Raw genomic sequence first — 55,258 nt, 5'->3', positions numbered from 1 at the left:
CGTGGAGAAACAGTGATCGCTTTAAAGAAGCCCACAAGCGTCCGGAGCCAAGCTCCCATGGGGAGCCAAAAGAATCTCCGATTCTCGAAAGCCAGTTGATCACCTATGAAGTCGCCTCACTGAAAGAAATCGCGAGATAACTTTAATCTCTCAACCGAAAAAACCCAGCTCATTCAATTGGAATGGGCTGGGTTTTTGGGCTTTACGTTACAAGGTCTCTTCCTGCGGCTCCAGCACCCGGATGGCCGTACCAAACGTAATAAGATACTCGGCAGATATTGATTCATCGTCGGAACGTCGAGCTCGAAGTGAGCCTCCCGATCGGTGCGTTCCGTTAAATAGTGACGGAGATGCCAATGGCCGCATAACCGGGCCGGACAGATCAAGAAGACCGTTTCCTGCAAAAGCAAAAGCCCCCAAGAGGGGGCTGTCATGCGGTCCAAAGCTTAAAACGGGTTCGTCGCAATAAAGCTGGCCGTCTTCACATAAACGCGTTGGCTGAGCTTTAATTGATTCACGATAAACTCCGCCAAATCTTCCGCTTGAATGTATTTGGATTCGTTGTTGTCCTTGATCAAGTTCAAGTCCAAGGCCAAATCGGTAGCTACCGTGCTCGGGGTTAATGCCGAGACCCGAATGTTGTTGCGGCGAACTTCTTGGGCCAGCGACTCGGTGAACCCGATCACGGCGAACTTCGAGGCGCTGTAGGCGCTCGCGGTGGCCGCCCCGTTCAGGCCGTTCGTCGAGGCGATATTGATGATGTCTCCGCTATTTTTTTCAACCATTTGGGGAAGTACAGCTCGGGTTACGTAATAGGTACCCAATACATTGGTGTCGATCATGCCCTTCCATTCGGCCGGGTCCATCTCCAGCACTGTCCCAAACGTGGCAATCCCCGCATTATTGATCAGAATATCCGCAGCTCCCAACTCGTTCTTCAACGATTCGACCGCCGTCTCCACTTGTTCTTTCGAGGCAATGTCGGCTGCTGCGTAAGCGACTTTAACCCCCAGTCCTTCCAGCTCAGTGGCAACTTCCTTTAACGTCGACTCCGTTCTTGCCATTAACCCGATGTGGACACCTTCCTTCGCTAAGGCAACCGCCGTTGCTTTGCCGATCCCCCGGGCTGCTCCCGTGATGATCGCGACTTTTCCTTTTAATGACTGTGCCATTTCCCTTGGCTCCTCTCTTTTTTTAGGTTCTTCACTCCTCTCCTATTATACTGTAACCGGACAGGCAGACGTAAATGCAAAGAAACACGTTGACTTAAACCATGGTTTAAGTCGTATCATAATCGTGTCGACAAGAAACCTTACGTTTGGGGGTCTCCAACATGAAGTTCTATACCATTGGCGAAGCTTCAGCCAAGTACCATATTCCCGAATCTACCCTGCGCTATTATGAGAAAAAAGGACTTCTCCCGTTTATCGAACGGGACGAAGCGGGCAGAAGATTATTTTCCGAGCGTCAATTGGCGTTGCTTCAAATCGTAATTTGCCTCAAGAACACCAATATGCCCATCAGCGGCATAAAGCAATACATGGAATGGGTTGTCGAAGGAGATACCTCGATCGAGAACCGGCTCGACATGCTGGTGAAGCACAAGCAAAACGTGCTGGATGAGATGGCCTTAATGAAGGAACACCTGCAGGGGATTGAAGATAAAATCGAACGTTATCAAATACAACTCCGAGGAGGAGAAAATCGATGAAACTTTCAGGAAATACGATATTGATTACCGGCGGCGGTTCCGGGATCGGGCTCGCTTTTGCGGAGAAATTTGTGGGAGCCGGAAATACCGTGATCGTTTGCGGCCGGCGGGAAAGCGTTCTTGAGCAAGCTCGAGAGCAAGTCCCCGGCTTAATTACCCGAGTTTGCGATTTGGAGCTGGAAAGCGAGCGCCTGGCCTTGTTCGATTGGGTGACCACGAATTATCCCGATGTGAACGTACTGGTCAATAATGCCGGGATTCAGCAGCGCTACAGTGTTCTCAGAGCGGATGTAAGAGACCACTGGCGCGATTACAGCAAGGAGATGACCACGAATATCGAGGCGCCGGTCCATTTGTCGATGTTGTTCGCTCCTTATTTCGCTGAAAAAGAAGCGGCCGCGATCCTTAACGTCACCTCCGGTTTAGCGTTTACTCCTTTTGCGATTGCCCCGGTGTATTCGGCAACCAAAGCGGCGCTTCACTCGTTCACGATGAGCTTAAGACTCCAATTGTCTGCAACATCCGTTGAAGTCATTGAAATTGCCCCTCCTGCAGTAAACACAGATTTAGGAGGCAGTGGTCTGCATACGCATGGAGAACCGCTGGACGCCTTCACGGAAGGCATTTTCCAAGGTTTAGCCGAAGGCAAGCAAGAGATCGGATACGGTTCCTCGGTCGCTCGCCTGCGGATGTCCCGCGACGATATCGACCAATACACGGAACAGCTGTATCAAGCCACCAAAGACTCAATTGAGTCCTGAGGTGGAGTCGTAAAAGGAATCAGGGTGTCCCTTCGTCATCAACGATGACGTAGGGGCACCCTTTGTGCTTCAATCAACTTTGGTTGAGGAGCAGGATTACAGACCTCACAAAAAAAAGGTAAATAAATAAAGAAAAAAGGCGCCTGGAAAGGCGCCTTTATCTATTTCGGCCCTATTACGCTGATGCCCCAAGTGCCTCTTCCGAGGCGGAAACCGGTTTGACGAGCGCTTTTTTCTCCCAAGCACGGCTTCTCCAGCGAAGCAACATAATAAGTCCGCGCAGCCATTCATCCACGGCAAATGCAATCCATATGCCCAGCAGCCCGATTCCCAAGTGAACGCCCAGCAGGTACGCCAGCGGAACCGAAACGCCCCACATTGAGCATACGCCCATCAGAACGGGGAATCGCGCATCCCCGGCGGCGCGCAGCGAATTAATGATAACCATATTGAAGGTCCGACCGGGCTCCAGCACGATAGATAACAGGAAGATACTTGCCCCCGCCGCAATAATCTCCGGATTCTCCGTAAACATGCCGATGAGGTCATGTCGGAAAATCGAAGCCACTCCGACGATAAGCAACGTGAGCAAGAAGCTGATCCTTACGCTTTTCATCAGCCGCTTGTAGGCCGCCTTCATCTCACCCGCCCCAACCATTTGCCCGACGATGATCTCCGTCCCCGCTCCAATCGACGCGGCTAGCGCCATAAAGTAGTTCGAGATGTTCATCACGTACACATGCGTATTCAAGGCGGTAATGCTAATCATATTCACGAAACCGATGATCATGAGGTACTGCGACTGCCAAGCGAGGTGTTCTCCCGCCGCCGGCAGCCCCACGCTTAAAATCTGCTTGGCATACGTCCCATTCCAAGTCACGTAATCCTTCCCGCGAATCGGCGCAGGAACCCGGCGATACAAGATGAAGAACAGCACGATAATGCCGACAAAACGGCTAACTACGGTCGATATGGCCGCGCCGGTAACGCCCATTTCCGGAAAGCCCAGGTTCCCGAAGATCAACAGATAGTTGCCCGTGACGTGGAGAAGATTCACGCCAAGCGTCACGTACATGACGCTTTTGGTATTCCCACTCGAACGGATGACCGATGAAACGGCATAAGACAGCGCCTCGATCCACATAAAGCCGCCGATGATCTTCAAATAGTGGCTAGCGATACCAATCTGTTCCGAATTTAGGTTGAGCAGCCGCAGAAGCGACTCTCCAAAGCTAAAGAGGACAATACTAACGAGAATCCCGAAGATGAGGTTCATCGTGATCGCCAGTGCCGAGACGCGGCTTGCCTCTTTCTCCCGTCCCGCACCGAGATACTGGGATACCGCAACACTGGTTCCGATGCCCACAAACCCAAACATCAAGATACAGAAATAAATGATTTCATTGGCTAAGCCCACCGCTCCTGTTGCGGTATCGGAGATACGGCTTAGCATAAATACGTCCACGGTGCCGAGCATCATCCGCAGAACGGAATCAATAAAGATCGGCCAGGTTACCGCAAAAAGACTTAGTTTCTTCCATGAAGGAATACGTTCAGTTAAAGTCACGATTCACAAGCTCCTACTAGGTGTATTCTTTGTCGCCTTCCCTAGTGTAGCGTTCGCAAATCGATTCGTCTATGGGGAAATTATGTTTAGGCAACTTTACTTTTGGGAGTCGCACCACGCGGTATGACCTAATAAGGCTCGCATCGTGGCCATATACTTATCTTCCGATTGCGTCCATCTTAATTGTGCCGTTTCTTCTGCATCAGGCCCTGCCACATACCGCAGCTGGTTCGTCGGATCCGAAGCGGCTTTGATCACTTGATCTGCCACCGCATGTTCATCCGCAGGTTCAAACGGAGAATGGCTCAAGGATTGCATCATGTGATTGAGCCCTCTGAAGCAAACTTCTTGGCTGAGGTATTTCCTAAACCTGAAGAACAACCGGTAATCAACACTGTTTTTCTCATCGTATCAGTTCTCCTTTTATCCCTCGATTGATAACCACCCCCCAAGCTTACATGACTGTAGGAACTCTAAGTCAACACCTTAATTTTCTTGAAGAAACACAGGAATAAATCGTTGTTTTTCACCTAAATCCACTCTAATATAGTTGGAGTAACTCTAATCGAAGGAGGGGAAGAAACGCGATGTCCTATACGGTGAGGCAAGTTACAGAACTCACGGCAATCTCTCCGTACACCTTGCGTTTTTATGAAAAAGAAGGAGTTCTTCCTCAAGTTGAGCGCGATGCCAACGGGGTCCGCCTCTACCGGGAGATCAATATCGATTGGATCAATACCGTGCAGGCCCTGCGTTCGACCGGTTTATCTTTGGAAGAGATCAAGCATTACACAGAGCTTTATCTGCGTGGAGAGGAAACGTTGCAGGAGCGAAAAGTAATCCTCTCGGAGCAAAGAACCAAAGTGGAACAGCAAATATCGCACCTCATCAAAATTTTGGAGAAGCTCAACTATAAGTTGGCTCTCATCGAAGCGCAGGAGAATAAGTTCGACAAGCTTCCTTAACGAAAAAAGGCGTCCGCTTGGGCGCCCGTTCCGTATCTTAAGATTCTTCCACGTACTTCTTGAAATTGTCCATAATCGCTTGCCAGCCCGCTTGCTGGAACTCGACCGGATGCGAGCTTTCGGCATCAAACGTTTCAACGACCTTCGTCCCTTGGCCTTCCGCGGCAAAGGTAATTTCCACCCGTCTGCCGTCCCCCATGGTGTAGGAGATGAGCTCGTGCGTTTGGACTTCATCATAAACTCCGCCAAAATCAAAACCCATGCTGCCGTCCTTCGCTTCCATCCGAGTTACGAAGGTGCCCCCGGCCCGCAAATCGTTCTCCGCTCTTGGCGCATGCCAGTCCTCCGATGCTTGGTTCCACTTCGTAATGTGCTCCGGCTCTGTCCAATAACTCCACACCTTTTCCATAGGGGCTTGAATCACCGCTTGAACGGTTACTTTCGTTGGTTGATTGGTTTCCATGTTTCAATGGCACCTCTTTCAATAGGATGGTTGGTTTACCTTTACATTCCTATAGACGTAAGCCGATTTCGAAATTCATCGGTCCAATTGCTCTGGAAGCCCCAATCGGGAAAATAATTTGGTGTTTATGAAATTTTGGACGTGGAGAATCTGATGATCCTTGGTTTCAAGGACATGAATTCCCCAAGGAACCAGTTGGTCTCCATCCCGGCTTGGCATATACTGCGCAAGCGCCGGATACCCGCCGTTGATCTTAACCGGCAAAAACCGAGAGCCCTCGCAATGCCAACGAGTAAGCGAGAAAAACTTCGCCAAATCCTCCCTGCCGCGGACCCACATCGGGAATGGCGGCATGGACATGCAGCCTTCCTCGTGAAATAACGCGACCAACCGGTCGACGTCAAATTGCTCGAAGGCCTCCACATAACGCGATAGCAGCTCGCGGTCCGGCTCGCCTTCCATGCGGCTGAGCTCATCGGAACGCAGCTCGGCTCGGTTCATCGTCTCCCTTGCTCTCTGCAGCGCGCTGTTTACGGCCGCCGCCGACATCCCCATGGTCTCTGCAATTTGCTTCGAGGACCAATCGAAGACATCCTTTAGAATTAATACGGCACGCTGACGGGGAGGCAAGGTCTGCAGCAGCGCGATAAAGCAGAGCTGCAGGGTATCCTTGCGGATCAGCGCGTCCTCAGGGTTCTCCCCGAAGTCGGGAGCCAGCCAGATCCAGGCGGAATCGGGTAACGTCTCGCGAGGTTCCACGATGGAGCTCGCCGGATCGGACAAGTCAACGGGAAGCACCCGGCGCTTCGCCTGTCTCAGTTTATCCAGACATAAGTTGGAGGCGATCCGATAAATCCAGGTCTTATGCGAGGATTCCTGTCGGAACGAGCTCCAGCTTTGCCAAACGCGGATATAGATCTCCTGAACCGCATCGTCCGCGTCATCGATCGATCCCAGCATCCGGTAGCAGAACGCGGTAAGCTCCGGCCTCATTTTTTCCAATAACTGCAGGTCCAGGGTAGTTCCGTTCATATAAGCCTCCTTTAGGCAGGAAATAAGAAATCATGTAGCGCAGCTGTTCTAACGTATATTCATCCAAACTTGCCTTATCCTGTTCGATTACAGTCAAAGCATCCGGTTTAAGCATTCGGATCCCTCCCTTTTACTCACGTTTAGGGGACCTCTATTATATTCTTTTTCCCCTTCTGAATCCCTTTCGGAAGAGGGCCCTCTCCGCAAAATATTTTAAATTCGTGATAATTCCTTGCTCCCCTAAAATATGGATACCTCACCCGAAATATGGAACCTATTCATCGGATGACCGGATTGATAGAATGAAAGCGTTCTCCTATGTAAGTATTTCCCTATCCATGCATACGTTGGGAGAATCACAATAATAAAGGGAGGGTATTCATGAAACGATCTCACTTTACGGAAAGGCGGCTGGCTCAAAAGGTATTCAGCTTGCTCCTGGCGGTCATCATGGTAGCTGGCGTCAGTTTAATGCCGTCGCCAAAGGCTCAGGCAGCCGGAACTACGATTACCTCGATGAGTTACTTCTCGGCAGGGGACGGGCCGGTGATCACGAAGTCGGGTGTCGGACAAGCCAGTTACGGCTTTGTCATGCCGATTTTTAACGGCGGCTCTTCCACCTGGAGCGATGTTGTGCAAGACTTAGGCGTCAAGGTGAAAGTCAACGGCAACTGGGTTGATATCGACAGTATCAGCAGCTTTATCTACAACCAGAACTGGGGTCACTGGAGTGACGGCGGTTTTAATGGCTATTGGTTCACCCTTTCCGCAACGACCGAGATTCAGCTGTACTCCAAAGCAAATGGGGTTACGCTCAATTACACTCTCGTCTTTGAAAATATCAACAAAACGACCATTACCGCGATGACACCAACGCAAGGTCCGGTCATCACCGCAGGCACGACGGGCGGAGCCGGCTTCACCTATCCCGTCTTCAACAACGATCCGGCCGTTCCTTATGCCGCGGTAGCCGAGGATTTGAAAGTCTACGTGAAGCCGGTGAACAGCAGCACCTGGATCGATATCGACAACAATGCGGCCAGCGGCTGGATTTATGATCAGAACTTCGGCCAGTTTACCGACGGAGGCGGAGGTTACTGGTTTAACGTCACGGAGTCGATCAACGTCAAGCTGGAATCAAAGACCTCGTTGGCGAACGTGGTCTATACGATTATTTTTAATGAACCTGTCCGAAATTCGTACGTCCTGACGCCTTATGAGGGAACGACGTTCACCGCAAATGAAAGCGGTGCCATCGGGCTGCCTCTGCCGAAAATCGACGGAAGCGCCGCCATCGCCACAGAGTTGGGGAATTTCGTCTATCAAATCAACCGCAATGGGCAATGGGTGGATCTAGCGGATTCCGGGCAAAGCGGGTTCGTTTATTCCGCGAATGGTTACAATAACCTGTCCAGTGCGAATCAATGGGGCTATTGGGCGGACTATATCTATGGCCTGTGGTTCCAACCGATCCAGGAAGATATGCAAATCCGTATTGGATATCCTTTAAATGGGCAAAAGGGCGGTAACGTTGAAAACAACTACGTCACTTACACCTTTATTGGCAATCCAAACGCCCCGCGGCCGGATGAATCCGACCAAGCGGATATTCCGCTCAGCACGCCAAGCAATCCTGCCATTGAAGGATTGTCGCTTATCTGGCAGGATGAATTTATCGGATCTCAGCTGGACACAAGCAAATGGAATTATGAACAGGGATATTACCTGAATGATGATCCCGGCACCTGGGGTTGGGGCAATGCGGAGCTGCAGCATTACACGAACAGCCCGCAAAATATCTTCGTTCAGGACGGGAAGCTCCATATCCGGGCCTTAAACGATCCGAAATCCTTCCCGCAGGATCCGAATCGATATGCACAATACTCTTCCGGTAAGGTGAACACGAAGGATCACTTCTCGCTGAAATACGGCAGAGTGGATTTCCGCGCGAAGCTGCCTACGGGGAACGGCATTTGGCCGGCTCTTTGGATGCTGCCGCAGGATCAAACCTACGGCACCTGGGCCGCTTCCGGTGAAATCGACGTCATGGAAGCCAGAGGGCGTCTGCCCGGCAAATCTTCCGGCGCCATTCATTTTGGCGGACAATGGCCGGCCAATACGCATCTCTCGGGCGAATACAACTTCCCGTCCGGGCAAACCATCGCCAATGACTTCCATGTCTATTCCGTGGTTTGGGAAGAGGACAACATCAAGTGGTACGTTGACGGCAAGTTCTTCTTTAGAGCAACCCGGGATCAATGGTATTCCGCGGCAGCGCCAAACAACCCGAACGCTCCGTTTGATCAGGCGTTTTATCTCATTATGAACCTGGCGGTCGGCGGAAACTTCGACGGCGGCAACGCTCCGAATCCCGGCGATATCCCGGCCACGATGCAGGTTGATTATGTGCGTGTGTATAAGGATAATGGAACTGGAGGCGGTGGCGAGAATCCCGGAAACCCTGGGAATCCTGGGAATCCTGGGGACCCGGGCACACCCTCCACGATCGTCATCGGCGATCAAGTGAAGGGGCTGAAGAAAACCGGCGATAACCTGCTGTTCTACGTGAACGGCGCTACTTTCGCGGATCTGCACTATAAGATCAATAACGGCGGTCAGCTGAATGTCGCCATGACCCCAACGGGGAACGGCAACTATACCTATGCGGTCAACAACCTGAGTCAAGGGGATCATGTGGAGTATTTCTTCACCTATAACCCCGGGCAAGGAGCGCTGGATACCCCCTGGCAAACTTATGTTCACGGGGTTACGCAAGGAGCACCGGAATAGCTGGCGAGACAACTCGACCACCATTCCATCAAACCAGGGCTCCCTATCGGGGGCCCTGGTTCTCTTTTTTGCATGCATACGGAGTTCTTTGAATACAATAAATCGGTGTTTATGGGTTTAAACTCGACAGAAAGGATGTCGCTTCTGTGAAGATTTTTTTGAAAGCCATCTACCGGGAATACATAAACGGTTTGAATAAAAGGGATTTAGCGCAACTGGGCCGATTTGTGCATGACGAGGTTTGTTATAATGATCGGCTGATCGGCTTAACCGGTTACCGAGACATGCTGGAGGGCAATTACCGAGATATTCCAGATCTCTATTTCAATATTCATACCCTCGTTTGCGAGCCGCCTTATATTTCGAGCCGCTTACGCTTTGATGTCACGCCCAAGGGGCAATTTATGGGACTTCCTGTGGATGGGAGAAGCGTATTGTTTTATGAAAATGTCATTTACAAGTATGAAGACGGGAAAATCAAGCAGGTGTGGTCCGTCATTGATAAAGCGGCGATCGAAGCACAAATCGGAAGATAAAGTGAAAGACCGTTCAACGTTGAACGGCCTTCCTTCCCGTCATTTTAATATTCGCCTTTAACCACAAAAAACGAGCCCCGGATCGTACCGGCCAATTTAGACTTCTGCCGGGCAAACTTAAACTTCTTCTCCTCCAGCTCCTTGGGGACCTCCATCCCTTCGGACAGCTTAAAGCCTACGGCCCGCTTCTTGGGATCATCCAACGTATACAGGACGTTGACCCCTAGCCCATCCTCATAGAAGACGAAAGCCCACCGGATGTTTTCGACTTGAAAAAACGACGTCTCTAACGGCTTGGCCGCAAACTCGATGCCCCGTTCTTCTTTTAAGATCCGGTTCACGTAATCCAGGGTTTCCTGGCTTTCGCTGGCCGGCTCGACCGTAAACACATGTTTATATTTGTTCATAAAGTAACGCGCTTCATTTGCACGCAACCCGGCTAACGCCTCTGCTACAGGAGAGGATTCTAAACCGACGATGGATACATTTTTGAAATCAACGACATAGGACATGCTAGCCCCTCCTCTTCTTCTCTATTTCCTTACGACAGGGATCCACATTTCCCCCGCGATGCGGCCGTTCTCTTCCTCCATCAATACCGTTGTATTGGGCCCGCCAACATAGGCAACATGGCTCACTTCCGGCAAGACTTGGCCAAAAGCGATCCCCGCCAGCTGATTACTTAACTCATCCGCCGTTGTTCCCTCCCCTTTCACCACCAGGTATTCCCCCTTCGGGAATTGGATGACCCGGGAGCCCTCTGCGGCCGGCAGCGATTCATGGCTTAATACGCCAGCGTAATACATCATTTTGTTATTGACCGCTTCATTTACAGCAAAAACGTAGTCATTTTCGGCAATCGCTTTGAGCTGTTCGAGTCGGCCGTCCTCGGTGACGGCTTGCCAGAAACTCGACTTTTCCTGATTGATGCCGGCAAAATCCGTGTAATGGCTTTTTAATTCCGTGCCCAAACCAAATACGGTGAAGCCATCCTTCTCTTCCAAAACATAATTCGCCATGTTTTCGTTACCACCTTTACTTAAAATTTGTTTTATATGCTTGATGGGTTTATCATAACTTTAAATCATGTCAAAAAATGAACCTGTTTAGGAGCCCTGATGAAAAAAGTTGAACGGATTAATACCATCATGCGGTATATCAACAACCGATCGCACTTTACCATCACCGAGATTATGCGCGAGTTTCACATCTCCCGTTCGACGGCGATTCGGGATATACGGGAAATCGAAGCTTTAGGGATGCCCCTGGTCGCCGAAGTTGGTAGGGATGGCGGTTATTCCGTCATGCATAACTCGATCCTGCCCGTTGTTCGTTTTACCGATACGGAGATCAAAGCGCTGTTCATCGCCTTCATGGCGACGAGAAATGCCCAGCTTCCTTACTTGAAGAGCCGCCAATCCTTAGCTGAAAAATTGCTGGGGCTCATCTCCAAAAACCAGCAGGACGACCTCGTGCTCTTGGATGAAATCCTGCTGTTTGAAGGGACCAATCCGCATAATCCCGATCTGTTGGAGCTCTCGGACCTCCCCCACCCGATGCTGGAGAAGTTGATCCAGAACCTGCTCCTCGACAACTACTTATGGATTACCCTAGAAGAAGGGGAGGAAATCAACTCTTACCCTATTTTTCTCCTGCATCTGTATCATGAGAAAAGCCTGTGGCTGATGGAGGCCTATGATTTGCAGGAAGAGAAGAAAAAGCTGTTTACCGTCGACCAACTGACGCAAGTTGAGCCTTACTCTCCCAAGAAGCGAATGAGTCGGAAGAAGATTCTAGAGCTCCTTGGCAAGCAAGAGGAGGAAATGAATCTGGTCCTTGAACTAGGCCCTTACGCCATTGCCCAATACAAAAAGTATCATCCCTTAAAAGCATTCATTTCCTATACCAACCCCTATCAAACCACCGCCATGCTAAAGATGTTTGTCCAAGTAAATCAACGGGACGAGATCACCGAGACGATCAACTGGCTGCTGTTTCTAGGGGAGGATTTCAAATTCAGGAAGGTACCGGAGGAAATCATCGAGGCGTTACGTCATAGAGGTAAGGAAATAGAGCAGACAGTAAAAGCTAGATAAGGAGGTAAGGATAGATGGAGAATCATTCTTCTACATCCGCATTAGGGGAGTTCATTAAATCACGCCGTCATCGGCTTCAGCCTGAAGATGCCGGGATCCAAACCTTGCCCGGCCGACGACGGACCCCGGGGCTTCGGAGAGAAGAAGTCGCCTATCTTGCCAACGTGAGTGTTACTTACTACACCTGGCTGGAACAGGGGCGCGAGAAGAATCCCTCCCCTGAGGTGTTGTCCCATATCAGCCGGGCGCTGCAGCTGGACGAAGATGAACGCAGACACTTGTTTAACCTAGCTTCACTGGATCAGGTCAGTTATCCTCAGGCACCCAAACCGGAGAAACCGGATCCAAGCCTGCTGCAAAGCTTGGTGGATCAATTGCGTTACCCTTCCTTTATTGCAAATGAGGTAGCTGATATTCTCGTTTGGAATCGCGGGGCGGAGCGGGTCATTGGGGATTTCGGCCGAATGCCGTCCAACGAGCGGAACATGGCGACGCTGTTGTTTCTAGATCCCGAGTATCCAAAAAGGCTGGTGAATTGGGAAGAATTCGCGCGGTACATTACCGCGTTGACCCGAGCCACTTACGACCTTTACAAAAACAATCCGTTGTACGTGGAACGATTTGAGCAATTAAAGCAGAATAGCGAGGATTTCGTACGGATGTGGGAGTGGCATGAGGTTCGGCAAAAGAGTACTTTCCACTACCCCATCCATTATCGCCTGCCGGACGGTCAGGTGCTGTCGTTCACGATCCATTGCGCTACAGCGATCGACAATGATCCCGGACTGCACTGGTGCTTCTTTGTTCCCACCCCCGGCTCAGGAACGGAGGAGAAGCTGGCGCAGTTGCTGGCAGAGGACCAAGGCAGCGAAGCGTCCTCACCGTCTAGTCAGGAGCTTAGCTAACCGCATTTGCAAGGTAGCTTTAGGGTCATCCCTTTGGGGATGACCCTTTCTCTCTCTTGTTTACTACTCCTGCTCCGTTCCCATTAGCTCGAACAATTAGGACGGGTTGGCAGCGATGAATATCGAATATCTTCCGAAATCGGTCATATCAAAAGAATAAAGACGCCGATGGGCGTCTTTATTCGAATAGGGTGAGGCAACCATGCCTCCGGGCAAGGTCCTTGCCAGGGCCAAGTTAGGTTTGAAGATAACTCAAGAAATTCTTCGCCAATTCCTGCGGAACAAGCCCCGCAGGATCACGTCCGCTCAAGATCCAGAAGAAGCAAGGGCCGATGAACAAGGCGGTGGCCTGATCCAGCGGAATTGGCACCTGATTCTTCTCGAATAGGTGCTTTAGAATGACCTGGGCCGTATCGCCGATCGGGTCTTTGGCAGAGAGTAACTCCGCCACTGCGGAGTCCTGCTGTGCTTCACCGAGCAGAGCTCGATAAGCTGCACCCGCCGGAGAGTTCGCAAGAAAGTGGATGAGCGCTTCGAGATAAGCGGTGAGATCCGCCAAGGGATCGCCTGACAATTGGATCGACAGTTCCTCCTCCGCATCCGCAGCGCTCGCCTCAAAGAGAATCTCCGCTTTGTGAGACCACCAGCGATAGATCGTTTGCCGGGACACTCTCGCCTTCTCGGCGATCCCTTTCATTGTCATAGCCGCATAACCAATCTCGACCAGGAGATCGTCAGCTGCATTCAGAACAGCCGCCCTTGCCTGTTCACTGCGAGGACGGCCACTAGGGTGGGTTTCTTTGTTCATTTCCATGTTTCAAATATACATCGAGTCCAATGCCTTGTCTATTTCTTAACGACGTGAGGATATGGATGCGGCAAGCCCTCCTGTGCATTTTGTTATCATCCAAAAAATAATTACTGGACACGGTGTATTGTTTTTGTTATATTATGAGACACGGTGTCTCGTAATTGCAGGTTTGACTGTCGAAACGAATCCCAGCGATGCGATGGACCGAAACAAAACACAGCCTTCAAAGGTTGTAAGGAGGTCATATTGATGAAAGTTTTTGTAACTGGAGCAACAGGATGGATTGGATCGGCCACGGTGGATGAGCTCATGAGAGCGGGTCACCAAGTGATCGGACTGGCACGCTCGGACGCTGCCGCTGCACTGCTCCAAGAGAAAGGGGCCACCGCTCTTCGCGGAGACCTTGATGATCTGGATTCCCTCCGCCGTGGAGCTCTTGAAGCCGAAGCTGTCGTTCACTTGGCGAATAAGCATGACTGGGCGAATCCGGCCGAGTCGGACCGGGCCGAACGTGCCGCTGTCGAGACCCTCGCCAATGCGCTGGTTGGAACCCGTCGGCCCTTCGTGGTTGCCAACGGGATATCCGGCTTAGTCCAAGGCAGACCTGTCCTGGAGACGGATCCATCACCTGCTGTCGGTCCAGAATCTGCCCGGGGCGGTGCTGAGAACCTTGCTCTTGATTACGTTGACCGCGGGGTAGATACCATTATTGTCCGATTCGCACCCACCGTTCACGGAGCCGGTGATTGGGGCTTTATTAATTATCTAGTAAACGCTGCACGCAAGCAGGGCGTGTCCGGGTATATCGGCGACGGTTCTCACGCTTGGTCCGCTGTCCATCGTTCTGACGCAGCCCGACTCATCCGGCTGGGGATCGAGAAGGCACCTGCTGGATCGCGTCTACATGCCATCGCCGAAGAATCGATAAGCACCCGGACCATCGCCGAAGTGATCGGACGTGCTTTAGACCTGCCCGTGGTTTCCATCCCGCCGGAAGAGGCAGGAGCTCACTTCGGATTTGTCGGCAGTTTCTTCAAAATGCCTATGATTGGCTCCAGCGAACAGACTCGCCAGCTTCTGGATTGGGCACCGGCCGGACCCACTTTGATGGATGACATTCTATCCGGCGCTTATAAAGAACCAGAGAAAGCATGAGTACTCCAAAGACGACGTCCCCAAATACCGTGAACCCCTCACGGTACCCGGGGCTGATCCTGGCGTGCGTGTGTGCGTGCACCGTTCTGGTCGTGGGCCTGGTCGCTGCCATCAATCTGGCAGTTCCGATCCTCGCCTCCAGCAGTCTGCATCCGAGTTCATCCGAGCTGCTATGGATCGTTGATGCTTATGTCGTCTTATTCGCGTGCCTCGTGATCCCGGGCGGTGCAGCCGGCGACCGATTTGGACGCAAGGGCATCCTGATCGCCGGGCTCGTCACATTCGCAGCCGGTGCGGCAATCTCAGCCGCTTCGGCCAATGTGACGAGCCTGCTGCTTGGACGTGCGATCACAGGTGTAGGTGCAGCGCTGGTGCTCCCCAATTGCGTCGGAGTGCTGGTGCACGCAACCGCACCGGACCGTCGCGGACGTGCTCTCGCCATCTGGGGTATGACAACCGGCTTGGGCGGACTTGTGGGTAATATCGCCGGAGCCGCCTTGCTGACTGCCGGTTCATGGAGAACCTTGTTCTGGGCGATCGTGCCGTTTGCGCTTCTCCTCGCGCTATGGACCGCTCTTGCCGTACAACGGAGCAGCCGCAGCCCCCGCAGCCTTGATCCTGCCGGAACAGTATTACTCGTCGCAGCCATCGTCGCTCTCCTGATCGGCATCATTGGAGGTCCCGAATACGGCTGGAACAGCACGGTGGTCATCACGGCATTTACGGTCAGCGTTATTCTCAGCGCGATCTGGGTCGCGGTTGAGCTGAGAGTACGTTACCCCGTACTGGATCCGCGTCTATTTCGGATCCTTCTGCTCAGCACCGCCAGCCTAGGGATGCTCGTGCTGTTTTTCGGCAGCTTTGGCCTGTTCTATCTTAATGCATCCCTCCTGCAGTATGGACGCGGGTATTCCGTGCTGCAAGCCGGGTTAGCCATCGTTCCGATCTCGGTGCCCATGTTGCTTGGTACACGAATCGTTCCCGATCTAGTGAAGCGCATCGGGATCCCCGCAACGCTGACCACGGCCTTCCTTGCCATCAGCATTGGATTATTCGGCTTGGCGTCCGCCGCCTACCAGCCTTATCTCGTTTACGCAGCTTGGCTGGTTCTGATCGGGATTGGCATCGCCCTCGCGCTTCCCTGCTTGACTGCAGAGATCACGTCGGCCTTGCCCACCGAGCAGGCCGGCGTTGCTGGAGGGCTTCAATCGGCGACCCGGGAACTCGGGAGCGCCCTTGGCGTCGCGATCGTGGGTACGACATTAACCGAATCGTTCACCCGGCATCTACCGGCAAATCTTCAACAAGGTTCCGTCCCTCACACGGTTGCCGATGCCGTTGCGGCGGCTCCTGCTCAGCAAACGGCAATCCTCAACGCCTTCGTCTCGGGAGCTCAATCAGCACTGCATGTAGCAAGCGTCGTTACGCTTCTGGTCGGCATCCTCGTCGTCGCGGCAACCTTTCGAGCTAGCCGTCGTTTATCTGATCAGAGTTTGAATGCGGCAAGTTCAACTTCTGCTCCCAACAGGTAAAACCCCGCTGTCCCGAGGGGACCGCTAAAATCAATCGCCGTCTCAACCCGAGCAGGGATGGGACGGCGATTGGTTTTACGTGGGATTCCACCCTCCCAGCGCCTTGCGTAACTGCCGGATGTCTCTCCCGGGAGGCAACCCAAACTTCCGCGCATACTCCCGGCTGAAATGCGAAGGGCTTTCGTATCCTACCTGGAATGCCGCTTCGGCGGCTTCCATCCCCTCCGTGATCAACAGTCTTCGTGCCTCTTGGAGCCTGAGCTGCTTCTGATATTGAATCGGGCTCATGCCCGTAACTTCCTTAAAGTATTGATACAAAGAAGATGCGCTCATTCGCACCTCCTCCGCCAATTCCTCCACACGCAGGGGCTGTGTAAATTCACGATTCAACCGTTCAACCACTTTCGAGATTCGCTGGGCATGGCTGCCGATAAGGGCGAACTGTTTTATCGCTGCATTCTGTTCATCCTGAACCACGCGGTAGATGACCTCACGAATGATACTTTCGGCAAGCACGGGAATGTCTTGAGGTGTGTCCAGCAACCGCACCAGTCTGAGAACGGCGTCGAGCAGCGCATCGTTCATCCGGCTGACCACAAGACCACGTCCAGGAGACGGCTTCCTCCGTTTCGTTTCTCCCGAGGAGCGTAGCACCTCGAGGACCTGCCCCATATTAAAGCGCAGCTGCAGGCTTAAGTAGGGTGCCTCAGGGGATGCCTCCAGCACCTGACCCGTAATGGGTAAGTGGACCGAAGCCGTCAAATAACTGGATGGATCATAGCGGTAGCTCTCTTCCCCCAACATCACAACCTTTGAACCTTGGGCCACGATACAAAGTGACGGTTCATATACCGAATGGACCCGTTCGGAAATCTGGGAGGTCCGAATCAAGGACAAGCCGGGGATCTCCATTTCATGCGTTCCATCCTCTCGGACAAACCGCCCGATGATCCCGGCTAACTCCTTACTTCTCTCCGTACGCGGGCGCGGTTCCCCCATTTGCATTGACATCACTTCCCATTTGGTCGACTTTACTCTCTACCCTATTATTTTTTGGAGGATTAGGCAAGTTTCGTACATGATCCAGCTACCGCCCGGGGATGACCTCGGCTCATAATGAAGGAGGATTAAACACTCAACACAGGCAATCAAGTGTGGAAGGAGAGAATGACATGAACTCCAAAAAGGAAGCTCCTCATCCCTATGTTGGGATGTGGGTAACCGCAGACGGGTATATCCGTCACGAGCTGCTGCCGGGCGGACGTTACGATGAAGCCCGCGGGAATCGCCAAAGCGCCTACCAAGGGAGCTACACCATCGAAGGCGATCATATCGAATATGTAGATGACACCGGCTTTACGGCGGACGGAGATTTTATCGATGGGGTCTTGTACCATGCGGGTATGGTCCTCTATCGAGAACAATAAAGGAAGAGGTGCGATAGCAAGTGACTACACTTCAAGGAAAAACGGTGATCATTACCGGAGCCAGCAGCGGGATTGGTGAAGCCACGGCCCGTGAACTGGCCAGCAAAGGGGCTCACGTAGTCATTGGAGCCCGGCGCTTAGAGAAACTAGAGGCCCTGGCGTCCTCCCTTCGGGAGAACGGCGCTTCGGTTGCTGTCCAACAGCTGGATGTGAAGGATCTGGACCAGATGCGGGCAATTGTCCAGTTGGCGGTTGACCAGTTTGGACGAGTGGATGCCATGGTAAACAATGCCGGCCTGATGCCGCTCTCCCCTTTGGCAGCCCTAAAAATAGAGGAATGGAACCGGATGATCGACGTCAATATCCGTGGAGTCCTTCACGGGATTGCCGCCGGGCTTCCGGTCATGAAGGAGCAAGGCGTAGGGCACTTCATCAATGTGGCCTCGATCGGAGCCTATGAGGTGACTCCGACGGCAGCGGTTTATTGTGCCACCAAATATGCCGTACGGGCCATCACCGATGGGTTAAGACAGGAGGTTGCGGGACAAGGCATCCGCGTGACGCTGGTTTCACCGGGGGTTACGGAGTCCGAGTTGGCTGAGACCATCACGGATAACGAAGCCAAAGAACTGATGATCGAATACCGGCGCACAGCGCTGCCCGCCTCGGCTATTGCCCGCAGCATCGCTTATGCCCTCGAACAACCGGCCAACATTGATGTGAACGAAATGGTGATCCGCCCCCGAGTGTAATAAGGATCCCCACAAACCAATCGCCGTCCAAATCCTAGCAGGGATCTGGGACGGCGATTTTTTCAACGCCCACTCGTTTAGGCCTCCCCTTCCAGCGCTTTGCCCAGCGCGTCCAATATGAGATTTGTACAATAGAACATGACGTAACGTCAGGTGCAAGCTTAAAATTCCGGGTGAAACCAATCGTATAGTTAAGGCCATCTTCCGTGTGCTATACTGTATCTTCGTATTCAGTTGAAAATGGCCGATACTGGGTATTCTTATTCATAAGTAAAGTTGCACGAACCAAATCAGCAGTTAGTTGTCACCTAGGGAGGAAGTAACGGCATGACCGATTTAAACAAACAAAAAGTTGTGGAGAGCGTTCCACAACGAGGATTTTTTGGACATCCCAAGGGATTGTTCACTCTGTTCTTCACGGAGTTTTGGGAGCGGTTCTCCTATTATGGAATGAAAGCGATTCTGACCTTCTATATGTACTACGAATTGAGTCGGGGCGGACTCGGCATGGAGGAGGGCGTAGCCCTTGCCATTATGTCCATTTACGGCTCCCTGGTGTACATGTCCGGGATTATTGGCGGTTGGTTCGCGGATCGGATTTTCGGAGCGTCAAAAGCGGTCTTTTACGGCGGTATTCTCATTATGCTGGGACACATCGCCTTGGCGATCCCGGGAAGTGTCGCCTTATTTTTTGTTTCCATGGTCCTCATCGTCTTAGGTACGGGCTTGCTCAAGCCTAACGTATCGAGCGTGGTTGGGGAGCTTTATAGCGAGCAGGACCCGCGCCGGGATGCTGGCTTCAGCATCTTCTATATGGGGATCAACCTGGGCGCGTTTATCGCCCCGCTGATCGTAGGAACCATCGGCCTGGATTACAATTTCCACCTGGGCTTCGGCATTGCTGCAATAGGGATGTTCTTTGGACTTGCGATCTTTGCCTATACTCGAAAAAGAAACCTCGGCCTCGCCGGCACCTTCGTCCCTAGCCCGCTATCGCCAGCGGAACGCAAGAAAGTGTTCCTGCGCATCGGCCTTGGCGTATTGCTGCTCGCGATCATCGTCGCCATCGCCATCCCGTCAGGTTGGTTAACGTTCAATTCGTTTATCGTGATCGTAGGGATCCTGGGGCTCTTGATCCCCACTTCCTACTTTGTGGTCATGTACCGCAGTCCGCGAACGAGCAAAGTGGAGCGCTCCCGTCTGATCGCGTATATTCCGCTGTTTATTGCGGCGATTATGTTCTGGGCGATTCAAGAACAAGGGTCCACCATCCTGGCGAATTATGCCGATAAGCGGACGCAATTGGATTATGCCGGATTTCATATATCGCCGGCTTGGTTCCAATCGTTGAACCCTTTATTTATTATCACGTTAGCCCCCGTATTCGCCTGGTTCTGGCTGAAGCTGGGTAAGCGGCAACCTACGATTCCGAAGAAGTTCGCTTTGGGCCTGTTGTTCGCCGGCTTATCTTTCCTGGTGATTCTTTTGCCGGCTTACTTTGGCGGCGAGAACTCCTTGGTGAATCCGTTATGGCTGGTGCTGAGTTATTTCATTGTGGTGCTGGGAGAGTTGTGCTTATCTCCGGTAGGGCTGTCGGCGACTTCCAAATTGGCGCCTTCCGCCTTCTCCTCCCAGACCATGAGCTTATGGTTCTTGGCTAGTGCAGCGGCCCAAGCGATCAATGCGCAAGTGGTGAAATTCTATTCTCCGGCCACCGAAATGGCATACTTTGGGGTCATCGGAGGAGCGGCCATTGTGCTTGGTATTTCACTCTTCGCCCTCTCCTCGAAAATTCAGGGGTTTATGAAGGGAATCCAATAAAAATCATCGTACAAACAAACGGCGATTCTCCAAGCGTGGAGGATCGCCGTTGTTGTGCCGGTGCCTTTCCCTTATGCGACATGGCCTTTGGGGGGTTCCGTCCGCTTGCGCCGATAGAGCGGCTGCCCCTTCGACCAATGGATAAACGGTTGTTCAAGGACATAATAGGAGAGCGTTGCCGCTGCATACGAGATCAGGACGACAAAGCCGCTGATTCCCAGCCAGCGCCCCACGTCCTCGATCCCGAAATAGTGATAATCCGGAATGCCGTACCTCTCGATCAACGTAATGAAGAGATAATGCCAAATATACAGGCCAAATGAAATTTTGGCGGTAAAGCGGAAGAAGCGGTTATCCAGCCAACGCCCGACCCACACGCTGAAGGGGGCTGACAACAACACGATACCAAACAGGATCGCATAGGTCGGAAAATAATACGGCTGCTGCTGGAGACTGAAATCAAATTCCCCGAGGTGGCGCATACGCCAGATCAACAAGCCGGCAAGCACCAAAGCGGCTCCCCCCAAAGCGTCGAACAGCCCCCGTTTACATGCATGCTCGATGGCGGCGCCGCGCTGCTTGATTGCGGCCATCGCACCTGCCGCCAGGATCCCGATGGTGAAGTGACCGAAGAACCCGACGGGGTTGTAATTGGGCATCCAGAATTTTGCACCGCCAATCTGGCCATACTCCCAACCCCGGCCGGTCTCGCTTGGCGTGAACCACTGATGGACTAACGAGTTGGCGACAAGGACCAATCCAAATGCGACGAACCAGAACAAGATCGCCTTCCCGAACGAGCGCCGCTTGCCAAGCCGGAACAATAGGGCCATGATCAAAGGCATGAGCACGTAGCTGAACACCTCGAAGCTGATCGACCAGAACGGCCCGTTTAAGTCGGACGGGAACAATGTCGTATAATGGAATCCCGCCGTAAACGTGAAGCCCGTAAGAATTCGTCGCCATAAGTATTCCGTCGGGATGTTCAATGACCATACAAGCCCCAGACAAACTAGCAACGAGAAATAATAGCCGGGCATGATTCTTGCCGCGCGGCGTTTGACATAGGTTCCAATACTCGGAAACGTCTCATTCTTCAAGTAAGCACTCCAAAAGGGAAACGACAACAAAAATCCGCTTAATACAAAAAACAAGCTCACCCCGCTGTTCCCGAGCAGGGCTACCGATTGCACCTCTTGAAGCCATTTCTCTTGCGCGGGCATCGCTAGACGTTGGGACAAGTGATGCAGGATGACGGACAAGCAAGCGATCGCACGAACGCCATCCGCTCCTGTAAATCGGGTTTGGTCTATCCGAATTTGTGACATCAGCTTCATTTCCTCATTTCCATCGTAACTTCCCGAACGGATCGCCCACGCGGGTACTCCTATCTTTCCATAAATCCCAAGTAAATCCTTCAAAGATTCAGGGGGGAAGATGAAAATTTTGTGCTCCGCGAAAAGGGACGGGGAACCCATAAAGGGGGATGCCGCCTCAGGGGCCGAGGAAATGATGGATTGTTTGGAAGAGTATCTATCGAGGATGGCTTAAGTACGGCTTCTTACTGAAATGATTATCCCCACAAGGCGCTTGCCTTGTGGGGATAAAGGGAAGGGTTAAAGCAACTGGGCGAGCTCCCATACATAACCGTCCGGGTCGGCAAAACATGCCGTCCGCCGCCCCCAGGGGCGGGTGATCGGTCCATTCAGCAATTTTACGCCTTGCTGTTCGAGTTCGGTGCAGATCTGATCCACGTCCGACACTTGGATCGTAAACAGAAACCGCGTTCCCTCCCCTGCCCGACCTACCTGCGCCGGCTCAACCAATTCAGGGGCATTCTGCTGATTCAAGAGATTGATGCAGGTGTTTCCATAATCAAATACCACACAACCCGCGTCTTCATAATGAATCGCAAGCTGAAACGTCTCTTGATAAAACGCCTTCGACCGCGGCAAATCTGCTACAAACAAAGTGATTTCGGTAATCGGGTTCACCCATCCCGATTTCTTCATGTTCCTCAGCTCCTCACGACGGGTTTGTCTAATACTCCTCTACCTCTATATAGACGAAACTCGACTCCCAAATTCATCGTTTCTACTCTGCAAACCCATTACGGCTTCGACACCGATACGAGAAGCTCGTGATCCGCAGAGATCACCGTAACTTCGGGCGGCAGGACTAAGTCTTTGATAAAAAGAGTATCCCCGATTTCCATGGCACTGATATCCAGCTCCACCGAAGTTGGCAGATCTTTCGGGAACGCCTCTACCTCCACATACGGGTCCTGAATTTGCACCACTCCGCCCGATTTGGTCCCGATCGGAGTCCCGATGAGCTTCACCCCTAGCTTCGTACGGATGATCTCCCCCGACTGGACGAGCTGAAAATCCACATGAATTAGCGCGCGAGTTACTGGATCGCGCTGAAGATCCTCCAGCAGAACCGTCATAGATCGGCCTTCTTCCATCTCTAGCTGAAGGAAACCGGATGCCCCTTGCTTCAGCCATTTCTCGAATGGCTTCGTGTCAATATGAATGCTTTCATTTTCGGCATTCTTGCCAAATACCACCCCCGGCAACCGTCCCTTCTGACGTAACTGACGGAGTCCCGAGGTATTTAATTGGGGACGTCTTTCGGTATGAATTGTTGCAGCCATGCTCTACCTCTCCTTTACATGAGTGATCTTAAGCTCTGAAACAGCAGCCATCGAATCTCCCCTGAACGGGGATCAATAGAGAAACATAGCATCCAAACCTCCATCCACTAGGCAAAACGCCATACATTTAATGTAAAAAACCCACATACATAGACGAAGGCACCCCACTCCGGAGAGTGGAATGCCTATGGGTTTTATCTACCATATCATATTTAGACTGAAAGGGGTATAGGAAGAAGGTGGCCGATCGGCTGGCTCGCCTCTTTCAGCAGCTCGATTTTCTCTTTTTCCCGCAGGTCTTGGATTCGAATTTGCTCGGAAGCTTTCGCATACTCCTCCCATACGAGAACGCTGTCCGCTTCTTCCCATACGGTCATATACTCGTTCTCGACTAAATGGTAGAGACGGCTTTTCTTGATCAAATTATAGGTGAAAAAGTCGTTGGCCGTAATCCGATGGTCGTCTTCATCCCGGTTATGCATGTAAGGTCCGGTCACGATATGTAGATCTACTTTATACGTATCGCTAAACAAAGGTTTCTTCGTAAACCGCACCTCGCACACCTGCTCCACGGGGCGATTTGCCTCTCGGCAAGCCTTGGCGATCGCGCTAAACACTTTGCAGTAATTATCGACCACGCGTTCGTTTTCACCGTATACCAATGGGAACCCGTCCATCCAGGGAGGGGAGATCAAAATTTTCAGGACAGCCCCTTGCTTGATGGCCTGCGACAAGCTGGGAGAAATTTTACTCGTCAGGATCAAGCGGTAGCCGGACACCCAGACTTCCCTATCGCACGACTTCAATAAATGCTCCAACAACTGCTGCTTATTAAAATGAAGATCATTGATGCCAAACTCATGGATTCCTTCCAGGAGCTTATCATTTTCTTGATTCTTATATTTGACGTAAATATCGGAGATGAGCGAGAAGATCGATGCGAGCAGCGAAGTGGCACAAGCCAGCGCCAATTCCGGGACGAAGCGGTTGTGTCGCATCGGGGAAACGTAAATCAAGATGGAACCTAATACACTTGCGGCTAGCATAATCACGACATACACATTGTTGTGAAGCTTGTAGGCCTGGAGCTTCTGCCATAAGGATCGTTTGCTGTTCATGATGTGGTCTCTTCCTCCTAGATATCCTTGCGGTAATAAACCGTATCAAGGCCCGGGCCTCGCCCGTCTTTGATTCGCTGGACTTCCTGCATCCCAATTCGGTGCAAGACTCGAATATGGCCGTTGTTGGTTGACCAAGTTCTCGTCATGATCGGCAGGTTCCTGGCCTTGGCGATTACCTCCAGTTCCTTATACAAGTGCGTCGTGATTCCTTGGCCGCGAAACGCTTGATCCACGATCACGGTCGTCACATAGATCGTTTCCAACTGACCGTTCGAATCCTCATACACATATTGCGGGCGAAAAGACATGAATCCCACCACTTGATCTTGATCCTGTGCCAGTAAGAAGGATTGCTCCTTTAACTTTTCAAAGTATCGCTTAGGCTCTTGAGTTGCCGCGGAGCCCGCCGTCAAATCGGATTGGTAGGTATGCTCACGAGCGGATAAAGGGGGAATAAACTCAGAATCATAGCGGCAGAGCAGATGCCATACCCCTTCTAAGAGCGTAGCATCCATCAGCGTTTCGTATCGTCGGTATTGGATCGGCAAGTTTAGGTCATTCCTCTCAGTTCTCTAAGATGTCTTTGGTCTATTATACTCCCTTAGCCTTGAAAAGGGGGAGACTTCGACTTCTATTTCGAATACGTAGGTTTTCCATATCCAACGGGTTAACGGGCTAGTTAAAAATGATTTCCGAAGCAGACGCATCCGGAACTGCGAAGTGAAGCAGACGCTCCCCTTCCTCAGAGAGAGCCTCCGATTCTTCTTTAGAAAACACGCGGAAGGGGGCGATATGCAGAACCGCTCCACTCCGCCCGCTTGTTATCTTCCAGGTCCCCGCTACGAAGCCGTCGATCAGAAAGGCTGAACGAATGATTCCGTTCGACGTGAAAACACGTTTGCGATAAGCCTCATCCATGATTCGACTGCGGTCCGCATAGGACAACAGCATATTGTCGAACTCACTTAGAAACCTCGGTGCAGACGGTGAATCCGCCTCGGGCCGGGGAGCATTCGGCAGATCAAATAACTCCTCGCCGCGTTCATTTCGGAATGTGAGAAGATCCGAACGAAGAGACGGAATGACTTCCTGAATTCGTGTAAGGCCCGACCATACCTGGATGTCCTTGATTGTGGCCGGCCCAAATGCTGCTAAATAACCTCGAATGAGCCATTCCAGATCTGGCGATGGAGGGAGAGGTTGACCGAGCCAAGCCTCCATTGTTGTATGGACCGCTTGACCGCTTTCTCCCCATATGCCCCGAGGTGGGATTTGCACTAGCGGTACTTTATTTCGGACCACTGCCGCGGCAGCTTCCGGATCAAGCCCCGGCCATTGTTCAGCTAATCGCATACTCAATTCATGCAATGTCAGGGGCTGCTTCTCCACCAGCGCCCTCCCTGCCGAAGCAAGCGCTTCTAGGTCTATCCCTTGAATGGGTTTGCCGAAGGATCCCTTCAAACTGCGGTCCATGACGGGCTGCAGCAAAGGGCGCAACTGCATAGCGGCGCTGGCAGTGGCCAGATGCAGTGTCGAACGCATTAGCGCCAGACGTACAACCTGTCTATCCCGCAAGAGCTGGGATAGTTCTTCGTGCCGAAAACCTTCCAGCCGCGACCACAAACCAAAATAAGGAGCATTTGGGGATTGTGCCTGTAATCCAACGAGCTTCTCTATAGCCTCCAATATTGGGAGCTCGGCACGGCGAAGCAGCATTTGCCTGGCAAGCAGCGCGCGATTCAGCTCGCGGTCGCGAAGGACTTTGTCATTTGCAGATCCCCTCATGTTTAAAGCTCCCTTCATCGAAATGGTGGATTACATTCGATCTTCCTTATTGTACATCTGCTCACGTTCCAGATGAACCAGCACTTTGCCGAATCGGCCGCCTTGCCGGATTTCCACTTGATCACCGGGATAACGGGTGTCCAAATGATGGGAGACGATTTGGCGAACCTTCTCATCCACCGTGACACCGTGCAGCTTCAACCAGTCAAGGGTATTCCCATATGCCACCTCTTTGGGGACTGAAGTGGTTTTCATCTCCCGGGTGACCAGCGATTGATACGAATACCCCTTAAGCATCAGCAATTGAGTAAGATAGAACATTTCCAAATGCTCTTCCTTACGGGGGAGATCGGTAACAAGCGGCCAGATCTCGTCGACCAAGCTATGCTCCCGGGAACCTACCGCCAAGCTCATGTAACAATACGATTTGGCGCAGCTCAGCACGCGCTCGACACTAGGCCAGTCAATCAGAACCGGGCACATGGAGACAAAGACGAGGTCAAAGGCACGTTCCCATCCCCTCTCTTCCAGATCGATGCTCTCAAAGGGTTCATGTACCACCTGGATCGACCCTTTGGTCAGACCCGATCGATTCTGCTGCAGGAGCTCAACCAACGGGTTGGAGGTTTCAACCGCCGTGACATCGGCTCCCTGCTCCGCAAACGGGATGGAAAAGCCACCGGACGCCGCACCAATATCCAGAATGGAGGAGCCTGAAAATTCAACGCCTTGGTCCTGCAGCCAGTTCATGATCCGCCGGGCTCGTCGCCGGCCCCCTTCGCTAAATACCTCCTGATTAAACGATTTAGCCGAGGAATCAAGCGCATGGGCCGGATCCACGCCCACCCTTTTCATCTTATTGATGCTGGTATCTTGGTCTTCCTTCCAAGCTTTTTCCCATAGCGCTGGATCAAACAGCTGATTCACCATAACTCACTCTCCTAATTCAAATTTGTATCAAAGATATTAAAGACTCTTATTGTCTTTAATTAGCGCAAAAAAGAGAGAGGTTTACACCTCGATCTTCAGATCCTTCACGAGCTCCGATATCTTCTGATTTCGTAACTGTTCCTCCATTTTCTCTTCTGCCGATAACACGACCTTTTGAATCGGACAATCGGGTCCATGTTCAAAACTGCAATCAAACAAAGAAGCTGAACCTTCGATCGCATGAATAATATCAAGGAACGATAGGTTCTCCCAATCGCGTTTAAGCCGATATCCGCCGTTCGCCCCCGGGGTTGATTCAATCATGCCCGCCTTCACCAGCTTGGTCAGGATTTTGGATAGATAGGTTGGAGATACCTTATGCCGCTCAGCTAACTGCTGAACACCCATTGGTTTTTGCGGCGTTGCTGCAGCCAGAAAAAGCATGGTGTGAAGAGCATAATCGGTTGCCTTGGAGTATTTCATTTGTTGTCACCTCTATTAGGGATATCACATATCCATAATAACGATTATGTTCTACCACGTCAAATCAGCCGGCAGTTGGTCGCCGGCTGATGTTGTGGTTTCGCTTAAAGCATTCCCGATGCAGACATGCTGGAATGCGCCGGATGAGACTTCAACGCCTCCGCCGTTTCAAAGGAATGGATGCAATCCAGGGTAAGTAACTTATCGAATACACGAAGCAGATCCTTCGATCGCGGCTTATGCACCTTGATGCGCAGCGTGCGGATGCCTTCATCTTCCGCCTCTTCGGCTGGGGCCTCCAGCGACATATGCACAATGAGGAGGCCTTCCTGTTCGAACAAGTCGGCAATCCGAGCAACGCCGCCCTCCGTGTTGAGGATTCGCACCGTCACTTCATTCCGACTGCGTTTGTTGTGGAAGCTCTTTTCAAACTTATTTAGCAGCACCAGAATAATAATGACCAATACCGTCACAAGCACCGCTCCAAAAAAGAAGCCGGCCCCCACGCATAACCCAATCGCCGCAACCACCCAGATGGAAGCGGCCGTGGTTAACCCTGAAATACTGGAACCGTTGCGGATAATGGCCCCTGCGCCAAGGAACCCGATCCCGGACACAACTTGAGCCGCCAGTCGAGCCGGGTCCATACGCACATTATATTCGTTGGCAAAATCGCCAAACCCATAGATGGAGAGCAACATAATCATCGTTGCCCCTACGCATACCAGAATATGCGTACGAAAACCGGCTGCATGGTTGTGCCATTCCCGTTCTAGCCCGATCAAACCTCCTAGCAGAAGGGAGATTACGATTCGCAGCGACAGGTCCAAATAGGAAATGTTCCACAACCCCGCATCAATAATCTTCATTGCCTAGACATCCCCTTATCTTCTCGTCATGGTCACTACAGCGGTGACACCTCGGCGATCACGGGATAATGATCAGAAGGATATCGGCCTTCATACAACTCGCGGTCAACCCTGAGTTGATGGATCTGCAAATCCGGGGATACAAAGATATAATCAATGGGTTCTCCGGATTCGCCACCTAAAAAGTGATGGACCGTCGCCCCCACTTCTTGATTCTCTTGATGCAGAACGGAATAAGCGTTGCGATAACCTTCCCGCTCCAACCCCGTAATCACCGCGTGTTCCGGGTATACGTTAAAATCGCCGGTTAACACCACCGGGAGTCCGGTCTGGTCCCGGAATTCTTTGATTCGCGCTCGAATTAATTCCATGCCTTTCTGCTGGGCCTCATCGCTAATATGATCCAAATGCGTATTAAACGCTGCAAATTCGGACCCCGTTTGTGATTTGAGGGTCACCCAAGAACACATGCGCGTGTGGGAAGTATTCCAACTTTTTACCCCCAGCTGCTCCGGTGTTTCCGATAAGCTGAAATGGCCGGAATTCCCTGCACTCCACTTGCTCTTTTTGTAGAAAATAGCGGTATATTCGCCTTTGTCGCCGCCTTCACGCCCTTCTCCAATCCAAGCGTATTCCGGGAGTAACGGCTCCAAATCCATAAGCATGTCATGTAAGCCCTCTTGAATGCCAATAATGTCCGTATCGTGACGCCTAATCACTTCAGCAACCGCTGTGGTACGATATGGCCAGGCATTATCCCCGTCGGATTCCACGTTCTGTCTCAAATTAAAAGTCATGATTTTCGCAAACATTGCTTGCCTCCATTTTGGGAACATCCAAATTAGATTCTGGGTTTACCTAGTTATCCTTCTTACTGCCTCTACCGTACACAAAGTACATCGTAATCCCGGCCATAATCATCAGCACGACAGAATACACCAAGGACATCGCCCGGGCACCCACCCCGGCTTCTGCGTCCGTACTGCTCTTGATGACAATCCCCAGCGTTTGGTATACAGGGTGATATAAGAAGACGGTCATATCGTAGTCGTCCAATATTTTAATAAAGTTTAACGCAAGGACGGCGAGGGTTGACGGCAGGATGATCGGCAGCAAAACCTTTCTAAAGGTATAGAACGATTTGGCACCCAGGTTTTTTGAAGCATCTTCTAAATTGCTGTCTAAGCTAAAGAAAGAGGCTTTGACCATTCGCATCGTAAACGGAATATGGATAATGACGTAACCGATCAAGAGAATCCACATGGTTCCCGTAAGGATCGTATTTCCGGCAATGAGGCGCGGGACATTGTACGTCACCACTAAGCCAATCGCAATCAGCGTGGACGGTAGAATCCATGGAATCAGCAAAGAATACTCCAGAGCGGTTGCCAGCTTACTCTTCTGGTGTTTGTGTAAGATCCGAGATGCAAATAGAGCCAGGGCCACGACGGAAAACGACGCTGCCGCAGCGTACAGAATACTTACCAGGTAAGGTTTAAACGCACTCATGGTGGTAAACAATCTACCGTAATTCTCCAGCGTAAAGCTATCTAAGCTAAGCGTAGCTGTAGCAATACTTTGCGAATCCGTAAACGAGAAAATGACGATCAGGGTTACGGGAATTAAGTAAATTACAAATAAGGCATACCCGACAAAGTGCGTCAGGAGGTTACCTAACTTATGATTAATCTTTTGCTTCACCAAGACGGACTTCACCTTGGAAACGGACATATAGTTGCCTTGTTTCTCAAATCGGATCATAATCGATAGCAAGATGATCGTAGCCAGACCTAGAACCAGCGCGAGTAATGCCGCCAGATCTTTAGAAGTGGAGCTCTTGGAGAACGTCAAGATCATCGGCGTAATCGTTTGGAACTCCGTTCCCCCCAGAATCAGAGGGGCCGACATGGCTCCAAGTCCGGTCAGGAAAGTTAAGATGGTCAAGGCAAAAATTGTTGGTTTTAATACAGGAAGCACGACACGCCGCAAAATATAATAGGTAGATGCCCCCATGCTTCTCGCAGCTTCAATCGTTTGGAAATCCACCTTGCGAATCGCGTTCCCTAAAAACAGGATGTGATTGGATGTACACGCAAACGTCATCACAAAGAGGACGGCCCAGTACCCGTGGAACCAACCGGTGTCAAAGGCGGGAAACAGGCTCGATAACACGCGAGTGATAAAGCCATTTTCACCATATGCAAACTTATAACTCGATGCCACGACAACCCCGTGATATAGCAAGGTTGTAAAGAACCCCAGCTTTAGAATTTTCGCTCCCTTAATCTGAAAATACTCCGTTAGAAGAACTAACGTAATCCCAACGACGTTCACTGTAATCACTAGGGATACGGCTAACACAAAACTGTTGGTTAAGCTGGACATGGCTCGTTTCGAGGTCAATAGCTTGTTTACTGCATCCATCGAGAAATTTCCGTTTTTGAAGAAAATCTCATAATAAATATTCAAGTTCGGGAAAATGAGAAAAGCGAGAATGAACCATGCAAGCAGGACGTACAACAGAAGCTGTCCATAATTAATGGATCCAAATTTGTTCTTTAAGGTTTGTACGCTCAATTCCCTCCCTCCGTCCGATCATATTGCATGATATCCGCAGGTCTGATGTACACATCGGTTTCCGCACCGACCTCGAGCCCCATAAACCCACTTTCTTTTTCGATTGTCTTTAACAAACTGCCTCCCGGCATTTCCAATACATATTTACTATATAGCCCGTAAAACTCACGATCCACGACCTTCGCCTGCAGGCGGATCACGTCGCTGTCGGTTACCGGCGTTAAATTCACTTTTTCATTCCGAACGTAGGCAACTTTGCCCGCTTGGATGACATCCTTTAATGGGCTATTCGCAATCAATTCCGCATCTATCTTATTAATGTCACCGATGAAATTACATACAAATTCCGTTTTCGAAGAATTGTAGATTTCATACGGTGTACCGACTTGTTCGAGGTTACCGTTGTTAAATACCGCAATACGATCAGATAAGGTTAAAGCTTCTTCCTGGTCATGCGTAACATAAATGGTGGTGATCCCAAACTGCTTTTGCAAATCTTTCAGTTCATTTCTTAGCTGTACGCGTAATTTGGCGTCCAGGTTCGACAAAGGCTCATCCAGCGCCAAAATCGCCGGCTTCAATACAAGGGCTCTCGCAATTGCAACACGTTGCTGCTGGCCGCCCGACAAATCGGACACTCGTTTGAACAATTGGCTTTCCTTTAAATCAACCTTACGAGCAATGTCTCGTACTTCCTGATCAATTTCAGCCTTGGAAGCTTTCTTCACCCGCTTACCGAAAGCAATATTCTCGTATACCGTCATCGTTGGAAATAACGCATAGCTTTGAAATACCATCCCGATGCCGCGTTTTTCGATGGAGGCCTGCGTAATATCTTTGCCTTTTAACTGGATGCTGCCGCCTGAGGGAGAGATGAACCCGGCCAAACTGCGAAGAATCGTGGTTTTCCCGCAGCCGGAGGGGCCTAGGAAAGTAAAAAACTCACCCTCATTAATCGTTAATCGAGAGATGTTGTTCCTTCGATTGATTCACCCGCTTCATCAGCAGTTCCACAGCTGCCGCCGCAAGCCGCTCCGTATCTTGACGAACGGTAGTCAGCGGGATCGGCGTTAAAGCGGAAAGGTAAGTATCCGAAAATCCGACGATGGATAATTTCTCCGGTACAGCTATGTTCATGTGAAGTGCCGTAAACAAAGTAGAAATGGCTACCTGGTCATCTGCACACATCACGGCCGTCATTTGGGGATTGCTTTGAATAAACTCTCCCTGTTCGGCATCGTACTTGTTAAAGCGGCTCGGATCACAGCGCTCGTTTCTAAAATGAATGTATTCGCTCTTCACCGGAATTCCATGATCAAGCAAAGCTTGAACATACCCCTGATATCTTTCTTCTCGACTTGTAATGTTCTCGATCGCGTTAGAAGAGTAACCAATATCCCGATGCCCCTTCGCAATCAAGTACTGGGCCATTTCGTAAGATCCCCGAAAATGGTCGTGATAGACGCAATCGATGGATATCTCGCGGAAAATCCGGTCGATAATCACATTAGGAACCTTCTCCATCTTCAACCTGAGCACCTGATCGCTGCAAGTTCGGCTGCCCCGCGGGAATAAGATGATTCCGCTGATCCCTGCAGCAACAAGCGCTTGCAAACATTGGTCTTGGTCATCTTGATCCTTGCTAATTCTAAGAATGAGTTCAAAATGATGCTTGCGCAGCTCATGTTCAACCGCCGAAATGATTCTGGACGTATAGTCAGACATATGAGGAACGATAAGCGCGATTTGCTTATTGACCTTCTTTTCAACCAAACTTGGTACGGGTTCCTGTAATTTCTCACTCCGTCTTTCATGCCGATCGCCGGAAAGAAACGTTCCTCTCCTTGGCAAGCGGTAGACCAATCCTTGCTCTACGAGTTGTTCCAAGGCTAATTTACTCGTCATTCGGCTAACGCCGAACAATTTCGCTAGCTCACCCTCGGAGGGTACAGGATCATGCGCTTGAAGTCCCCGGGTCCCGATGATTTCCAGTACTTTCTCCGCAACCTGCAAATACAGCTGTTGCTTCTCTTTCTTGGAAGTGCTTTCAGAACTCATGTCCGGACATTCCTTTATCATTTTTTAGTTGGTAAACCGCGCGTGATTTACCAAGCCATTCGCTTAAGCTGACATAACCATACAATATGTCACTGACACATTCAATGATACTAAACAAAAGAATTTTGTGGGAAAATATTGAAGTATCGCGAAAAAGCAACTCTAGCACCTCTCCTGCGCCTAGGTTATTGAAATAGGTTAGAGCCAAAATTTTAGAATCAGTGACATATTCCAATATCCATAGCAGGGGATCACTCCCCTCCCCTAAATCCATAATCCATGTCGCCAACCCGATGAGAAAGGTGTTATCCTTACTAGAACAGTCCTACGCCCAAGCGGAACGCCCTTCCGTTTGGGAGTATATGAAGCACTGATCCAATTGTTAAGGAGGAGTCGTCTTATGCGAGCCCACCGTCACCTTAAATCCATTCTTGCGGGGTGGAGGCCGGCTGTTTTCTCGTTCATGGACTGGGGCGTCTTCGCTCTCCGTTCTTACCATTATCTATTGCTATCGTCCCGACTTTTCATAGAAAGTGAACTTACGAGCCGAACCTGGTTCAATGGCATCTGGTTGATGATGGCCTTTCTCGTCCCCATGCTATTCTGGTTCCCTGGGCGGCGGATGAACAAGGGTTGGTTTATCCTCCTGGAGCTCTTGCTCGGAGGTTCTTATTACGTAAACTCCGTGTTCCACCCGGATCTGGCTTCAAAAGCAGACTACTTATTGCCGAGTCTTACGATGGGATACTTAATGTCGAAACGTACCCTCTGGGTCATTCCTGCCGTGACTTTGATTCCCTTTACTTTTCAAACCTTCCTGAAATCCTCTTGGGAGCAGACCCTTAGTATTGGCACCGACAATCTGTTATTCTGCTTTATCGGGATATGGGTAAGCTTCGTAGCCAAAGCGTATCATCAGAAGAATGAAATGGCCGCAGAAATCGAGCAGCAAAATAAATTGCTAACCCTCTATGCGGCGGAGATCGAGAACATGACCCTGCTTGAAGAACGCAACCGCCTGTCCAAAGAACTTCATGACACACTGGGACACTCCTTTATCTCCCTCATTATGAGTCTGGACGCTACCATTGCCCTAATGGATCGCAAGCCTGCCGAAGTCAAAGAACGGTTAATTCGTTTAAGAGAGTTAACCGAACAAAATCTGGATGAAATGAGAAGCACGGTTCACGAAATGGGGGAGGAAGCGTTGAGCCTTAAGCAAAAGGTCGAAGCGCTTGTGAATCGTTTGCGAGAACACACGGGAATTGTTCTGAATGTGAATCTGGTCGGTAACGAGCCCCCCTTGCGTTTTGAAATGCAACAAACGGTTCTTCGAGTGATTCAGGAGTCTTTTACAAACGCCCTAAAACACGGGAAAGCGTCCCAGTTGGATCTGGAACTTCAATTTTCCTAATCTATGCTGCATTTGATCATTCGAAATAATGGCAAACCCATTTCAAAGCTGGAGTATGGCTTCGGTTTGACTACGATGAAACATCGGATTGAACAATGGGGAGGAAGCTTGCGGGTATCTTCTGAGGAAGGGAACGAAGCCATGACCCAAGTTAGATGTAATATTCCGATTAAAGGAGTTATAGGGTATGACCAAAATTAAAGTCTTGCTTGCCGATGATCAGGAATTAATTCTGGAGAGTCTGAATATTGTCCTTTCGATGGAAGAGGATTTGGAAATTGTGGGGTTAGCCAAAAATGGGCAGGAAGCCTTCGAATGCTGTGAGCAGTCTCAGCCGGATGTGGTGCTCATGGACATTAATATGCCCGTCCTCGACGGTGTCGCCGCAACGGCACGGATTAAAGAGCGGTTCCCTGCCATCCAAATAATCATGCTGACCTCCTATCGCGAAGTCGAATATGTCTTAGCGGCATTAAGTCATGGAGCGGAAGGCTACCTGCTCAAAGCCATTCATCCCAAGGACCTCGCGGCCGGCATCCGGGTGGTTCATGCGGGAGGGACGTTAATCACGCAGGAGATGGCGAGTAAAATGATCCATAATATGAGCACCAACCCCGCCGCAAAGAGTAATGAGTATGGACTTAGTCCCCGCGAAATGACCGTGTTGCACAAGCTGGCATCCGGGCTGCGCAACCAAGACATTGCGGAAGCCCTGTCCCTAAGTGAAGGGACGGTTAAAAATTATATCTCATCGATTTATTCGAAGCTGAATGTGAAAGGGAGACGGGAAGCCGCCCGTAAAGCCCGAGATTCCGGAATCATAGATCGCCTCTAACCCGGTCCTGACCAAATCATGACAAAAGCGCACTGCCTCGTTATGACTTTTTCAGCGTATACTCCTAACCATTAAGCCATAGAGGAGTTGAGGCAAGTCATGAAGAATCCATCTGCACCAAAAGTTCGTTCATTTTTTCGTTTTCCCCTCACCTGGATGGTCGCGGGGACGATCGGCATTCTGCTCGTAGATACGTTATTCCGGCTGCTAGCAGGAGATGTAAAGGGAATAACCTCTCTTCTTTTAACCCTAACGGCTAGCATCGGGGGGATTCTCGTCTATTGGCTCACGATGAAATATTTAGCTCATCGGTCCCTTTCGGAATTGCCCCGACGACGCGCAGGCGCGGAAGCTGGCAAGGGACTCCTAACGGGGACCTTATTTATTCTAGTGTCTACTGGGATGATTGTGATTCTGGGGGGGTACTCTTTTCAATGGGCGCCTACTGCGGATCCAAATCGGATCCTACTCTCAACCATTGAATCCGCCTTAGGCGCAGCTATTGTTGAAGAACTGATCTTCCGTGGGCTGATGTTCCAGGCCATTCGTCAATGGTTGGGCAACTGGCCTGCTCTCGCTGTGACCTCCCTTTTCTTTGGGGTGGCCCACCTCGGGAATCCCGGGGCGACCTTATGGAGTGCGCTCGCGATCACCGTTGAAGCCGGCGTCCTGCTCGGAGCGGCCTTCCTATGGCGACGGAACTTGTGGTTTGCCATGGGGCTGCACTTTGCCTGGAATGCACTTGAAGGAATGCTGGGCATTCCGGTTTCCGGGCACCCTGCAACCGGTCTATTTACGGTAACCGTGAGCGGCGCTCCACTTCTCACCGGTGGCGATTTTGGACTCGAGGGTTCTATTGTTCCGGTGATGGTCAGCCTTCTGATCGCAATTCCGATGCTGATTGCCGCATCTCGGAATCGAGCAACAGACTAGTCGAGCTTCTTCATCGTTTCAAATAGACGTTTCAAATGAACTAATAGGTCGTTCTTGTCCTCCTGTGTCCAATCTGCCAACGCTTCTTGCATCATACGCTCCCGGGTGAGGTTAATCATCGTTATGATTTCCTCCCCGTGTTTCGTCAGTTCAGAGACGCGAATGCGCGAATCTGTACTTGATGGATACGTATAAACGAACCCGGCGGCTTCTAACTTATCGATTTGCCGACTCACACTCGAATAACTTTTCCCCATCATGGCGGCCAAATCGCCCACACTCGTGGATTGGAGATGTCCAATCCCCACGAGCACGCGGAAGGCGGCCGCTTCCAAATTCACGCCCGCCTTAGCGATCATTTTCATATCCCGGTCAGGCCGATTAAGCAGGGAAACCAAATCAATTAGCGCTTTAAAAATTTCATTTTCCATGCTTGTATTATAGCTTAACTACCGGGCGGGGCGTCAACGGCGCGTCCCATGCCGCTTCGATCTCCTCTAAACCAAACTCCGCCGTGGCAATGGTTAATTCCCCCTCGGCGGCCATGTCAAAAACCCCCTTCACCGCGGATAACATCTCTGCTTTTGACACACTTTTCCCGCCGCTGCCTACCAATTCAATTGTCGAAGCGCGCAATATGGCGGAAGGCAACGGAAGTTCTTCTTGGCCGGATGCAGTTCCAATGCTCACAAAGCGAGTTGCCCGTTCCGTAGGGGTCTTCGCAAGCGCGGACAGGATGGCGACAGCGCTGTCGCCCCAAAGGTAATCCAATACCACATCCACGCCGTCAGCCATCGCCGGTATGAGGGTTTGTTCAAAATGCTGCTGCCCGTCCTCTGCGGTCATATCAAAGGAGATGGTGACATCGGCTTCCAGCGCCTGTAGCTTCGATGCATTGCGCCCGGTGACGATGATCTTCTTGGCGCCCAGACCCTTCGCAATCTGAACCGCTAAGCTGCCCGATGCCCCGGTGGCTCCATTAATCAACACCGTTTGGCCGGATTGGAAGCCCACTCGATATACCAGCGCCGCCCAAGAAGACATCGCCGGGTTAGCGATCGCGGCCGCGGTCCCCTCATTGAGTCCGTCCGGCAAACGGATCAGCAGCCTTTCACTCACCAGGGTTTGTTCCGCCAAACTGCCAAATGGTGCGGTAGGCATCGCAAAATAAACGCGAGTCCCATCTTCCAAGGTTCCTACGCCATCCATTCCAGCCACATTGGGAAAGTGACCTTCAGAGGAATAATGCATGCCCATTGAACGGAACTTGCTCACTCGACTTAAGGCAGCTGCCGATACATTCACGACCACGTGCCCCTCTGTTCCAACAGGGGAATCAAAATGCCCCAGTACCGGGGGTGTTCCTTTCTCCTTTACAATAGCGGCTCTCATCTTCATTTCACCCTTCTCTCACTCAAATTATGTGCGTTTTGCACACAATTGAGTATAACACATTATACGTGCATTTTGCACATATTTATTGGATCCAGGTTGGGGTGCCTCTTCTTAGGGCAAAATATACCAAAACCCTGTCCGAAATGGATGTCCGCATTCGCCTCGAAGGTTTGGAGGACCAGGTCACGGACACTGTGCTTCGTGTAACCGGGCGAGCTCCGCGTTCGCTGGAGCAATTTATAACGGCGCATAAAGCCTCATTTCCAGCTACAGTTCCTGTAAACTAAGCCTAAAAGGCTCTCCCTCATCATCGTTGAGATGACCGGAAGAGCCTTTTTTAGGTTCAATGGATATACATTTTACCGATTCGTGCCTTTTAACGTCCGAAAGACCCGCAGGACCATCTGCAAGATACCCCGCAGTTGCGGCTCATCCATCCCCAGTTTGGCTGACGTGATTAAGGCGATCCGCTCATGCACCAGAAACCGGGCCAGATCCCGAATGTCCACCTCCATCAGGACTTTAATGATCGTTGTGAATACAAGCTCCACCTTATCAGCAATCGGCCCCGGGCCTTCGCGATGCTGCTGCAGTTCCTGATTTTTCTGATCCATATAATGCTTAACCGCGGCGAAGAAGAGATCCCACTTCGTTCCGTACGTATCGTATATACTTTGGCGGGCAATGCCCAGCCCTGTAACCAAATGGGGCAGCGAGGTGCCTTCATAACCACGATCCCCAAAAACATACATGGCTTTATGCAGAATCTCATTCGTATCAAAGGCCTTCGTTCTTGCCCACGTTCATGCCCCTTCCTTTAAATACTCCTAAGCTAATTATACTATAGCTATGGGCCAACCCACTTCAAACGTTAAAAGTGTTGCAATATAATATTCGTAAGACCTCGGGCCGAGAAAGAAGCAGCGCATTTTCAAGAGTTAGGAGAAGTTGGAACATGAGGATGAAGAAAAGAATAACTTGGTTGGGTTTATTCATCATCATCATGGTTACATTGACATCGTGTGCGCAGGTTAAGAACAATTCCACTTCACATCCACAAGAGAAGTTGACATTAGATAAAGTGATCGAACTCTCTCATCAAGGACAAGATCTATCTTGGAGGGATTTTGAAAGGTATGACAGCACGGAGGTCGGCAGCGGCCTGTATATCCTGCGCTATGAGCTGGAGGAGGGCTATTCCCTGCTTATTGGAGGGGTTCCCAAGGAAAAGCCTTTCTATATCAGACTGGTCGAATCGGATCATTCTGATCCGGGCATCGACATTCGGGAAAATAACGTAGAGGCGTTTATTTCAAAGGAAAAATGAGCCCGGTATCACTACCAGACTCATTGGGCTAGCTGTTGGGTATCTCCGTCTACATTCTTCTGCTCTTCGGGCGTAATGCCCAGGAGGCCACGCCCAGCGCGGCATAAAAAAGGGGGAGAATCACATGAAAACCGTAATCGCCATAATCATTTGCGAACACATGGGACAAGGCCGCACCCGTCATTAGAAAAAAGATCCCGCTATAAGCCCATTCCTTGAGTCTAGGCAAACCCGGCAGAACAATTGCAATTACACCAAGCAATTTCCAAGCTCCGAGAATATTCGTCACGTATAACGGAAAGCCAATATCGGTCACTAAGTCGATATTCCCGCCCATTCGCATCAATTGCCCGATGCCGCTTAACGTAATAGAGAAGGCCAGTAATAGGGTGACGGCCCAATAAGCCACCTTCCTTCCCCTCGAACTGCGGACCTCTACCTTCGTCATATTTTCATTTCCAATCATCGTATTCATTTCTTTTCCTCCTTTGATTTCAGGCATTCGTTCCCTTGCTTCACCTTGATGGGTTAATCATAACGAGGAATCATGTCAAAACATGATACGGTTTAAAAGGCCCGCTAGCAAAATGAAAAAGGCATCCGTTTGGATGCCTTCATGCTTGAGAAGATGGCGATTTAGAACAAAGTTTCTTCATTTTATCTGTTGTGGATGGATCCAAGGGAATATTGACAGTAACTTGGAGGTCCACCGAGTCTAACGCCTGGAAGGAAAGATGGCCAAAACGAAGGGAACCCGCCAGGGGATGATAAAGCCGCTTTTCCCCTTCCGGTACATCAATTACATGATGCAACGGCCACCATTCCCGAAACTTCTCACTTTGCTGGTGCAGATCCTCAATAAACTGTTCCCACCAAGGATCCCCGACATGATTGGCATAATTCGTCCGAAACTGGGCCAGCCGAAGCTTGGCGTTCGTTTCCCAGCCGTCAGCCAGCAGTTGCTTGGCCTGATTCGTCGTGAAAAGGCGCCATAAGGAATTTCGCTCTCTGGCCGACATGGCTTCATAATCTCCATAAACAAGCCGCGCGGCCTGGTTCCAGGCGATGACATCCCACCTTGAATTAACCACAAAAGCAGGGCTTTCCCCCTGTCGGTCCAAAAATTCCTGCAGGAGCCGGCTGACGTTCTGCTGCGGTGAATATTGATTTGGGGGCAAATGTCCCGCCGCCAGCAAGAAGAGATGTTTTCGCTCAATGTCGTTTAATCGCAGTGCACGGGACAGGCTATCCAACACTTGAGTGGATACTTGAATCTCTCTCCCTTGCTCCAGCCAGGTGTACCAGTCCACACTAATGCCCGCAAGCATGGCAACCTCTGCCCTCCGAAGACCCGGTGTCCGCCGTCTTTCCCCGGAAGGCAAACCTACCTGCTCGGGAGTTAGAGCGGCCCGCCGGGTACGGAGAAATTCCGCTAATTGCCGGGCCTTTTCGCGCTCTTCCTGCATCTTACCCCTTCTCTCCGCCAGCTCTTGTAATCAGGGAGTCCCACTCCTAGGATCATTCCCTCTCTCGTTATTCTATACCAACGATTATATACTGATGTTGTCTTCATTGCATAAAGCCCACTACCTTACCCAAAGGAGGAACATCTATATGAATCACTTGAAGAATGGAGATAGAGCAACGACCTTGGATTGGAGCAAGACTTCGCTGGTTGTCATCGACCTGCAAAAATGGATCGGCTCTTCGTATGCACCTTATTCCGCCGAGATGGTCATTGCCAATGCGGCCAAACTGGCCCATCACTTCCGGAACAAGGGGGCTTTCGTAACTTTCGTCCGCGTATCCAGTAAAGACTTTAAAGATATGCCTTCCCCCCTGCTTGATAGCACACCGCCGAAACTGAACTTGATCGAAGGCTGGGATGAGTTGGTTCCCGAGCTTGGTGTGACGGAGACCGACCATATCATCACTAAAAAACAATGGGGAGCTTTTCACGGGACCGACCTGGATCTGCAGCTTCGCCGCCGAAACATCGATACGATCGCTCTCTGCGGCATCGCCTCAGGGATCGGTGTGGACACCACCGCCAGAGAGGCATTTCAGCATGGGTATCAGCTTGTTTTTGCCATCGATGCGATGACCGGGTTCACCGAGGCCGAGCATGAGCATGTCCGGAATGTCATTTTCCCGAGGATCGGCCGGATTCGCACAACTGAAGAAATCTTAGAAGAGAAGTAGAACCCCCTACACCGACAAAATGCGCCGGGTAATCTCCTCTCGCGGCTCCGCATCAAACTCCGAATGCAGCATATCCCGAAGAAGCTCATATTGTTGCCTCGCGGCAATCCGGTTGTCGGATAACAGGTAAACGTGAATCAGCTTCTCATGAACCTCTTCGTTCAAAGGGTCAATCGATATCGCCATTCGGAGGGATTCCGCCGCCTCGGTCAAACGGTGCTCCTGTACATATCGCTCCTGAATTTGCAGTAGTAGACGAATATATTCTTCCATCATCAGATTCCGATCGCTCTCGGCCCACACATAATCCTTCCCCGCAAGATAACCGGCTCGATACACCCGATGAAGCTGCGCCTCATAATCTTTCAGCGCTTCTCCCCCCTGCGGGAGCTCCTCCGACAGCTGTCTCCGAAAGGTATCGTGATCGGTTGATAAATGCGTCATATCGAGCCGATAACTACCTCTCGCAAAGCTAACGATATTGCCGAATCCTGCTTCCTGCAAATTTTTGCGCAAATAATGTACAGTCGTATGCAGCAGCTTGAACCCTTGTTCCATGTCGGCTTCCGGCCACAGGTTATCCAAGATTTCATTTTTGTCCACCGGCTCCCCGCGATGGTGTGCCAGCAAAGCCATAAGCTCCTCTGTCTTCGCCGTCCGCCATTTTACTTCCCCGACACTCTCAACAAGCGGCCGTATACGAAACCCGCCATAATCGTTAATGTGCGCTAGCACAGGAGCAGCCGACGGTGCGTGCTTATTCCGTAATGCGCAGAGCAGCTCCTTGACATACTCGGAAACTCGGGGCGTGTCGCTATTAAGGAAGGTTTTCTGATAAGCGGAGAGAAGCTCTTCCATGATAGCCCCCTCATCTAGAAAGCTGCGATTGAAACTTTGCGGCTCGGCTAGGTGCAAGGCGGCATCCAGCCGCATCAGGGCAAGCTCCTCCTGCCCGGATCGATAGAACGACACGCTCTGAACGATCAGAATCTGAATCCGATCCCGCAGACGCCCCTCCCTCTCCAATAACGGATAAAGCCGCTCAGCAAGCAGGCTTGCTTCCCTTGTCCGGCTGCATGCCGCTAGCACACGCACGAGGTTCACCTGTTCAAACACGTTGTCGAGCGACACGTCATCCGCAGCGGTCATCCCGCACCGTTCCAGCCATTGTGTCCCATATTCGAGGTTTCCCCCGCGCACGGACAGACTTGCCTGTTCGGACTCGATTTTCCGCAGGAACACGGAATAATCGGGAGAATGGATGCGCAGTTTCAACTCATCCAGAAGCGCGATAGCCCGTTCCGGGAACCCCTGCGCCTGCTGGATTCTCGCAGCGCTCACATAAAGATGATACAAGCTGCGCGGATTGGAGGAGTGTCGATTCGGATTCAATAACGGACGAATCCATGCTTGTGCTTCGTCCAGACGATTCCACTCGTACAGCAGTTTGCTATACGAGGCATGCATCGATTCTCCAAACGGGTGGTCCTGCTGATCTTTCCAATGCGCAAGCAGTTCAATGAACAACTCCAAGGCCCCATGGTAGTCGTCTAAATAGCCTAAATGATCATCAAACTCCTCAACTCCATAATGACGGTTGCGTCCCATCTGATGGGAGAAGCTGTCTATAGGGATATACTGATCAGCGAGGATGAAGAAGTGCTTTACACGCGGTAAATCTCGCTCGATAAAAGCGGAGGTAGCACACAAAATATAGATATTGCCCATCAAGGTTCTCCAATGCAGCTCGTCCATATGCTCCCGCATGGCCTCATATCGGATACGAGCCTGCTCCACCTTGCTTGGGACTTCATTCCAACGCCGCATTGTGATCATCATATGGAAGTAGAGCAGTTCCACCATAGGTAGGCTCCCGATTCTGCCGAAGTCGGATCAACTGGTTTACTAAATACAACCTTCAGAACCATCCCGGATGCTTCCTCCCCGATATACACCAGGTCAGTTACTGAAAATTCCATACTTGGAGCCAGCGTAACCTGCTCCGTCATGATGTCGCTATTCAGCGAGCCATCTTTGACCGCGATCGCTTTGATCCAAGTGCCGCTCGGGACATAAAAAGGGCCGTTGTACATAACAGTGTACGGGTCCGTTTGCGGATTTGTCGACGGATCATGAACACCGTCCTCCGTGTAATAGATCGTGGCATCGGGCGTTGTTGTGCTTAGCATAACCAGGACCATGCCGCCGCCATCGGTCTGAGTGAGCGTAGGCATCGCTACCTTAGGTTGGACCACGATTTGAATAGGCACGTTCAGATTTTGATTAAACTGGTACTTCTCAAGCATGGTAATGATGGAAATCTCTAAGTTAACGTTACCCGCTCTCTCCGGAGTTTTAATGGTGAACGGCAACGAGAGAGCACCCGGCTCGATGGGAAGCGCAGCCTCCACTGAACCGAGGGAGATCTCCTCCGGTGTAATTGTAAAGTTCATCTGGGATTGTCTTGACGATAGCGCAGAGGACAGAGCCGACAGGGACATCACCTGATCATTTTGATCATATACGTCAAAATTCAAATGATAATCATTGGGCCAGGAGACTTGCGTCACTTCTTGCCCGGTTGCATCCCGAATGGAGCCTTTGATTTCCATCCTTTGAATCACCTGTACCTCTGAATCAACCACAGGGAAGGTTACACTTGAAAAACCCCCACCTATGCCCAGCGTTAAGGTATAATGATTCGCGCCTTCCAAACTTGTCGGATCAAACGTGATCGGCAATGAGAAACTACCAGGCTCACTGACAGGGGCCTCTCCTAACGCTCCGACGGAGATGCTGGTTGAATAGGGAGTCAGGATTGGCGCAACCGAAGCTGCTCCGGAAGGCAATGGAAACATCATCAGATTCCCATATTGGTCCTTGAGATCGAAGTTTACATGATAAGATTGTCCCCACTCCGCTTGCGGCACTTCTTGTCCCTTCATGCCGCGAAGCGAACCTTGGAATTCAACTTTCATAGCATACTGTGGGGATCCGACTTTGAAATTCTTACTAGCTGTGACATGACTGTCGTTATCCAACAAGGTAATCGAAACCATGGAAATCCCCGGTAGCAAAGATTCCGACGATGTGTCTACAACGACCAACCCACGATTGGGATCTATTGTCGCAGGAACCCCACTTAGGACTACAAATTCGGAATAATTGAATAGCGTTTCACCGAACTGATTGATCGCCTTCACCGGAATTCCGATTCGCGAACCTTTGGCTATCGTGTCCGAAGAGCTAGCAAAATCAATCCGGGCAACCCTCTCAGCGACCGCATCCACAGGAACTGAACCTATGACTGTGGACGAACTCGTATAACCTGCCGTCACCATGTACTGCCCTTCCTGCACATTCTCAGCAAAGGTCAGTTTATAACCGTTTGCCTGATCCGCAGTAGTCTGAACCGCTATTGGAGAGCCGTTTCGTGTGACGGATAAACGAACAGTGGCAGGGTCAGCGTACTTGCTGAACTGGACGTAAAATGTCTTCGCTCCGGTTTGTCTCGCATTTACGATACTAAGCGTCGTTTCGACCGGCGAACTTACGGGAGGAGTTCCCGTAGACGATGTTGGTGATGTTGGTGGTGTTGGTGTCAAGCTTCCGTTATCCTGTCCCTCCCCCGTCGACCCTTGGGAAGAATCATACTCTTGTTTGGCTTCATAAGAACCTAGAACAAGCAAGTCACGCGTTGCCGCTCTTGATCCGCCAAACACACCATCCTCTCCGTTCGACATCAATTTCAATTCCAACGCAAGCGCAACATAATTTTTGGCCCAGTCAGATACCGTAGAATCATCGACTCCCGGCGTTCTCTGTGCTTCCTTTTCTTTGCCGAGTCCACGAATCAGGAACGTCGCGAGTTGCTCCTTTGTTACTTCACCTCCAGGGTTAAACACCCCTGGGCCAGTGCCCTTCGTGATTCCAGCCTCTTTTACCGCCTCGATGAACGGCAATGCATATCCGTTTGCAGGATCGTCTGATTTCACATCTTTGAACGAAGACGTCTTTAAGCTCGTGTCCACTTGCAAACCGAAAATCAACGCAGCAACTTTAGCAAACTGCGCTCGATTCATCTCATCCTTGAGACCAAAATTGCCCTCAGCCACCCCCTCAAATATCCCGGCAGAGATCATCGCATCGAACTTCTCCTTCGTTGCAGCATCTAGATCCTTCAGGTCATTGAAGTTGGCTGTAGTCTTCGTGTTGACCGATGGTGTTGAGCTATCCGCATGGCTGACCACAGGTTGAAAGCACAGCAGAACCGCCATCAATAGCCCCATTATTTTCGTCTTCATTGGATTCACCTCCCTTTTCGTTTGATTCTAGTTTCTTGCATGAATATACCAGAACCCGACTTAACAAATACTCAACAGGGAGAGAGAGGTGAACCGTGAATCCAAGTCGAACTATTTATAAATAAATACTATGGAATGAGGTTGGAAAAATGAATACAGGTAGAACCTGGACCGTTTTATTTATTGGTGGAGCGTCCGGAATAGGCAAATCAAGCCTCGCTTATGATATGGCCCGATTCTATGGCGTAAATGTTTTGGAGGTAGATGATATCCACCTCTCCGTAAAAGCGGTAACCACAAAGGAGCATTTTCCCGTAATCCATTACTGGGACTCTGGAGTCAAGTGGCATGAGGTTGGAGTTGAAGGTCATGTCAACTGGCTAATGGAGGTAAGTAAAGAGATGTCTCCCGTACTCAAAGCACTTGCCGACCGGCACATCGAAGATCAATTACCGATTATCATTGAAGGCGACTTTATTCACCCCGAACGGATCTCTTCACTGGATCACCCGGAGATCAAATCCATCTTCGTTCATGAACCGGACCAAAACCAAATCGTGCAGAATTATTTAGCGAGAGAGGGCGGCGAACTACAACATTTTAGAGCGGAGGTAAGTATTGCGTATGGAGAATGGATCGCGGATACCTGTAAACGGAAGGGAATAAGATGCATTGAATCTCGGCCATGGGATACGGTTCTAAGCAGAGCCATCGAAAGCTTGAAGTAAGCTTATAGAAATGTGTGGATTTTGTGTAAACACTCATTGATTACTTCATCAGGGACTTTTCCCACCACATCAATACGTCGAGCACGCCAATCGAGGTTTTTAATCTGATCCGTTAAAATAACCCCTTGAAAAGCCAAACCGTCCGGTAAGGGAACCTCAAATCCCCACCCTCTAACGGTGTGAGTGATTGGACAAACCGAAACAAAGCCCGTCGTTTCATTAAATGCTCTAGGTGACAGCACGATGGCAGACCTTCTCCCGGCTTGTTCATGACCTGCTTGGGGATTAAAATTGATCCATACTAAATCTCCTCGATCTGCACACATCTACAACAGTTCCTTCCCTTCCACACCGAAATCAATCTCCTCGTGGCGATTTTCTGGCTTGCATTGGGCCAACAACTCTTCTAGTGTCGGCTTTTTCTTCTTGGGGATCACAACAAGGGTGTGGTCCTCACTAACAACCAAATCAACTTCGGAACCTTGCCCGACCGCAATTTGTTCAGCGATATGGCTGGGAATGCGAATGCCAAGGCTGTTGCCCCACTTCTGTATGGTCGTCGACATGGAGAGTTCCCCTCCTTTTCGATTTCGTGCCTTCATCTTATCACACTCCCGGTTTCTCGTATATACCAGTATATACATCCGGTTCGAAAATGATACCTCCAGCAGTTAAACATCGTATTTCTCCTGATATCGATTTCGGTTTGATAACAAAAGTAGAACGGGAACCAAAAACACCAAATTGCTGAGAGCAAGGCACTTGTTCTCTTCATCCGGTTTCCTTCCCTTTTCTCTCTGTTCGAAAAATTCTAGAATCTCTCCTATCTAAATGTTACTATTTTATAGGTTGGAGGCACAAGCTACCTATACAGTTAATTTCTAGTTCATTGGGAGGTAGTTATGGAACAACATCTTCTGGATCAAATCAACGAATGGTACGAAGCGGACGAACATCAGCAAATCGTCGATACCCTTCTAGCCATTCCTGAAGAAGAACGGGACTATGAATCGATCGGCGAGCTGGGCAGAGCTTATAACAATTTGGGGCTTTACGAGGAGGCTCTCGCCCATTTCGATACCATTTCTGAGGCGGGCAACCAGGATGCCCTCTGGCATTATCGGGTTGGCTATGCTCTTTACTATTTAAAACGATATGAGGACGCGGCCCAAGCTTTCCGCAAAGCGGATCAGTTAGAGCCCGGTGATCAACGTACGGAGTCCTTTTTGTATTGGAGCCTTCAAAAAGCGGAGAAGCAAAAAAGGGAACAGCTTCGGCTCGCCCAAAAGGCAGCTTCCATAAAACAAGGCGATTCAGCCAAGAAAAGGGGGGATTTTTCCGATGCCTGGTTAGCTGATTTCTGGGAAGACAGCGGGTATGCCCGCGATGCTTACCAGTCTGCCCCCCCTACGGATGAGCTCATTTCATCGATCGAGCAAGAGCTGGGCTACAAGCTGCCCTCCTCTTATATTGAGCTGATGAAGCATCGGAATGGCGGAGTGCCAAAGAACACCAATTTCCCCACCGAGGAACCCACCTCTTGGGCTGAGGATCACATCGCCATTACAGGAATAATGGGCATTGGCCGAGAGAAAAGCTACTCCCTGTGCGGAGACCTCGGCAGCCCATTTATGATCGAAGACTGGGGATATCCTGACATTGGCGTGGTCATCTGTGATTGCCCTTCGGCCGGTCATGATGTCGTTATGTTAGACTATCGGGCTTGCGGCAGAGACGGCGAACCTGAAGTCGTCCATGTCGATCAAGAAGACGACTATGAGATTACCTTTCTGGCGGACAATTTTGAAGCCTTTGTGAAAGGCCTGGTAAACGATGAAGAATACGATACTTCCGCGGAAGACAAAGCCAATGCTCTGGAGAAAGTAGCCCATGGCGCCTTCTCTCCTCTACTTGAAGAGCTGTGCTCCCGGGTAACCGAAGTGGAACAGCTGGAGCAGAAGATCCGCAAGATCTGTACCCAGATTGTCGAAGCGAAAGGCGGTTTTGCGTTTCATGCGGATGAATTATCGTATGTCATGTATGATGTACAGTTCTGGTTATATACGATGTCGTATCCTGACACCACCCGCGATCAGTATGTGGCTGCCTATCCGAACATCATTGCGTTTGGCAAGGAGTTTGGCCAAGGTGGATATGGGCCCTCCTTCATTACCGATTGGCTTGAGGTCCGCAGAAAAGAAAAGCGGATTGTGCAGGATCATGGGGTGATTCGGTTTACCGATTCGTATGTTGCGGAAATTATGGAGACGATAAACCAAGTCTAGGGGTGGTTCTGCATAATACGAGGCAATAAAAACTATCTTTGCCACAACTCATCCCGCGCTTCGGTCAACGCGAACCCTAGCAGGTTCCGGCCTCGCCACTTCATGGGATTCTCCGCATCCGGATGGGATTGGCCCATGCCGATCCCCCAAATCCGGTCCCGTGGGCTGGCTTCGACGAGGATGCGGTTCTTCGTCGACTTGAGATACTCGCCAAGCTCCGGATTCTGCGAAAACTTGGCCAAGCTGGCCTTTTTGACGATGCGGTAGCATTCCTTGCCCCAAGTATCCTCGTCAAAGTTTCGGACTGCACGCCCATAAGCCTTCTCTCTTTGGGGTGCTTACTCCTCCAGTTTTCTTCGATACAAGCGAGAGGGCCGATGTCCCATATTTTCGGTGTAATCATCCGTCTCCTGCACGAGATCAACCACCTTACGGCGAAAAGCCGCCTTCAACAGCTCTTTATCCAAAATCACCTCATAAACCTGTTGAAGTTCCGTCAGAGTAAACAGCTTGGGCATCAAGTTCAACACGATATCCGTATAGTTCACTTTTCCCCGCAACCGCTCGATCGCGCGTGCAATAATTTTGGCATGGTCGAAGGCCAATCCGTCATTCGATACGATTTGATAATCCGTGCTCGTAGATGTAGGCGTTACTGTCAATGTCCTTGCCACGATCGCCGTAAGCTCCTCTTCCCCGCGCAGCTTGAGTTCATACTCTTGGGTCTTGACGTATCCATCCTCCATCAGCTCTTTCTGCTCCCGCAGCAGCCGGTAGGATACCGTGAACCAAGCGGCGTCGGCCGCATCGTCCCCTGCCTTAAGCTCCAACTTGTCGCTGTTAATCAGCGCCATGTAGCTGCAGCTGATAACCCAAGTTCGAGGGTCTCGCCCGATATCACTGAACGTATATAACTGCTCCAAATACACGTCGTCCACGCCGGTTTCCTCGCGTAGTTCCCTCGCCGCAGCTTGCTCCGTCGTCTCATCGGGCCGAACAAAGCCGCCAGGCAACGCCCATTTGCCCAGGAAAGGGTGGCCTCCCCGGCGAATGAGCAACATGCGGAGCTCTTTATCCGGTAATTTGCGGTAACTGTCCGCCTCCTGGTCCGTAACCGTAAAAATCACCATATCCGCGGCCACCGAAGGCCGCTCGTAATCCCCTACCCGATATTGCTCCAAAAATTCGCGTTCCGTCCGTCCGTCCCGATCCAACAAATCCAATGGGAGTGCCTCCTTGTTTTGTATCATTTCTGAACTTAGCTCTTTACCTTACACCTCATCCTAACCGTGTAACTCCCCGAAATAGTTCTGATAAGGCTCGAATTTTGCCAGCACCTCGTCGACTTTGCGCATACGCTCCTCAAGGCTGCCCCGCAGCGTAAGGTAAGGAATCCGCCGGGCCTTCAAGTCCGCAATAATCTGTTTGTGAAAAACATGCCGCTTCTGATCCCCGCTGCGGTCCCAGGTGTCATCATAGGGAATGTCGTCGTCGCATAAGAAGAACAGGTCGTAGCGCTGCGCATTCTCCAGAGCCAACCGGGTTAATAACTCGGGGGCACGGCCGTGGTAATCCAGGGCGTACATATACGTAGTAATCGCATTCGTATCGACGAACAGGTATCGGTTTGCCTCAAGCAATGCCGCCGCCTCCCGCTCGATGTGGCCTACCGCGATTTCATCGAACGCTTCTAGGCTGATTCTGCGGTCCACCTGATGCTCGGCCCAATAATCGCGCCCGTATTCGCTGGCGAAGGTCGTGTGATACCGCTGCGCCAGCGCTTCGGTGATCGTCGACTTCCCCGTCGACATCGCGCCCACAAAGACCACTTTCGTGATCAAGTCCCGGTACACGAGATCACTTACAAACTCCCTGTACTTATAGGGGTCGGAACGGACCATCGTTGCCGAGATCGGAACCCGCTTGCGGGCTTCGTCGACCCGCCGGTCGGTCGCCCCTAAAGCGAGGCTCATATGTTTACCATAAAACTCGCTCGAGTAAAAATGCGTCACTTGCTCGCCATTCAGCAAACCAAGGATATACTGCTCTTCCCGAATCTCATGCTCTCGGTCATCCGAATACCCGTCCGGACCATCCCAGGCTTCGATCACCCGGACTTCCGGATACAGCTGACGGATCCAGTTGGCCCGGATCTGCAGCGGAATTGGCGTCACCGTCGTCTCATAGATGACCACGATCAGTTCATCAACCTCCTGCAGCGCCGTTTCGATCATGAACTGATGCCCTTTATGCAGCGGGGCAAACTTCCCCAGCGTTAATCCTAGCTTTTTCATGCTGCTACCTCCTTAACCCCTTTGTTCCAGATATAGTAGCCGTAACCCGCGTTAACCAGATACGCACTCCACATCACGATCATCAGCAAACCTTCGCTGCTGCCCTCCATCATCCGGATCGCCCACAACAGCACCGTAAACAGGTTTAACACAATATAAACCAGCCATTGTTCTTTAAATCGATTCACCATTAAGAAGGTAGCCACAATCGACAACACCGTCGTCGTGGCATCAATATAAGGTGAGTTCTGTCCCGGAATAAACGAAAGGCCAAAGCCTAGTAGCAAACAACCTACCACACAAATCCCCCCAACGAGGAGCAGACCTCGAAAGTCCAGCTGACGCATGGTTAGCTTGCCGCCTGGGCGGTTTTTTCTCCACATCAGGAAACCAATCACGTTCATCGGCACGAAGAACAACACGTTCAGCATCACCTCTCCAAACAACCCGTTGGTATAAGCCAAATAAGCGTACCCTACCGTATTGTACATCCCAAACACATAACTCATCAGGTTGCCCTTCGCCGCCAGCACGACGCATAACACCCCGGTTATAAAAACCGTAAATCCAAATAAAGAGTCCTTGGAAATCACCGTAAACCCGACCGCGATCGAGGAAAACAACAGCAACCAAACGATCTCAAATAAATTCCAGCCACCCACAACCCTTTTCAAGTTGCATCCCTCCGTTTTGTACCTCGCAAAACTTAGTAACATACTGTTAATAACATTTTGTTACTATCAAAATAACAGAAAAGCCTGGGAAAGGCAAGTAAAAATTCCCATCCCAGGCTTGGTTTTTTAGGATCTACCACTAAACCGTTTCATCGCATCCTCGGTAACCGGCTGAAAGAAGTTAAGCAAGTTGCCGTCGGGATCGCGGAACAGCATCGAACGGTTCCCCCACGGCATCGTGGTTGGCTCCTTTACCCAATCCTCGACAACTGCCTTCAAGCGCACATATTCGGCCTCGACATCAGCGACGCGGAACTCCAGAATGACCGTGCGATTATGGGCCCCCACAGCGGAATCGGCACCGAATAGCTGCGTCGTCTGGGTGTGGCCGATGGCAAGGGTGCATGAAGGCAAGACGAACTCGGCAAAAACGGGAGCGGGTCGTTCTGCCGACACCCCCGTAACGTTCTCATAGAACTCGACGAGACGATCCACGTTGTCTGTAATCATGCGTACCGAAGCGAAATTCACAAGATATCATCCTTCCTAGTTTCGATTTCCACCATTATAAAAAACCGCTACTGACAACATCATGTCAGTAGCGGTTTAGCATTTTTTGGGCTTCCTCCCGAATCCGATCTCGAAAGGATTCAGGTTCCAATACCAGGACGTCCGCTCCCCAGCCAAGCACCCAGGTCAGCAATTCATCCGGCTGGCGTACGCGTAAGACCACATCCAATCCTTCTGGATGCTCTTTCATGTCCTCTACGAAGTGGTAGTTCGTTTCCTTCACTTTAGCTGCAAGATCAGGGTTAAACCGAAGGCATACCCGCAATTGACGATCGTCAACAGGGGTATACTCCCCTATATCAAAATGCTCCGGAAGCTCAAATCGTTCATCTAGTTCAATCAGTTCAGCCATCCGGGACAACCGGAAATGGCGAATGTCTTGACGGAGGTCACACCGGGCCACAAGCATCCAAGACCCTTCAACAAGAACAAGGCCATAGGGAGCGACGGTACGTTCGCTATGGCGGCTTCCTGTGGAATCCGGAATACCTTTCGAATAATGAAAACGGATCTTTCGCCCATCGAGTAGTGCTCGGCGGATCTTATCGAGATTCTCCCTTTCGTTTGACGAAGCTGGGCGTTTGCCAGGAGGGAGCAAACGCAGCGACTTGCGGATCCGGGAGGTCTCGCGGCGGACACTGTCTGATAGCGTAACCTCAATTTTTTTCCTAGCCCCAATAGCTCTATCCCGATAGGCATCATCAAATCGTTGCTCGACAAAATCCATTCCAATCAGCAAGGTCACAGCTTCCTCGATGGTAAAACGGATCGGGGGCAGGAAATATCCCTCCATTAAGGAATACCCTGTGCCTGGAGTACCTGCAATCGGAACGCCTGCTTCACTAAGCGCCTGAATATCGCGATAGATGGTCCTCACGCTGGTTTCAAATTGTGCTGCCAAATCCTCAGCACGTACCACTCGCCTGCCTTGCAGCTCCAGCACGATGGCTAACAACCGATCTGTTTTGTTCATGTACGGCTCCCTTGTAACAAATATGGCATGTTGAATCAGGTCCAAGCCCAAAAAAATCCGTCGCGGTCCCAAGCGATTCTGCCGCCGTGGAGCTTGCGAAAAGCCTTTTTCACCTCTTTCGACAGCGATGCATTTCCATTGTCATTCACGAATACGAATTGTTCGCCGAAATGGGTCTTTACATATTCGATCGCATCTGTCTGGTATAGCGTCCCCGTAAATCTGATTTCCTTGACCATCCATTCTGCCACATCCTGCGCGGTTTCCATAAGATTCTGATCCTTTCCATTACGCATCCGCATCATTGCGGTCACGAGATCGTTTGTAGAATTTCCACAACCTGACTTTCAAGATTAGCGTCATCTATCGTTTCCAGATGTTCCGGCCGAATCATTTGATACTTCTTCATCTTATAGTATTCAATAATGGCCTGTTTCAAAGTGAGATCCACCCATTGAATACTAAAGGTCGGTTCCATAATGCGCCGCAGGGTGGCGTCATCTTGCACCAAGGACAGCACGGCATTCATTCGGTTAAACACCTTCTGGTCCATTCCGGCTTCAAAAAAATGCTGCAAACTTTTATTTCGATTTTGCTGGGCCATAATCAGCTTATCGTACAGCATCGGATAAAAGTCCTTGAGATCTTGCAGGAACAAGTCCGAGATATAAACAACGCACAGCAACGACTGCAGAAAGGTTTGTTGAAAGCGATCTACAAAAGGAAGAGAAACATCATGGACCACGAGATCCGCCTGCTGCAAGTATTCCACTTCATAGTTGACCACCTGTTCGATGATCTCCTCTTTGGATGAAAAATGCTTATACAGCGTCACCTTACTAATATCCATATATTTAGCGATATCGTCGATTCTCAATTGGCTAAACCTGGTTTTTCGAACGATCGGCTTAATTTTATTCATATAGTGATTTGCACTCAACGGTTTTCTCAAGACTTAAGCCTCCTTTGATGCTTACTTCACCATAGTATAGCAAAATCGGTGGAACGACAAATGATATTAACTGATTTAATTAACTTAACTAATTTAGTTAATTTAGTTTACTTTACAAATTTCTTGTCGTATAATCGGTCCTGTAACTAATCATGCCTTTGAGGTGAAAGGATGGATATGATGCGTGTATTTGTAACTGGAGCAACGGGGTTTATCGGTTCTGCCGTCGTACGTGAACTTCTCAATGCGGGGCATCAGGTGGTGGGACTTGCCCGTTCGGATAAGTCCGTCGCCGCGTTGATAGCAGCCGGTGCCGAAGTGCACAAAGGCGACCTCGATGACCTTAACAGCTTGCGAGAAGGCGCCGGATCCGCGGACGGGGTCATTCATTTGGCCTTCAAACACGATTTCGCCAGCTTTGAGGCGGCTGCAGCGGCTGACCGTTTGGCCATCGAGGCCATGGGAGCGGCGCTTCAAGGCACCGGGAAACCCTTCGTGGCCACCTCGGGCACGTTGATGCTTACACCGGGAATCCTCGGGACGGAAGAACAAGCGTCAACGCAATCTACACCGCGACGCTCTGAGGAGGCCGCGCTGGCGCTGGCGGAGCACGGAGTACGATCCTCGGTCGTCCGTCTGGCACCTTCCGTACATGGGGAGGGCGAGCAGGGCTTCGTACCAACGCTCATCGGGATCGCACGCCAAAAAGGGGTTTCGGCCTATATAGGGGATGGTTCCAACCGGTGGCCTGCCGTACATCAGTTGGATGCCGCTCGTCTTTTCAGACTGGCGCTTGAAAAGGGCGACTCGGGAGCTGTCTATCACGGGGTCGCCGACGAGGGAGTGCCCTTCCGGGATATTGCCGGAATCATCGGTCGTCACCTAAACCTGCCGGTACTCAGCATCACCTCTGAAGAGGCAGCCGCTCACTTCGGGTGGCTCTCCTTTGCCGCTTCCACGGATAATCCCGCGTCAAGTGCGTTGACCCGCGAACGCTTAGGATGGCAGCCGGTGCACCCTGCGCTGATCTCAGACCTTGAACAGGGCCACTACTTCAACAAATAGGAAATAAGGAAGATCGCTGCAGTGACAGCGAGCTTCCTTATTTATTAGTCGTTCCTGCCCCGTATTCAATTTTACCGCGTTGGGCGGAACGGCTGCAGGATCCGAATCCCTTCCTCAATGGATCCCTCCATCAGCTCCAAGAGCTGGGGGACCAGTTCCTGCATTCGCGGGGCGTTTAAATGCCGATCCAGAGCATCCTGGTTTTCCCAGCGCTCGTAGATGATGAATGTGCCAGGCTGGCCCTCTACCTCGTGAGCCTCATAGTCAATGTTGCCCTGGTCGTTGCGCGACGGGGTGACAGCAGCAGTCATGAATGCCTTCATCTCGGCTTCTCTCCCCGCCTTAGCTCTCGCCTCCCAGAGTACGGTAACGTAACGGTTCTTCGTATCGTTCATGCGAATTCCTCCAAATTTATCAATAGTATTTTTCGATTAAAGCCCTTGGTCCGCAAGAACATTATGACGAACCACATTTAAACGGCGCGTTTGGGATTGATCCCAAGCT

The 55,258-nt window shown here is 50.8% G+C and carries 60 protein-coding genes and 2 pseudogenes (2 of these 62 cut by a window edge); 21 read left to right on the top strand and 41 right to left on the bottom strand.

The annotated features are described in order from the left end of the window. On the top strand, window positions 1-140 hold the 3' portion of the coding sequence (locus BN3277_RS05875; protein WP_059041354.1) for a heme oxygenase. 190 nt of this gene lie to the left of the window's left edge; only the last 140 of its 330 coding nucleotides appear in the window; its start codon lies beyond the left edge, outside the window; the stop codon is at window positions 138-140. A gap of 306 nt (window positions 141-446) precedes the next feature. Here BN3277_RS05875 and BN3277_RS05870 read toward each other — a convergent pair whose 3' ends face one another. Beyond that, window positions 447-1,172, bottom strand: a complete 726-nt coding sequence (locus BN3277_RS05870) for a 3-ketoacyl-ACP reductase (RefSeq protein ID WP_059041353.1) — start codon at window positions 1,170-1,172, stop codon at window positions 447-449. A gap of 161 nt (window positions 1,173-1,333) precedes the next feature. Here BN3277_RS05870 and BN3277_RS05865 point away from each other — a divergent pair, with 161 nt between their 5' ends. Continuing rightward, the gene (locus tag BN3277_RS05865) at window positions 1,334-1,711 is read left to right on the top strand and encodes a MerR family transcriptional regulator (protein ID WP_082691340.1); all 378 of its coding nucleotides are present in this window, start codon (window positions 1,334-1,336) and stop codon (window positions 1,709-1,711) included. Further along, window positions 1,708-2,472, top strand: a complete 765-nt coding sequence (locus tag BN3277_RS05860) for an SDR family oxidoreductase (protein ID WP_059041352.1) — start codon at window positions 1,708-1,710, stop codon at window positions 2,470-2,472. Before BN3277_RS05865 ends, BN3277_RS05860 begins: the two co-directional genes overlap by 4 nt. 175 nt (window positions 2,473-2,647) lie before the next feature. Here the strand turns inward: BN3277_RS05860 and BN3277_RS05855 are convergent, their stop codons facing one another. Next, a complete protein-coding gene (locus tag BN3277_RS05855) occupies window positions 2,648-4,039 on the bottom strand; it encodes an MATE family efflux transporter (protein WP_059041351.1) in 1,392 nt (463 codons plus the stop codon). Window positions 4,040-4,135: 96 nt separating this feature from the next. Then, window positions 4,136-4,360 (bottom strand): hypothetical protein, encoded by a 225-nt coding sequence (locus BN3277_RS05850; protein ID WP_059041350.1) that lies wholly within the window; start codon window positions 4,358-4,360, stop codon window positions 4,136-4,138. A 266-nt stretch (window positions 4,361-4,626) separates the two neighbouring features. Here BN3277_RS05850 and BN3277_RS05845 point away from each other — a divergent pair, with 266 nt between their 5' ends. Next, a complete protein-coding gene (locus tag BN3277_RS05845; protein WP_059041349.1) occupies window positions 4,627-5,004 on the top strand; it encodes a MerR family transcriptional regulator in 378 nt (125 codons plus the stop codon). A 37-nt stretch (window positions 5,005-5,041) separates the two neighbouring features. Here the strand turns inward: BN3277_RS05845 and BN3277_RS05840 are convergent, their stop codons facing one another. Together BN3277_RS05840 and BN3277_RS05835 are read right to left on the bottom strand one after the other, a co-directional pair. Then, window positions 5,042-5,467 carry an SRPBCC family protein gene (locus BN3277_RS05840; protein WP_059041348.1) on the bottom strand — a complete coding sequence of 142 codons (426 nt, stop codon included), beginning with the start codon at window positions 5,465-5,467 and terminating at the stop codon, window positions 5,042-5,044. A 75-nt stretch (window positions 5,468-5,542) separates the two neighbouring features. Continuing rightward, entirely contained in the window at window positions 5,543-6,499 is a 957-nt protein-coding gene (locus BN3277_RS05835) for a sigma-70 family RNA polymerase sigma factor (RefSeq protein ID WP_059041347.1), read from the bottom strand. Window positions 6,500-6,880: 381 nt separating this feature from the next. Here BN3277_RS05835 and BN3277_RS05830 point away from each other — a divergent pair, with 381 nt between their 5' ends. Then, complete coding sequence (locus BN3277_RS05830; protein WP_059041346.1) at window positions 6,881-9,289, top strand: glycoside hydrolase family 16 protein; 2,409 nt, start codon at window positions 6,881-6,883, stop codon at window positions 9,287-9,289. Between the two features lie 146 nt (window positions 9,290-9,435). After that, window positions 9,436-9,825, top strand: a complete 390-nt coding sequence (locus BN3277_RS05825) for an ester cyclase (RefSeq protein WP_059041345.1) — start codon at window positions 9,436-9,438, stop codon at window positions 9,823-9,825. A 44-nt stretch (window positions 9,826-9,869) separates the two neighbouring features. Here the strand turns inward: BN3277_RS05825 and BN3277_RS05820 are convergent, their stop codons facing one another. Then, window positions 9,870-10,337 (bottom strand): hypothetical protein, encoded by a 468-nt coding sequence (locus BN3277_RS05820; protein ID WP_059041344.1) that lies wholly within the window; start codon window positions 10,335-10,337, stop codon window positions 9,870-9,872. A 21-nt stretch (window positions 10,338-10,358) separates the two neighbouring features. Beyond that, a complete protein-coding gene (locus BN3277_RS05815) occupies window positions 10,359-10,844 on the bottom strand; it encodes a GyrI-like domain-containing protein (RefSeq protein ID WP_059041343.1) in 486 nt (161 codons plus the stop codon). Between the two features lie 99 nt (window positions 10,845-10,943). Here BN3277_RS05815 and BN3277_RS05810 point away from each other — a divergent pair, with 99 nt between their 5' ends. Together BN3277_RS05810 and BN3277_RS05805 are read left to right on the top strand one after the other, a co-directional pair. Continuing rightward, on the top strand, window positions 10,944-11,921 hold the full coding sequence (locus BN3277_RS05810; RefSeq protein ID WP_059041342.1) for a helix-turn-helix transcriptional regulator: 978 nt from the start codon (window positions 10,944-10,946) through the stop codon (window positions 11,919-11,921). Window positions 11,922-11,935: 14 nt separating this feature from the next. Further along, on the top strand, window positions 11,936-12,826 hold the full coding sequence (locus BN3277_RS05805) for a helix-turn-helix transcriptional regulator (protein ID WP_059041341.1): 891 nt from the start codon (window positions 11,936-11,938) through the stop codon (window positions 12,824-12,826). A 235-nt stretch (window positions 12,827-13,061) separates the two neighbouring features. Here BN3277_RS05805 and BN3277_RS05800 read toward each other — a convergent pair whose 3' ends face one another. Further along, window positions 13,062-13,634 (bottom strand): TetR/AcrR family transcriptional regulator, encoded by a 573-nt coding sequence (locus tag BN3277_RS05800; protein ID WP_028538415.1) that lies wholly within the window; start codon window positions 13,632-13,634, stop codon window positions 13,062-13,064. A gap of 252 nt (window positions 13,635-13,886) precedes the next feature. Here BN3277_RS05800 and BN3277_RS05795 point away from each other — a divergent pair, with 252 nt between their 5' ends. Both BN3277_RS05795 and BN3277_RS05790 read left to right on the top strand, forming a co-directional pair. Further along, the gene (locus BN3277_RS05795; protein ID WP_028538414.1) at window positions 13,887-14,792 is read left to right on the top strand and encodes an SDR family oxidoreductase; all 906 of its coding nucleotides are present in this window, start codon (window positions 13,887-13,889) and stop codon (window positions 14,790-14,792) included. Then, window positions 14,789-16,324 (top strand): MFS transporter, encoded by a 1,536-nt coding sequence (locus BN3277_RS05790; RefSeq protein ID WP_059041340.1) that lies wholly within the window; start codon window positions 14,789-14,791, stop codon window positions 16,322-16,324. The genes BN3277_RS05795 and BN3277_RS05790 overlap by 4 nt, the downstream gene beginning before the upstream one ends. Window positions 16,325-16,399: 75 nt before the next feature. Here BN3277_RS05790 and BN3277_RS05785 read toward each other — a convergent pair whose 3' ends face one another. Beyond that, window positions 16,400-17,329, bottom strand: coding sequence for an AraC family transcriptional regulator (locus tag BN3277_RS05785; protein ID WP_232436340.1), 930 nt, complete (start codon window positions 17,327-17,329; stop codon window positions 16,400-16,402). A 167-nt stretch (window positions 17,330-17,496) separates the two neighbouring features. On the opposite strand from BN3277_RS05785, the gene BN3277_RS05780 reads away from it, so the two are divergent. The 3 genes from BN3277_RS05780 (at window position 17,497) to BN3277_RS05770 (ending at window position 20,324) form a co-directional block, all read left to right on the top strand. Beyond that, window positions 17,497-17,751: an Atu4866 domain-containing protein gene (locus BN3277_RS05780; protein ID WP_059041338.1), complete on the top strand. Its 255-nt coding sequence runs from the start codon at window positions 17,497-17,499 to the stop codon at window positions 17,749-17,751. Window positions 17,752-17,771: 20 nt separating this feature from the next. Next, on the top strand, window positions 17,772-18,503 hold the full coding sequence (locus BN3277_RS05775; RefSeq protein ID WP_059041337.1) for an SDR family oxidoreductase: 732 nt from the start codon (window positions 17,772-17,774) through the stop codon (window positions 18,501-18,503). Between the two features lie 327 nt (window positions 18,504-18,830). Then, window positions 18,831-20,324, top strand: coding sequence for a peptide MFS transporter (locus tag BN3277_RS05770; RefSeq protein ID WP_059041336.1), 1,494 nt, complete (start codon window positions 18,831-18,833; stop codon window positions 20,322-20,324). 71 nt (window positions 20,325-20,395) lie between these two features. On the opposite strand, the gene BN3277_RS05765 is transcribed toward BN3277_RS05770, so the two are convergent. From BN3277_RS05765 to BN3277_RS05705, 13 genes and pseudogenes are all read right to left on the bottom strand, one after another. After that, window positions 20,396-21,652 (bottom strand): acyltransferase family protein, encoded by a 1,257-nt coding sequence (locus tag BN3277_RS05765; protein ID WP_059041797.1) that lies wholly within the window; start codon window positions 21,650-21,652, stop codon window positions 20,396-20,398. 288 nt (window positions 21,653-21,940) lie between these two features. Further along, a complete protein-coding gene (locus BN3277_RS05760) occupies window positions 21,941-22,336 on the bottom strand; it encodes a VOC family protein (RefSeq protein ID WP_059041335.1) in 396 nt (131 codons plus the stop codon). A 98-nt stretch (window positions 22,337-22,434) separates the two neighbouring features. Next, window positions 22,435-22,980 (bottom strand): 50S ribosomal protein L25, encoded by a 546-nt coding sequence (locus tag BN3277_RS05755; RefSeq protein WP_028538411.1) that lies wholly within the window; start codon window positions 22,978-22,980, stop codon window positions 22,435-22,437. 212 nt (window positions 22,981-23,192) lie between these two features. Further along, complete coding sequence (locus BN3277_RS05750) at window positions 23,193-24,098, bottom strand: hypothetical protein (RefSeq protein WP_059041334.1); 906 nt, start codon at window positions 24,096-24,098, stop codon at window positions 23,193-23,195. A 17-nt stretch (window positions 24,099-24,115) separates the two neighbouring features. Next, window positions 24,116-24,649 carry a GNAT family N-acetyltransferase gene (locus BN3277_RS05745; RefSeq protein ID WP_059041333.1) on the bottom strand — a complete coding sequence of 178 codons (534 nt, stop codon included), beginning with the start codon at window positions 24,647-24,649 and terminating at the stop codon, window positions 24,116-24,118. A 127-nt stretch (window positions 24,650-24,776) separates the two neighbouring features. Next, entirely contained in the window at window positions 24,777-25,886 is a 1,110-nt protein-coding gene (locus BN3277_RS05740; protein WP_232436339.1) for a winged helix DNA-binding domain-containing protein, read from the bottom strand. Window positions 25,887-25,916: 30 nt separating this feature from the next. Continuing rightward, window positions 25,917-26,816, bottom strand: coding sequence for a class I SAM-dependent methyltransferase (locus BN3277_RS05735; protein WP_059041331.1), 900 nt, complete (start codon window positions 26,814-26,816; stop codon window positions 25,917-25,919). 81 nt (window positions 26,817-26,897) lie between these two features. Then, window positions 26,898-27,299: an Rrf2 family transcriptional regulator gene (locus tag BN3277_RS05730; RefSeq protein ID WP_059041330.1), complete on the bottom strand. Its 402-nt coding sequence runs from the start codon at window positions 27,297-27,299 to the stop codon at window positions 26,898-26,900. A 104-nt stretch (window positions 27,300-27,403) separates the two neighbouring features. Further along, on the bottom strand, window positions 27,404-28,168 hold the full coding sequence (locus BN3277_RS05725; RefSeq protein WP_059041329.1) for an MgtC/SapB family protein: 765 nt from the start codon (window positions 28,166-28,168) through the stop codon (window positions 27,404-27,406). A 35-nt stretch (window positions 28,169-28,203) separates the two neighbouring features. Next, window positions 28,204-28,980 (bottom strand): endonuclease/exonuclease/phosphatase family protein, encoded by a 777-nt coding sequence (locus BN3277_RS05720; RefSeq protein ID WP_059041328.1) that lies wholly within the window; start codon window positions 28,978-28,980, stop codon window positions 28,204-28,206. A gap of 46 nt (window positions 28,981-29,026) precedes the next feature. Then, window positions 29,027-30,745 carry an ABC transporter permease gene (locus BN3277_RS05715; RefSeq protein WP_059041327.1) on the bottom strand — a complete coding sequence of 573 codons (1,719 nt, stop codon included), beginning with the start codon at window positions 30,743-30,745 and terminating at the stop codon, window positions 29,027-29,029. Continuing rightward, window positions 30,742-31,707, bottom strand: a pseudogene (locus BN3277_RS05710) (ABC transporter ATP-binding protein); the annotation flags it as partial. The gene BN3277_RS05715 and the pseudogene BN3277_RS05710, both read right to left, overlap by 4 nt. Continuing rightward, a complete protein-coding gene (locus tag BN3277_RS05705; protein WP_059041325.1) occupies window positions 31,697-32,803 on the bottom strand; it encodes a GntR family transcriptional regulator in 1,107 nt (368 codons plus the stop codon). The pseudogene BN3277_RS05710 and the gene BN3277_RS05705, both read right to left, overlap by 11 nt. 400 nt (window positions 32,804-33,203) lie before the next feature. On the opposite strand from BN3277_RS05705, the gene BN3277_RS05695 reads away from it, so the two are divergent. The 3 genes from BN3277_RS05695 to BN3277_RS05685 all read left to right on the top strand — a co-directional run bounded on the left by BN3277_RS05695 (window position 33,204) and on the right by BN3277_RS05685 (window position 35,985). Further along, window positions 33,204-34,217, top strand: coding sequence for a sensor histidine kinase (locus BN3277_RS05695; protein ID WP_232436338.1), 1,014 nt, complete (start codon window positions 33,204-33,206; stop codon window positions 34,215-34,217). Window positions 34,218-34,404: 187 nt separating this feature from the next. Next, a complete protein-coding gene (locus BN3277_RS05690; RefSeq protein ID WP_059041323.1) occupies window positions 34,405-35,052 on the top strand; it encodes a response regulator transcription factor in 648 nt (215 codons plus the stop codon). A gap of 99 nt (window positions 35,053-35,151) precedes the next feature. Further along, a complete protein-coding gene (locus tag BN3277_RS05685) occupies window positions 35,152-35,985 on the top strand; it encodes a CPBP family intramembrane glutamic endopeptidase (protein WP_059041322.1) in 834 nt (277 codons plus the stop codon). On the opposite strand, the gene BN3277_RS05680 is transcribed toward BN3277_RS05685, so the two are convergent. From BN3277_RS05680 to BN3277_RS26400, 3 genes are all read right to left on the bottom strand, one after another. Further along, window positions 35,982-36,416: a MarR family winged helix-turn-helix transcriptional regulator gene (locus BN3277_RS05680; protein WP_059041321.1), complete on the bottom strand. Its 435-nt coding sequence runs from the start codon at window positions 36,414-36,416 to the stop codon at window positions 35,982-35,984. The two genes, BN3277_RS05685 and BN3277_RS05680, sit on opposite strands and share 4 nt — an antisense overlap. A 7-nt stretch (window positions 36,417-36,423) precedes the next feature. Then, window positions 36,424-37,377: a quinone oxidoreductase family protein gene (locus BN3277_RS05675; protein ID WP_059041796.1), complete on the bottom strand. Its 954-nt coding sequence runs from the start codon at window positions 37,375-37,377 to the stop codon at window positions 36,424-36,426. A gap of 362 nt (window positions 37,378-37,739) precedes the next feature. After that, window positions 37,740-38,132 (bottom strand): TetR/AcrR family transcriptional regulator, encoded by a 393-nt coding sequence (locus BN3277_RS26400; protein WP_059041320.1) that lies wholly within the window; start codon window positions 38,130-38,132, stop codon window positions 37,740-37,742. Between the two features lie 203 nt (window positions 38,133-38,335). Here BN3277_RS26400 and BN3277_RS05665 point away from each other — a divergent pair, with 203 nt between their 5' ends. Beyond that, the gene (locus BN3277_RS05665) at window positions 38,336-38,707 is read left to right on the top strand and encodes a hypothetical protein (protein WP_059041319.1); all 372 of its coding nucleotides are present in this window, start codon (window positions 38,336-38,338) and stop codon (window positions 38,705-38,707) included. Window positions 38,708-38,756: 49 nt separating this feature from the next. On the opposite strand, the gene BN3277_RS05660 is transcribed toward BN3277_RS05665, so the two are convergent. Next, complete coding sequence (locus tag BN3277_RS05660) at window positions 38,757-39,182, bottom strand: DoxX family protein (protein WP_059041318.1); 426 nt, start codon at window positions 39,180-39,182, stop codon at window positions 38,757-38,759. 139 nt (window positions 39,183-39,321) lie between these two features. Beyond that, window positions 39,322-40,173 (bottom strand): helix-turn-helix transcriptional regulator, encoded by an 852-nt coding sequence (locus tag BN3277_RS05655; protein WP_059041317.1) that lies wholly within the window; start codon window positions 40,171-40,173, stop codon window positions 39,322-39,324. Window positions 40,174-40,321: 148 nt separating this feature from the next. Here BN3277_RS05655 and BN3277_RS05650 point away from each other — a divergent pair, with 148 nt between their 5' ends. Further along, window positions 40,322-40,909, top strand: coding sequence for an isochorismatase family protein (locus tag BN3277_RS05650; RefSeq protein WP_059041316.1), 588 nt, complete (start codon window positions 40,322-40,324; stop codon window positions 40,907-40,909). A 6-nt stretch (window positions 40,910-40,915) separates the two neighbouring features. On the opposite strand, the gene BN3277_RS05645 is transcribed toward BN3277_RS05650, so the two are convergent. Further along, a complete protein-coding gene (locus BN3277_RS05645) occupies window positions 40,916-42,772 on the bottom strand; it encodes a BTAD domain-containing putative transcriptional regulator (RefSeq protein WP_059041315.1) in 1,857 nt (618 codons plus the stop codon). Then, window positions 42,745-45,213: an S-layer homology domain-containing protein gene (locus BN3277_RS05640; RefSeq protein ID WP_059041314.1), complete on the bottom strand. Its 2,469-nt coding sequence runs from the start codon at window positions 45,211-45,213 to the stop codon at window positions 42,745-42,747. The genes BN3277_RS05645 and BN3277_RS05640 overlap by 28 nt, the downstream gene beginning before the upstream one ends. A 149-nt stretch (window positions 45,214-45,362) precedes the next feature. Between BN3277_RS05640 and BN3277_RS05635 the strand changes: the two genes are divergently transcribed. After that, window positions 45,363-45,941, top strand: coding sequence for a hypothetical protein (locus BN3277_RS05635; RefSeq protein WP_059041313.1), 579 nt, complete (start codon window positions 45,363-45,365; stop codon window positions 45,939-45,941). A gap of 2 nt (window positions 45,942-45,943) precedes the next feature. Here BN3277_RS05635 and BN3277_RS05630 read toward each other — a convergent pair whose 3' ends face one another. Together BN3277_RS05630 and BN3277_RS05625 are read right to left on the bottom strand one after the other, a co-directional pair. Next, window positions 45,944-46,267, bottom strand: a complete 324-nt coding sequence (locus BN3277_RS05630) for a type II toxin-antitoxin system PemK/MazF family toxin (protein WP_059041312.1) — start codon at window positions 46,265-46,267, stop codon at window positions 45,944-45,946. Next, on the bottom strand, window positions 46,268-46,543 hold the full coding sequence (locus tag BN3277_RS05625) for an AbrB/MazE/SpoVT family DNA-binding domain-containing protein (protein WP_059041311.1): 276 nt from the start codon (window positions 46,541-46,543) through the stop codon (window positions 46,268-46,270). Window positions 46,544-46,843: 300 nt separating this feature from the next. Between BN3277_RS05625 and BN3277_RS05620 the strand changes: the two genes are divergently transcribed. Then, window positions 46,844-48,226 carry an SMI1/KNR4 family protein gene (locus BN3277_RS05620; RefSeq protein ID WP_059041310.1) on the top strand — a complete coding sequence of 461 codons (1,383 nt, stop codon included), beginning with the start codon at window positions 46,844-46,846 and terminating at the stop codon, window positions 48,224-48,226. A gap of 32 nt (window positions 48,227-48,258) precedes the next feature. Here the strand turns inward: BN3277_RS05620 and BN3277_RS05615 are convergent. The 8 genes and pseudogenes from BN3277_RS05615 to BN3277_RS05580 form a co-directional block, all read right to left on the bottom strand. Then, window positions 48,259-48,569, bottom strand: a pseudogene (locus BN3277_RS05615) (NADAR family protein); the annotation flags it as partial. Beyond that, complete coding sequence (locus BN3277_RS05610) at window positions 48,565-49,449, bottom strand: NUDIX hydrolase (protein WP_059041309.1); 885 nt, start codon at window positions 49,447-49,449, stop codon at window positions 48,565-48,567. The pseudogene BN3277_RS05615 and the gene BN3277_RS05610, both read right to left, overlap by 5 nt. A 60-nt stretch (window positions 49,450-49,509) precedes the next feature. Continuing rightward, the gene (locus tag BN3277_RS05605) at window positions 49,510-50,520 is read right to left on the bottom strand and encodes an AAA family ATPase (protein ID WP_059041308.1); all 1,011 of its coding nucleotides are present in this window, start codon (window positions 50,518-50,520) and stop codon (window positions 49,510-49,512) included. Then, on the bottom strand, window positions 50,517-51,194 hold the full coding sequence (gene pnuC, locus BN3277_RS05600) for a nicotinamide riboside transporter PnuC (RefSeq protein ID WP_059041307.1): 678 nt from the start codon (window positions 51,192-51,194) through the stop codon (window positions 50,517-50,519). Before pnuC ends, BN3277_RS05605 begins: the two co-directional genes overlap by 4 nt. Window positions 51,195-51,320: 126 nt before the next feature. After that, the gene (locus BN3277_RS05595) at window positions 51,321-51,725 is read right to left on the bottom strand and encodes a VOC family protein (protein ID WP_059041306.1); all 405 of its coding nucleotides are present in this window, start codon (window positions 51,723-51,725) and stop codon (window positions 51,321-51,323) included. Window positions 51,726-51,789: 64 nt separating this feature from the next. Next, a complete protein-coding gene (locus BN3277_RS05590; protein ID WP_059041305.1) occupies window positions 51,790-52,737 on the bottom strand; it encodes a helix-turn-helix transcriptional regulator in 948 nt (315 codons plus the stop codon). Window positions 52,738-52,772: 35 nt separating this feature from the next. Continuing rightward, window positions 52,773-53,006 carry a DUF6953 family protein gene (locus BN3277_RS05585; RefSeq protein ID WP_059041304.1) on the bottom strand — a complete coding sequence of 78 codons (234 nt, stop codon included), beginning with the start codon at window positions 53,004-53,006 and terminating at the stop codon, window positions 52,773-52,775. 41 nt (window positions 53,007-53,047) lie between these two features. After that, window positions 53,048-53,689: a TetR/AcrR family transcriptional regulator gene (locus tag BN3277_RS05580; protein ID WP_059041303.1), complete on the bottom strand. Its 642-nt coding sequence runs from the start codon at window positions 53,687-53,689 to the stop codon at window positions 53,048-53,050. Window positions 53,690-53,869: 180 nt separating this feature from the next. Here BN3277_RS05580 and BN3277_RS05575 point away from each other — a divergent pair, with 180 nt between their 5' ends. Beyond that, entirely contained in the window at window positions 53,870-54,754 is an 885-nt protein-coding gene (locus tag BN3277_RS05575) for an SDR family oxidoreductase (RefSeq protein WP_059041795.1), read from the top strand. A gap of 71 nt (window positions 54,755-54,825) precedes the next feature. Here the strand turns inward: BN3277_RS05575 and BN3277_RS05570 are convergent, their stop codons facing one another. Further along, window positions 54,826-55,149, bottom strand: coding sequence for a putative quinol monooxygenase (locus BN3277_RS05570; RefSeq protein WP_059041302.1), 324 nt, complete (start codon window positions 55,147-55,149; stop codon window positions 54,826-54,828). A gap of 36 nt (window positions 55,150-55,185) precedes the next feature. Continuing rightward, window positions 55,186-55,258, bottom strand: partial view of a hypothetical protein gene (locus tag BN3277_RS25465; RefSeq protein ID WP_157688689.1) — the 3' end only. The gene runs 95 nt beyond the window's last position; only the last 73 of its 168 coding nucleotides appear in the window; its start codon lies beyond the right edge, outside the window; the stop codon is at window positions 55,186-55,188.

The sequence above is a fragment of the Paenibacillus rubinfantis genome (assembly GCF_001486505.1).
Taxonomy (GTDB): Bacteria; Bacillota; Bacilli; order Paenibacillales; family Paenibacillaceae; genus Fontibacillus; species Fontibacillus rubinfantis.
The sequence above is the reverse complement of the archived record's forward strand: the minus strand, read 5'-3'. Positions and strand labels throughout refer to the sequence as shown.

What these genes read in the sequence shown, in the direction of transcription:
- BN3277_RS05860 (WP_059041352.1), top strand. Translation starts at nt 1,708, where the DNA reads ATGAAACTTTCAGGAAATACGATATTGATTACCGGCGGCGGTTCCGGG.
- BN3277_RS05730 (WP_059041330.1), bottom strand. Translation starts at nt 27,299, where the DNA reads ATGAAATACTCCAAGGCAACCGATTATGCTCTTCACACCATGCTTTTT.
- BN3277_RS05765 (WP_059041797.1), bottom strand. Translation starts at nt 21,652, where the DNA reads ATGTCACAAATTCGGATAGACCAAACCCGATTTACAGGAGCGGATGGC.
- BN3277_RS05630 (WP_059041312.1), bottom strand. Translation starts at nt 46,267, where the DNA reads ATGTGTGCAGATCGAGGAGATTTAGTATGGATCAATTTTAATCCCCAA.
- BN3277_RS05835 (WP_059041347.1), bottom strand. Translation starts at nt 6,499, where the DNA reads ATGAACGGAACTACCCTGGACCTGCAGTTATTGGAAAAAATGAGGCCG.
- BN3277_RS05785 (WP_232436340.1), bottom strand. Translation starts at nt 17,329, where the DNA reads ATGCAAATGGGGGAACCGCGCCCGCGTACGGAGAGAAGTAAGGAGTTA.
- BN3277_RS05865 (WP_082691340.1), top strand. Translation starts at nt 1,334, where the DNA reads ATGAAGTTCTATACCATTGGCGAAGCTTCAGCCAAGTACCATATTCCC.
- BN3277_RS05850 (WP_059041350.1), bottom strand. Translation starts at nt 4,360, where the DNA reads ATGATGCAATCCTTGAGCCATTCTCCGTTTGAACCTGCGGATGAACAT.
- BN3277_RS05650 (WP_059041316.1), top strand. Translation starts at nt 40,322, where the DNA reads ATGAATCACTTGAAGAATGGAGATAGAGCAACGACCTTGGATTGGAGC.
- BN3277_RS05685 (WP_059041322.1), top strand. Translation starts at nt 35,152, where the DNA reads ATGAAGAATCCATCTGCACCAAAAGTTCGTTCATTTTTTCGTTTTCCC.
- BN3277_RS05790 (WP_059041340.1), top strand. Translation starts at nt 14,789, where the DNA reads ATGAGTACTCCAAAGACGACGTCCCCAAATACCGTGAACCCCTCACGG.
- BN3277_RS05805 (WP_059041341.1), top strand. Translation starts at nt 11,936, where the DNA reads ATGGAGAATCATTCTTCTACATCCGCATTAGGGGAGTTCATTAAATCA.
- BN3277_RS05830 (WP_059041346.1), top strand. Translation starts at nt 6,881, where the DNA reads ATGAAACGATCTCACTTTACGGAAAGGCGGCTGGCTCAAAAGGTATTC.
- BN3277_RS05640 (WP_059041314.1), bottom strand. Translation starts at nt 45,213, where the DNA reads ATGAAGACGAAAATAATGGGGCTATTGATGGCGGTTCTGCTGTGCTTT.
- BN3277_RS05845 (WP_059041349.1), top strand. Translation starts at nt 4,627, where the DNA reads ATGTCCTATACGGTGAGGCAAGTTACAGAACTCACGGCAATCTCTCCG.
- BN3277_RS05660 (WP_059041318.1), bottom strand. Translation starts at nt 39,182, where the DNA reads ATGAATACGATGATTGGAAATGAAAATATGACGAAGGTAGAGGTCCGC.
- BN3277_RS05625 (WP_059041311.1), bottom strand. Translation starts at nt 46,543, where the DNA reads ATGAAGGCACGAAATCGAAAAGGAGGGGAACTCTCCATGTCGACGACC.
- BN3277_RS05815 (WP_059041343.1), bottom strand. Translation starts at nt 10,844, where the DNA reads ATGGCGAATTATGTTTTGGAAGAGAAGGATGGCTTCACCGTATTTGGT.
- BN3277_RS05870 (WP_059041353.1), bottom strand. Translation starts at nt 1,172, where the DNA reads ATGGCACAGTCATTAAAAGGAAAAGTCGCGATCATCACGGGAGCAGCC.
- BN3277_RS05820 (WP_059041344.1), bottom strand. Translation starts at nt 10,337, where the DNA reads ATGTCCTATGTCGTTGATTTCAAAAATGTATCCATCGTCGGTTTAGAA.
- BN3277_RS05590 (WP_059041305.1), bottom strand. Translation starts at nt 52,737, where the DNA reads ATGAACAAAACAGATCGGTTGTTAGCCATCGTGCTGGAGCTGCAAGGC.
- BN3277_RS05840 (WP_059041348.1), bottom strand. Translation starts at nt 5,467, where the DNA reads ATGGAAACCAATCAACCAACGAAAGTAACCGTTCAAGCGGTGATTCAA.
- BN3277_RS05675 (WP_059041796.1), bottom strand. Translation starts at nt 37,377, where the DNA reads ATGAGAGCCGCTATTGTAAAGGAGAAAGGAACACCCCCGGTACTGGGG.
- BN3277_RS05750 (WP_059041334.1), bottom strand. Translation starts at nt 24,098, where the DNA reads ATGAACAGCAAACGATCCTTATGGCAGAAGCTCCAGGCCTACAAGCTT.
- BN3277_RS05695 (WP_232436338.1), top strand. Translation starts at nt 33,204, where the DNA reads ATGCGAGCCCACCGTCACCTTAAATCCATTCTTGCGGGGTGGAGGCCG.
- BN3277_RS05720 (WP_059041328.1), bottom strand. Translation starts at nt 28,980, where the DNA reads ATGTTTGCGAAAATCATGACTTTTAATTTGAGACAGAACGTGGAATCC.
- BN3277_RS05635 (WP_059041313.1), top strand. Translation starts at nt 45,363, where the DNA reads ATGAATACAGGTAGAACCTGGACCGTTTTATTTATTGGTGGAGCGTCC.
- BN3277_RS05740 (WP_232436339.1), bottom strand. Translation starts at nt 25,886, where the DNA reads ATGAGGGGATCTGCAAATGACAAAGTCCTTCGCGACCGCGAGCTGAAT.
- BN3277_RS05770 (WP_059041336.1), top strand. Translation starts at nt 18,831, where the DNA reads ATGACCGATTTAAACAAACAAAAAGTTGTGGAGAGCGTTCCACAACGA.
- BN3277_RS05795 (WP_028538414.1), top strand. Translation starts at nt 13,887, where the DNA reads ATGAAAGTTTTTGTAACTGGAGCAACAGGATGGATTGGATCGGCCACG.
- BN3277_RS05705 (WP_059041325.1), bottom strand. Translation starts at nt 32,803, where the DNA reads ATGAGTTCTGAAAGCACTTCCAAGAAAGAGAAGCAACAGCTGTATTTG.
- BN3277_RS05605 (WP_059041308.1), bottom strand. Translation starts at nt 50,520, where the DNA reads ATGAAAAAGCTAGGATTAACGCTGGGGAAGTTTGCCCCGCTGCATAAA.
- BN3277_RS05680 (WP_059041321.1), bottom strand. Translation starts at nt 36,416, where the DNA reads ATGGAAAATGAAATTTTTAAAGCGCTAATTGATTTGGTTTCCCTGCTT.
- BN3277_RS05645 (WP_059041315.1), bottom strand. Translation starts at nt 42,772, where the DNA reads ATGGTGGAACTGCTCTACTTCCATATGATGATCACAATGCGGCGTTGG.
- BN3277_RS05585 (WP_059041304.1), bottom strand. Translation starts at nt 53,006, where the DNA reads ATGGAAACCGCGCAGGATGTGGCAGAATGGATGGTCAAGGAAATCAGA.
- BN3277_RS05800 (WP_028538415.1), bottom strand. Translation starts at nt 13,634, where the DNA reads ATGAACAAAGAAACCCACCCTAGTGGCCGTCCTCGCAGTGAACAGGCA.
- BN3277_RS05725 (WP_059041329.1), bottom strand. Translation starts at nt 28,168, where the DNA reads ATGAAGATTATTGATGCGGGGTTGTGGAACATTTCCTATTTGGACCTG.
- BN3277_RS26400 (WP_059041320.1), bottom strand. Translation starts at nt 38,132, where the DNA reads ATGTATGTTTTTGGGGATCGTGGTTATGAAGGCACCTCGCTGCCCCAT.
- BN3277_RS05690 (WP_059041323.1), top strand. Translation starts at nt 34,405, where the DNA reads ATGACCAAAATTAAAGTCTTGCTTGCCGATGATCAGGAATTAATTCTG.
- BN3277_RS05570 (WP_059041302.1), bottom strand. Translation starts at nt 55,149, where the DNA reads ATGAACGATACGAAGAACCGTTACGTTACCGTACTCTGGGAGGCGAGA.
- BN3277_RS05620 (WP_059041310.1), top strand. Translation starts at nt 46,844, where the DNA reads ATGGAACAACATCTTCTGGATCAAATCAACGAATGGTACGAAGCGGAC.
- BN3277_RS05780 (WP_059041338.1), top strand. Translation starts at nt 17,497, where the DNA reads ATGAACTCCAAAAAGGAAGCTCCTCATCCCTATGTTGGGATGTGGGTA.
- BN3277_RS05755 (WP_028538411.1), bottom strand. Translation starts at nt 22,980, where the DNA reads ATGGCTGCAACAATTCATACCGAAAGACGTCCCCAATTAAATACCTCG.
- BN3277_RS05810 (WP_059041342.1), top strand. Translation starts at nt 10,944, where the DNA reads ATGAAAAAAGTTGAACGGATTAATACCATCATGCGGTATATCAACAAC.
- BN3277_RS05665 (WP_059041319.1), top strand. Translation starts at nt 38,336, where the DNA reads ATGAGGATGAAGAAAAGAATAACTTGGTTGGGTTTATTCATCATCATC.
- BN3277_RS05655 (WP_059041317.1), bottom strand. Translation starts at nt 40,173, where the DNA reads ATGCAGGAAGAGCGCGAAAAGGCCCGGCAATTAGCGGAATTTCTCCGT.
- BN3277_RS05735 (WP_059041331.1), bottom strand. Translation starts at nt 26,816, where the DNA reads ATGGTGAATCAGCTGTTTGATCCAGCGCTATGGGAAAAAGCTTGGAAG.
- BN3277_RS05575 (WP_059041795.1), top strand. Translation starts at nt 53,870, where the DNA reads ATGCGTGTATTTGTAACTGGAGCAACGGGGTTTATCGGTTCTGCCGTC.
- BN3277_RS05760 (WP_059041335.1), bottom strand. Translation starts at nt 22,336, where the DNA reads ATGAAGAAATCGGGATGGGTGAACCCGATTACCGAAATCACTTTGTTT.